This window comes from Ferrovibrio sp. (genome assembly GCF_046297595.1).
Taxonomy (GTDB): domain Bacteria; phylum Pseudomonadota; class Alphaproteobacteria; order Ferrovibrionales; family Ferrovibrionaceae; genus Ferrovibrio.
The window spans coordinates 606,572-660,360 of record NZ_JBKBHT010000001.1; the positions used below are offsets into that span (position 1 = coordinate 606,572).

Genomic DNA, 53,789 nt, shown 5'->3' on the forward strand with positions numbered 1-53,789 from the left:
TGCTGGCCTTCCTGACCGCGCCGGTGCAGCGCCTGATCCAAGAAGGCAATACTGCTGCGGTGCGCGGGCGGATCGGCGAGCTGATCCAGGATGGCCTTTCGACCGGCGATTTCGGCGAGCTAGGCCTCGACGAGACCATGGGCATGGTCCGCGAGCAGTTCCGCCGCTTCGGCGAAGACAAGGTCGCACCCTTTGCCCATGACTGGCACCGCAACGATGAATTCATTCCGATGGAGATCGTCGCCGAGATGGCCGAGCTGGGCGTCTTCGGCCTGACCATCCCGGAGGAATACGGCGGCCACGGCCTGGGCAAGATGGCCATGTGCGTGGTGTCGGAAGAACTCAGCCGCGCCTATATCGGCGTCGGTTCGCTTGGCACCCGCGCCGAGATCGCCGCAGAACTGATTCTGCGCGGCGGCACGGAAGAGCAGCGCAAGCAGTGGCTGCCCAAGCTGGCCGCCGGTGAAATCTTACCCACTGCCGTGTTCACTGAACCGAATACCGGGTCCGATCTCGGCAGCCTGCGCACCCGCGCGGTGAAGGATGGCGATGTCTACAAGGTGACCGGCAACAAGACCTGGATCACCCATGCGGCCCGCACTGATCTGATGACCCTGCTGGTGCGCACCGATCCGAGCGAGAAAGGCTACAAGGGCCTGTCGATGTTCCTGGCCGAAAAACCGCGCGGCGACGATGCCAATCCATTCCCCGCCGCAGGCATGACCGGCGGCGAGATCAAGGTGTTGGGCTATCGCGGCATGAAGGAATACGAGATCGGCTTCGATGGGTTCGAGGTGAAAGCCGAGAACCTGCTGGGCCAGCGCGAGGGTCAGGGCTTCAAGCAGCTGATGGAGACATTCGAATCCGCCCGCATCCAGACCGGCGCCCGCGCACTCGGCGTGGCGCAATGCGCGCTGGAGTTGGGCCTGAAATACGCCAACGAGCGCGTCCAGTTCGGCAAGCCGATCTACAGCTTCCCGCGCGTGCACGGCAAGATCGCCTGGATGGCGGTGGAAACCATGCTGGCGCGCCAGCTCTGCTATTTCGCCGCGCGCGAGAAGGACCAGGGCCGCCGCTGCGACCTGGAAGCCGGGATGGCCAAGCTGCTGGCCGCGCGCATCGCCTGGGCCAATGCCGACAACGCCCTGCAGGTGCATGGCGGCAACGGCTATGCCGAGGAATATCCGATCAGCCGCGTGCTGTGCGACGCGCGCATCCTCAACATCTTCGAGGGTGCGGCCGAGATCCAGGCGCAGGTGATCGCCCGCCGCCTGCTGGAAACCCGCAACGGCTGATCGCGCCTAGCGCACGAACTCCGTATCGGTGGGATTACTGCCGCAAACCAGCACGCCGACGCGTTCATCGGCCGCCGGCCTGTAAGCGCCGCTGAGCAAGGCGGCGAAGGCCGCAGCACCACCGGGTTCTGCCACCACGCGCAGCTTGTCCCACAGGGCAATCTGCGCCGCGCGGATCGTCTCGTCGCGCACCAGCACCGAGGCCGCCACATGCTTCTGCGCGATGGGAAACATCATATTGCCGACCTGGCGCGGTGCGAGCGAGTCGGCCGCAATGCCGCCGGCCGGCGCGTCCACCGGCCGGCCGGCCTGCAGCGCCATATATAACGTCGGCGCGGTTTCGGGCTCGACCGCCACCACCTTCACCTTCCCAGCATACCAGGCGGCAATCCCTCCGATCAGGCCGCCGCCGCCCACCGCTACCAGCAGGGTGTCGAGCTGCGGCGCCTGTTCCTCCAGTTCCAGCCCCACGCTGCCCTGGCCCAACAGGGTCTCGGCCTGGTCATAGGCATGCACCGGCAGGGCGCCGCTTTGTGCCTGCCAGGCCTCGGACGCCGCCAGGGCATCGGCATAGCGGTCGCCGCCCACCACCAGGTCGGCACCATAGTCGCGGATGCGGGCGATCTTCATCGGTGCGGCTATGCTCGGCACATAGATACGGGCCGGCAGGCCGAGCGTCTGGGCCGCATAGGCCACCGCTGCGCCATGGTTGCCGCCCGAGGCCGCCACCACACCGGCCGGCGGCACGGCGCGACCCAGCAGGTTGGCAAAGGCGCCGCGCACCTTGAACGAGCCGGAATGCTGCAGGAGCTCCAGCTTCAGGGTCAGCGGCAGGCCAGCCAGACCAAAATCCGCCGGCCGCACCTCTATTGTTGGTGTGCGGCGTATATGCGGCACGATGGCTGTATATGTGCGGGCAATGCCGGCACGGTCGATGATCGGGGTTTGGCTGACAGACATGAGGCAATCCTGCTGTTTCCTTGACTATAATTAGAAATATGGCTAATTAGCAATATGCCTGATCTGAAAGCGATCCGCGCATTGGCCAACGACCGCCGGCTAACCATCCTCGCCTGGCTACGCGATCCCGTGGCCAATTTCCCGCCGCAGGTCGATGGCGATCTGGTGAAGGACGGCGTCTGCGGCCTGCTGATCGCCGAAAAGCTGGGGGTGAGCCAGCCGACCGCCAGCGAGCACCTGAAAATCCTGACCCAGGCCGGCCTGCTGCGCACCCGGCGGATCAAACAATGGACCTTATATAAACGCGACGAGGCGGCCATCGCCGCTTTCAAGCAGGCGTTTCAGCGGGAGCTTTGATCCGCCGCGACGCATTGCCGCGCCGGGCAGTGGCCTGACGGTTGGACCTGCCCTGCCGGGCGCTATATCCTCTGCCCATGCAAGGTTTCATCAACGCCCTGATCCCGGTTTTTGCCGTCGCCACCTTCCTGGTGCTGTGCGTGGGCATCTATGCCCTGTTCCGTGGCGGGCAGTTCAACCGGTCGTATTCCAACCTGCTGATGCGCTGGCGCATCCTGCTGCAGTTCATCGCCATCATCCTGATCGCGGTGGCGAGCTTCGCTTTCCGGAACTGAGCCCCGGCCATGGTCAAGCTGGACAAGATTTATACCCGGGGCGGCGACAAGGGCATGACCTCGCTGGGCAACGGCGAGCGGGTGCCTAAGCACGACCTGCGGGTTGAGGCCTATGGCGCGGTCGACGAGGCCAATGCCGCCATCGGCCTGGCCCGGCTGCACACCGCCGGCACCGACCTGGATGCCATGTTGTCGCGCATCCAGAACGATCTGTTCGATCTGGGCGCCGATCTCTGCACCCCGGAAGAGGACGAGGAGGACCCGCGCCGCCGTCCGCCCCTACGGGTCGCCCAGGTGCAGGTTGACCGGCTGGAGGCTGAAATCGACGCCATGAATGCCCGGCTCGGCCCGCTCACCTCTTTTGTATTGCCCGGCGGCAGGCCCGCGGCCGCCCATCTGCATCTGGCCCGCACCATCGTGCGCCGTGCCGAACGACTGATCACCGCCCTGCAGGATGCCGAACGGCTCAATCCGGCCGCACTCAGTTATATAAACCGCCTGTCCGACCACCTGTTCGTCGCCAGCCGTCACGCCAACAACGATGGCGAGACCGATGTGCTGTGGGTTCCCGGCCTGAACCGGGGCTGATCTCCACGCCACTCCTTGCCCGGCAATTTCTGCCGGGACATCCCGCTGCCACCATCGGCCCGGCAGAAGCTGCCGCATTTACCGTTTCTCGAAATATTATGAAAAACCCTGAAATAATAATACATTAGCTACAATATTTCGAACTGGCACGCTGCTTGCTCCTATCCTGGCAAATCGGTTTCGAACCAGGAGGCAGTATTATGTCGATCAGTGGCTCTTTGCAGACCTCGATTACCGGCCTGAACGGCCAGTCGACGGCGATCAGCTTCATCTCCGACAACGTCGCGAATGCGGGCACCATCGGCTACAAGAAGGTGGAATCGCGGTTCCAGACGCTGGTCACCCAGTCCAGCGCCCAGGCCAACACCCACTCGCCCGGCGGCGCACTGAACCAGCCCTTCTTCGCCAACAATGCTCAGGGCGCAATCCAGCAGGTGAATTCGACCACCTCGGTCGCCCTGGTCGGCGGCGGCTTCATCCCGGTCTCGAAGAAGAACGGCAACGACCAGGCCACCGGCCTGCCGACGTTTGAGACGACCTCGTATTACACCCGCGTCGGCGACTTCAACCAGAACAATGACGGTTACCTGGTGAACTCGTCGGGCTACTTCCTGCGCGGCTGGCCGATCGATCCGGTCACCGGCGTGGTCGACAGTTCGGCGACCGAGGAAGTGCGCGTGTCCAATCTGCTGGATGCCCCGGTGGCGACCAGCACGGTGGACTATGCCGCCAACCTGCCCTCGAACGCGGTCGATGCCAACGGCAATACGCCAGCCACCCTGCCGCTGTCGTCGATCCAGATCTTCGACGCCTTGGGCAATGCCCGCACCCTGAACCTGGAATGGACCCGCACGGGTGCCAATACTTGGTCTCTGGAACTGACCGCGCCCGGCGCTGTCGGCACCTCGGTGTTCGGCCCCGCCAGCGTGACTTTCGGCACCTCGATCGGCACCGGCCCCCTCGCCGATCCTGGCACGATTTCCGCGTTGGTCGGTGCCGGTGGCCTCACCGGCACGGTCGGTAACGCGGTTAACGATGACGCCTCTTTCTCCTTCAGCGTCAACTTCGGCTCCGGCGCCCAGAATCTGCGGCTCGACCTGGGTTCGTTCGGCAACTCGATCGGCACGACGCAGTATGCCGGCGACACCCTGACACTGAACAATTTCAGCCAGAACGGCGTGCCGCAGGGCAATTTCAAGAACCTGAGCATCGACCAGGACGGCTTCGTCTCGGTCACCTTCGACAACGGCAACGTGAAGCAGTTCTACCAGATCCCGGTGGCACGCTTCCGCGATCCAACCGAGCTTGACCGCGTGGCCGGCAATGCCTTCGTGGAGACGCCGAATTCCGGCTCCGCGGTGCTGTCGCAATCGGGCTCCAGCGGTGCAGGCGATTATGTGTCGGCCGCGATCGAAGGTTCGAATGTCGACATCGCGGAGGAATTCTCCAAGCTGATCGTCGCCCAGCGCACCTATTCGGCCAATGCCAGGCTAATCACCGCTGCCGACGAACTGCTGCAGGAAACCATCAATATCCGCCGCTAACCGGTCTGACCGCCGGGCCACCTGGTCCGGCGGTCGCAACCGGAAAGGATGTAAGCCATGTCGCTCAGCGCCGCCCTCAATACCGCAGTCATCGGCCTGCAGACGCTGCAGCAGCAAACCCGTATCGTTTCGGGCAATGTCGCCAATGCCCAGAATCCGAATTACAGCCGCAAGGTCAGCTCGCTGACCTCCCCCGTGGCCGAAGGCCTGCCTCAGGCCGCGCTGATCTCGCAGATCACCCGCGTGGCATCGAGCGAGATACAGCAGGACCTTTACAAGATCACAGCCGATTACGGTCAGCTGGACCGCCAGCTCACCTATACCAAGGAACTGGCGGAAACGCTGGATGCCACCAACACGACCGGCGAACAGCCGACCCTGCTGGCGATGATGACCCGCTTCGAGGATGCCTGGAAAGCCCTGGAAGCCACGCCGGAAGATACCGCCACCCGCAGCCTGGTGGTGCAGCGTGGCACGGAACTGGCCGCAGAAATCCGTCGTCTCAATGGGCAGCAATCGGAACTGCAGACCCGCGCCCAGGAGCAGATCAGCACCGACATCCAGATCGTCAACGATGCTGCCCTGCAGATCGCCAAACTGAATGTTCAGATCACCTCGCAGCTGGCTGGCAACAACCCAATCGGCGATCTGGAGGATCTGCGCGATCAGGAAGTAGCCAAGCTGGCCGATAAGATCGGCATTCGCACTGTGGTCAACGACCGCGGCGAATTGTTTGTGTATTCCGATGGCGGCGTGCAGATCGTTGGCACTGTCGCGCAACAATTCGAATATCAGGCGGCCGGTACCCCACCGGGCATCTTCCTGCAGGGCGGCACCGACAACCTGAATCTGGGCTTTCTAAGCGGATCGATCCGCGCCTCGCTGGACTACCTGGACAGCACCGCCACCGGTCTGGCATCGACCGATCCGAATGTCGGCACGCTGGCAAAATATTTCAACCAGCTCGACAGCTTCGCGGCCAACCTGCACAATGTCATCAACAACGCATATGGCGCCAACTTCTTCGACTACAGCGCCGCCCTGGCCACGCCGCCCGACGAAGCCGGCAAGCTGATCGTCGCCGCCGCGCTTGTGGCCACGCCCACCAACGTCGACCCCACGGTGGCCGGCGCCGTGCAGCAGGCGATGCGCAATACCACGCTGACCGCCGCACAGATCAACCGTTCGGCGACCGACCCGAACGGCTTGACCATAACCAGCGTTAACATCTTCGGCCTAGCCAATGGTATTCTGGCCTATCATGCGCGGGCCACATCGGACAACGAAGCCAATCGCGACACTGCTGAGCGCCAGCAACACACACTGGACCAGAAGCTGCGTAACCTGACCGGTGTGAATATCGACGATGAGCTGGCGCAGCTGCAGGTTCTGCAGAATAACTATGCTGCTCTCGCCAATGTCATGAACACCGTCACGGCGATGTTCGATGAACTCGTGAATATCGGGAGGTAATCATGGTCGCCGTCTCCGGTAATACCCAGTTCGCTACCCAGCTCGATGTCACCCGCAGCATCCGCCTGCTGAATCTCCAGCTTGCCAGGCAGAACCAGCAGTTGGGCTCAGGCCGTATTGTCGATGGCCTAATCGGCGTTTCACAACGCGCGCTTGAACTCGGCCAGCTCAAATCCGAGCTGGGTACCGTCGGCAATTACATGTCCGGCGTGCAGACCGCGCAGAATCGCGTCAACCTCTACGCCGTTACCATCGAGGAAATCATCGATATCGCCACCGAGGCGCAGGACACGATGCTGAAGAACCGCGATGCGTTCTTCGCCTCCACCTCATCGCCACGCACCCAGGCCAACGTGCTGTTGGATCGCATCGGATCCCTGCTGCAAACCAAGGATGGCGATCGTTTCCTGTTTGGCGGCACCGATTACACAGTCAATCCACTCAATGGTCAGGTTTCCGCCCTGCCGACGACGTATGCGGCTGGCGCCGTGCCGGGCGGCGCCGGTTATCCGGTGCCTTTCGTTGCGGCCGCCACGGCCGGCGCCTATCCGCCCGCGCCGCACACCGCGGCTGACTTTTACCTCACCACCACCGGCACGCTGGCCAACACCTACAACTTCAACGGCGTGACCCTGTATACGGACGATAACGAGCAGGTCACCTATGGCGTATCGGCAGCGGAGACCGGCTTCCAGACGCTGATCGACTCGCTGCTTCGCTTCCGTGATGCAACTGCCGACATCACCACTGCGCCGGCTAATTACCAGGCCCGCGTCGACGATGCCCGCACGCAGCTGAATACGGCCTTGACCGAACTGAAGACCATTGCATCGCGCAATGGCTACAAGCAGCAGCAGCTGAACGAGGTGATGGATCGCCACAACCGTTCGCTTGACGTGCTGCGTACGCGCATCGGTGGGATTGAGAATGCCGATATCGCGGAGGTTTCGGTCAACATCAAGAACCTGCAGACCGCACTGGAGGCCAGCTACGTGATCACGCGCGACAGTCTGAGCCTGTCCCTGGTCAACTACCTGCGGTAACGCGGGATTATTTCCCGGATTTCCGGCCGGCTGGCAGGCAGAAACGCCGCCCGGCCAGTTGCGATTCAGGCAGCTTTGCCTATAGTCCGGCCTCTGGACAGGTCCGGCCATGCAGATACAGATTTACAATACCCTCGCCCGGCAGAAAGAGCTTTTCGTCCCGCAGGATTCGCAGCGGGTAACGATGTATGTCTGCGGCCCCACCGTTTACAATTATGCCCATATCGGCAATGCACGCCCGGTGGTGGTATTCGACACCCTTTACCGGCTGCTGCAGCAGGCTTATCCGAATGTGGTCTATGTCCGCAATGTCACTGACGTGGACGACAAGATCAATGCCGCCGCCAGGGCCGAGAATGTGCCGATCGGCACGATCACCGAGCGTTATCATCAGGTCTACAGCCAGGACATGGCAGCCCTGGGCGCGCTGCCTCCACGCATCGAGCCCAAGGTAACCCAGCATATCGGCGCCATCATCGGCATGGTCGAGCGCCTGATCGCCAATGGCCATGCCTATGAAGCCGAGGGCCACGTGCTGTTCAACGTGCCCTCCTTCGCTGAATACGGCCGCCTGTCTCGCCGCGACCGCGACGACATGATCGCTGGCGCACGCGTCGATGTAGCACCCTACAAGCGTGACCCGGCCGATTTCGTGTTATGGAAGCCCTCGCCGCCCGATTTGCCGGGCTGGGATAGCCCCTGGGGTCGCGGCAGGCCCGGCTGGCATATCGAATGCTCGGCCATGATCGAGCAGAACCTCGGCGCCGGCACCATCGATATCCATGGCGGCGGCCACGATCTGATCTTTCCGCATCACGAGAACGAGATCGCGCAAAGCACCTGCGCCCATGGCGGAAAGCTGTTCAGCCGTTACTGGATGCATAACGGCTTCGTGAACATCGAGGCCGAGAAGATGTCGAAGTCGCTCGGCAATGTGCTGCTGGTGCATGACCTGCTGAAGCAGGCGCCGGGCGAGGCGATCCGCCTGGCCTTGCTGTCGGCGCATTACCGTCAGCCACTGGACTGGACCGAGGCTGGGCTGCGGGAGGCCAAGGCACAGCTTGACCGGTTGTACCGAGCGTTGGATGCCCTCAAGGATGTGAATGCATCCGCCAACCGCGCGCCTGATGCCTTCATCACCGCGCTGGCCGATGACCTGAACACGCCCAAGGCGCTGGCCGAGTTGCACCAGATCGCCAATGCCGCCAACAAGGCGACCGAGCCGGCCGAACAGGCCCTCCTGAAGGGTGAACTGCTGGCCGCGGGCTGGCTGCTTGGCCTGCTGCAGCAGAATCCGGCCGCCTGGCTAAAGGGCGAAGTAAAAGCCGATATAGATGTGGCCGAGATCGAAGCTCTGATCGAAGCGCGCAAGGCCGCACGCGGCCGCAAGGACTGGGCAGAATCGGACCGTATCCGCGACGAACTGGCCGCACGCGGCATCCTGCTGGAAGACAAGGCCGGCCAGACGAGTTGGCGGGTGGCGTCATGAGCGAAGACATCAAGGATATCCAGGAAGAAATCGTCTCGGATTTCAGTGTCTTCGACGACTGGATGGATCGTTACCGCTTCCTGATCGATCTCGGCCGCGCCCTGCCGCCCTACCCCGAGCATCTGCGCACCGACGAATGGCGCGTGAAGGGGTGTATCAACCGCGCGTGGCTGCATGGCGAGGCACGCGATGGCCGCGTCTATTACCAGGCCAGCAGCGAGTCAGAGATCGTGGCCGGCCTGATCGCCCTGTTGCTGAAGGTCTATTCAGGCCGCACGCCGCGCGAGATCGTCGATAATCCGCCGGATTTCCTCCAGCGCATCGGCGTGTGGGAGAATATCACCTCGAACCGGATCAACGGCCTGAACGGCATGATCGCCCTGATCCGCGGCGTGGCCGAGGCGGAACTGAAAGCCGCCTAGGAGTCAGGCTTTCTGGCGCCCGGCCTCGATCTGGTCGAGCGCCTTCACCACCGCCTCGAAGGGCAGCAGTACGGCATTGTGCCGCGCCTTGTGATCTCGCACCGGCACCAGCACTTCCAGATCCTGGAACGCGCCACCGGCGAAATCCGGCCCCGGCGGCGGACCATTTTCCTTCAGCATGGCCCGCATAATGCCGTTCAACTGCCGTAAAGTGACGGCATCCTGCCCCACCACATGGCGGCCGAAAATCGAGGCCGAGGCCTGCCCCAGCGCGCAGGCCCGCAGCTGCTGGCCATAGCCGGCCACCCGGCCGTCCGGCCCCAAGGCGAGTTCCACGGTAATCCGGCTGCCGCAGAGCGGACTGTGATGCGTGACCGTGGCATCGGGCGCGGCCAGAGGTTCGGTCTGGCCGATATGTGCCGCAAAATTAAGGATTTTCTCGTTATACAGGGCGTTCAGCATGGGCTTTCCGGGCGGCTCGGCTTGATGGAACCCGCCCCCAACGATATATAACGGCCATTCTCGGAAGAGCAATCCGGCCGGCGCGGCGCCCAGCCCCGGCCGTCACAGGAGTTAAGCCCGTGTTCGCCAATCGCATCAGTGTGGAACAGGTCGAGGAAGGCAATGAGCTGGCGCCGAAATTCGACGCCGAAGGCCTGCTGCCCTGTGTCACCACCCAGGCCGATACCGGCGAGGTGCTGATGCTGGGCTACATGAATGCCGAAGCGCTGAAACGCACCATCGCGACCGGCGAGGCACATTACTACAGCCGCAGCCGCAAGGTGCTGTGGCACAAGGGCGCCACTTCCGGCCTGGTGCAGAAGGTGGTCGAGATGCGCATCGACGACGACCAGGATGCCGTGTGGCTGCGCGTGCGCGTGGAGGGCGACGCCTCCTGCCATGTCGGCTATCGCTCCTGCTTCTACCGTTCGGTGCCGACCGGCCAGTCGGAAAGCGGCAAACCCGTGGAACTGACCTACGAGGAAAAGGAAAAGACCTTCGACCCCAAGGCGGTTTACGGCGACGCCCCGAACCCCACCATCCTCTGATTTCTCATAATATATTTTGCGCTTCGAAAATCCGGTGGCCTTGCCACCGGATTTTTTTTGATGCACGTCAACAGGTTACCATTTCTCCATATTATCAACTCGTAACGACATAAATCGCTTAAAGTCGCTAGAATACATGCATTCGGACTCACGAACGCAGATGTGGCGATGGCACAGTCCAACAAGTCTCTGCTCGATTCCCTGGGAAACTTCTTCTTCGGCGAAGACGATGCGCCACGTCCTGCGCAGGGATCTTCTGCCGCTGCCGGCAAGCCTGGCTCCGGCAATATGAAATCAGCCCTGCCCGGCGGCAAGATTCCGGCCGGCACCCTGCAACTGATCGGGCTGCAGAATGTGCGCGAAATGCTGGGTACCCTATGGCCCCAGCGGATCGAGCATATCCATAGTCTGATCGAAGCTATCTTCCGTCGCCGCCTCGATCCCGCCGATGTTCACTACAAGGTGGACGATGAGAATTACCTGATCCTGTTTACCCGTCTTGGCAGACAGGAAGCCGCATTCAAGGCCAAGGTGATCGCCGACGAGATACAGAAACTTGTTGCCGGCGACATGCCCGAGCAGCAGGATTTGATCGTCACTTCGAATGTCGCCGATGTCGATCGCAGTCTGGTGATCGAGAAGGTCGATTCCCTGAAGGATCTGGTTGAATATGTCCGCAGTCAGACCGCTCCGGTCGCCAGGGAAGCCGGCATTACTTTTTTCGAGGAGGCCGGCGCCAGCCAGGCCGATGATCAGTCACCCCATGCAGCCGTGGGCGCTGGCCCAGACCTTGCAGATCTTGACCAGTCCCTGGTTGGCCTGTTTCAGAAAAAAACGACGGCAGCCTTCCTGAAGGAATGCCGGGCCGGATTCTATCCCGCCTACAGCCTGCGGCGGCGCGGTTTCACAGCCTTCGATGCGGTGGCGATCCATACGCCGAGCAACCTGCCGGCCGACATGGTCAACGATCCCTTCCTCGACAAGCCGGAAGAACTGCCCTTCTACCTCGACCGCTATATCCTCACCACGGGCCTGCTGGGACTGCATCGCATGCTGACTGGTGGCCATCGTGGCGTGGTGATGATCTCGGCATCGTTCGACACCCTGGCGATGTCAAAACTGCGCGACGTCTATTTCGCGCGACTGAAAGAAGTGCCGGGCGGGCTCACCAAGTTCATCGGCATCATCGTGCGCAACATCCCTACAGGCACGCCGGCCAGCCGGATTGCCGAGGTAATGGCCTATATTCAGCCTTTCTGCGGCACACGCATCCTGCGTATTCCGCCGGACTTCAAACTGATCGACCTGTATGCCAGCAGCGGCGGGCACGGCTTTGCCACCTGGCTGCCGTCCGATGAGCAGGACGCGGGCAAAACCTTCCAGACAATGTCGACGTTTGCCAAACGGGCCGCCCTGCACCGGCAGGAATGCATCATCACCGATCTGGCGACCAGCGACGATGTTTCGACCGCGATTGCCGTAGGCTGCACCTATGTAACCGGCCTGGCGGGCGCGCCGCTGATCGATACACCCGGCGTGGTGGAAGGACTGACGGCCGCGCATATCCTGCGGCATGCCGGTTTCAGCTAGATCGCGCCGCCGACCAGTTCCGCATAGGGATAAAACGGCACCGACATGCCAGGTTCGAGCCGGGTGAGGTCTTCCGCCAATTCGATCAAGCCATCGGTGCGTGTCAGCGATGTGATCACGCCGGCGCCGTCCACCGGATATTTTACGGTGCGCCAGCCTCCCTGCCCGTCAGGCTCAAGCGAGACGCGCACCCACTCGCGCCGGTCCGATTTCTTCTTGTAGCCGAACCCGGACGTCACCGGATAGCCACGCGGCGGCGCAGACATGGCGCCGCCGAGCCGCTGCAGCAGCGGGCGGGCAAAAAAACAGAAGGTGAGCATTGCGGCCACCGGATTGCCCGGCAGACCGAAAAACGGCACGCGGCCAATCTGCCCCAGCGCCACCGGCCGGCCCGGCTTGATCGCCAGCCGCCAGAAATGCAGGCTGCCATTGGCTTTGATGGCCGCCTTCACATGGTCCTCGTCGCCAGTCGACACGCCGCCTGAACTGATCACCGCGTCGTGGGTCGCAGCAGTCTCGCCGAAAATCCGGATCAGATGATCGCGGCGATCGGGTTGGATGCCCAGATCGCTTACTACGCAGCCGGCCGACGCCAGCAGGGCCGACAGCAGCGGCCGGTTGGCATCATAGATGCCGCCCGGCGGCAACGGCCCTCCGGCCGGATGCACTTCATCGCCGGTGGACAGCAGTGCCACACGCAATGGCCTGTGAACGCTCAGCTCTGCAGCTCCGACAGCAGCGGCCAAGGCCAGCTCGGCCGGCCCCAGAATGCGACCGGCTGGCAAAACCATCTCGCCGCTTTGTGCATCTTCGCCGGCAAGACGACGGTTGGCGCCACGCTTGATGCCCGGCCTGATGACAACGCGCTCGCCGTCCAGCCGGCAATCTTCCTGCATCATCACCGTATCCGGCGCACCATCCTGTCCATCGGGCATGACGGCCCCGGTCAGCACACGCACCGCCGTCCCGCGCGGTTGCCGGCCTGCGAAGGGGTGCCCGGCAGCGGCGCGGCCGATCACCGGCAGTACGGTTTCCGCATCGGGCGAAAGATCGTCGAAATACACCGCATAGCCATCGACGGCGGAATTGTCGCGCGGCGGTACCGAAACCCGGGCTTCAAGCGGCACGGCCAGCGCCCGGCCACGACAATCCCGCAGCGGCAGGGTTTCTATTGTAGTCACCGGGGAAAGACGCCGGTCAAGTTCGGCCAGCGCATCGTCCAGCCGCATCAGGGCTCCGCCGTGGGCAAAGCAGTCGTCACTCAGCTGCGCCACGGCGCGCTCCGCTGATAACTGGTTGCGTCATCCAGCTAATGATGAAATCGGCGATCTGGGCGTGGTTATTGGCGTCCAGTATCGGCACGGGCAGGCCGGGCACAGGCTGGTCGCTGGCCACCGCGATCACATTCGGATCATTGGGCTGCAGCATGGGCTTGCCCACTTCGCTGCGCCAGACCTCGATCTTGGCATGGCTTTCATGCTTGAAGCCTTCCACCAGCACAAGGTCAACGGCGCTCAGGCGAGCCACCAGGTCGTCCAGCGTGGGCTCGGTCGCACCGCGATGCTCGTGCATGAGCGCGAAGCGCTTGGCCGAGCTGATCAGCACCTCCGTGGCGCCGGCCTCACGATGACGGTAGGAATCCTTGCCCGGCTTGTCGACATCGAACTCGTGATGCGCATGCTTGATCGTCGAGATGCGCAATCCGCGCGCGATCAGCAACGGGATCAGGTCGGACAGTAGCGTGGTCTTGCCCGACCCGCTCCAGCCGGCAATACCCAAGACCTTCATGACGGCTTCTTCCCGGAGGCTTTCAACTCGGCCGCGGTACGTTCAGCCAGATAATCGTCAGTGGTGCGGATTTCGGGCCGCGGCGCGCCGGCATAGGGATCGATCCTGCTCTCGCTCTGCACGATGATGCGGCAATCGCCGCACATCCGCACACGCTCGATGGCGCCCGACTGGTACATCCAGTGTTTGCCCTCAAGCTGGGCCACGATGCGTTCGATGGTCGACTTCGTGCCGAACGCCTTGCCGCAGCGGACGCAGTGGAAAGGCTCCTCTTCCTTGATCAGGCGTGCGGTGACAGCGGCCTCGGTGAAATTCACCCGCGGCTCCAGTGCAATCACCTTTTCCGGGCAGGTATTCCGGCACAGGCCACATTGCACACAGGCATCTTCGGTGAAACTGAGCCGCGGTCGTTCTGGGTCATCGCTGAGCGCGCCGGTCGGACAGGCCGAGACACAGGACAGGCAGAGCGTGCAGCCCTCGGCGTCAATCTTCAGGTTTCCAAACGATGCGCCAGGTGGCAAAGCCAGGGTATCCACCGGTTGCGGCGCTACCTTGTGCAGATGACGGAAGGCCATACGCGTCAGATCCCGGCTGCGGCCCATCGGCAGATAACTTGCGCCGGCCGGCGCCTCGCGTGGCGTCAGCGCGGCCAATGCTGCACCAAGCTGCTCTGGATCGTCAGTCTCGATCAGACCGACACGACCGGCCTCGAAACCCAGCCCGACCAGGATGGTTTCGGTCAATGCGAGTTGCTGTGCCAGACCGCCCAGATCCTCGCGCTGTTTGCCGGGCGCCAGAACACGCAGGTCGGCAGCGCCATAGGCAAAAGCCGAGGCGAACACCGCCGCACCGCATTCGGTGACGGCATGCACCGCCAGCGGCAACACACGGGCTGGCAGGCCATCGCCATACCGGGACAGGGCATCGATCAATGGCGCGCCGTGTTTGGCATCATGCAGCAGCAGTACCGCCTGGCGGCCGCCGGCTTCGCGATAGGCCAGCAGCAGGGCGCGCACCTGTTCGACCAGGCTGGCGGCCGGCGGCATCCGGTAATCGGCCGCACTGGTCGGACAGACCGCGCCGCAATTGCCGCAGCCGCCGCAGATATAGGGATCGATGGCGACATGATCGCCCGCCGGCGTGATCGCACCGGTGGGACAGACATCGAGGCAACGCGTGCATCCCGTTTTCTTCGAACGCGAATGGGTGCAAAGTTCGGCATGGAAATCGACATAAAGCGGTTTCTCGAAACTGCCTTTCAGATCGCTGGCCTCGAACAGTGCGCGTTGCACCGCCGCCGGGTCGTTCGGGTCCGGCCGCAGATAGCCATCGCGCTTTTCATGCGCAGGGAACAGCGGCGTGCCGCCGGTGAGGTCGAGGATGATATCGCAGCGCGAGCTGGCACCGTTACGCGCCGGACCGAAGGCCAGTTGTCGGCGCGAGGACGGCATCGGCAGAGCATAATCATCCACCACCAGCTCGAAGGCGCCCAGATGGCCACGCGCCCCGACGATACGGCCCTGCACGATGGGCAGGTCCATCAGCGGCTGGCCCGGCACGTCCTTTGGCTTATCCAGCATGATGGTGACATCCAGCCGCTCGGCCAGTTGTCGCGCGGCCTCGATCACGCGCTCGTCGCGGCCATAGACCAGCACGATACCCTGCGAAGTCATGGTCACCGCCGGCAGGGCGGGAACCGGCACGGCTGCGGCGGCCAGCAATGCGGCGATCTTGGGTGTTGCCGCCTGGGCTTCGCTGGACCAGCCGGCGGTTTCGCGGATGTTGACGTAAGACACGGCCGTATCGCTGCCGCGCTCCTCCCGCTGTTCCTCGAACAGCGGCTGTTCCTGGGTACAGGCGACGGTGAGCGGTTCGCCTGATTTCAGCGCGTCATGGAAACGCCACAGCTCGGCACGGCAGAGCTGGGTGGCCAAACCATCCTTGTCGGGCGTCGCGCCGCAGGCGCGGGCCAGGGCGGCGCCATCGAGCGGCATCGTACCCTCGCAGTTGCACACAAGGACGCGTTTGCCGTCCAGACGCATCACGATTCCACCCGAATGCTTGGTAAACCAACTGTATCGACTATAGTGTTGAGGTATCAGGAAAACCAGCCGGAGGTCGGTTTTGCCGCTGCGTCTTTTGACCTTGCTCAGCTTCTGCCTGGCGGCAGGCGGTGCGGCTTTGGCACAGGCGCCTGCTGGCACAGTGACTACGGAAGACCTCGAGCCGCCGAGCCTGGAACGCGGTGCCGAACTGTGGGGCAAATGCCGCGCCTGCCACACCCTGGAAGCCAACGGACGCAATATCGTCGGACCACGCCTGCACGGCGTATTCGGGCGCAAGGCCGGTAGCGTGTCGGATTATAGGTATTCAGAGGCGATGAAAAAATCCGGTGTGGTCTGGACGGCGGAAACAATGGACAAATATCTCGCCGCAACACAGGATTATATTCCTGGAAACAAGATGTATGGCGGACTGGCCATTGCTCAGGATCGCGTCGACCTGATTGCTTGGCTTCAGCAGCAGACTGCCCGCTAACCCCTTTAAATCAGAAGAAAAAATACTCTATAATTTAACATAACTCGTGCCCTGGAGGACACCCCATGAAAGCCTTCATTTCCGGTGTGATCGCCGCCCTCATCATCGCGGTGGGCGCTGCCGTGATTCTGCAGACCATGAACAAGTCGGTTGAGATGGCCTTCACCACCGAAGGTGCGCGGGTCAGTCCCGAAACACATCAGAACTGATCCTGAGGATCAGCCCCTGGGTTTGACCAGGGCACCGGTCTCCAGCGACCAGAGTTTGATCACGGTGTCGTAGCCGCCCGAGACGGCGTGTTTGCCATCCGGCGTGAATGCCACCGCCCAAACTGGCTTTTCATGGCCGGCAAACTGTTTGAGCTGGCGCCCTTCGCGCAAATCCCACAGGCGCATCAGCCGGTCGCCGCCACCGGACAACGCATATCGGCCGTCTTTCGAAATTGCCAGCGAGGTGATGAAGCCGTGATGCCCCGGCAGATGCCCGGTCTCGCGCCGCGCCACCAGATCCCAGCGCTTGATCGCACCATCTGTGCTGCCGGTCAGCGCACTTTTGCCGTCCGGCGAAACCGCCACGGCATTCACGCTGGTCTGATGGCCCTGCAGTACCGCCAGTTCTCTGCCACTGGCGATGTCCCAGATCCGGACGCTGCGATCATAGCCGACCGACACAAGCTGGCTGTCGTCCATTGCGAAAGCCACCTGCATCACATTCGCCTCATGGGCCTCGAAGCTGCGCTCCAGCCGGGATCCGGCCACGTTCCACAACTTCACTGTTCGGTCCCAGCTGGCACTGGCCAGCCAGCGGCCATCCCGGCTGAGCGCAATGCCGGCCACATTGTTGAGATGGCCCCTCAGATGATGCGTTGGTTTGCCGCTGGCGAGGTTCCAGCGGATGATGCTGTGATCCCAGCTGGCAGAAAATGCGCTCTTGCCATCTGGTAGGAACACCACCGCGTTCACGCTGGCAGTGTGGCCGTCAAGAACACGGATTTCGCTCTGTCGCGCTAAGTCCCACAGACGGGCGGTGTAATCCCAGCTGGCCGAGAGCAATTGCCGACCATCCGGCGAAACGGCAACACCGTTGACCATGGCTCCATGGCCGACCATGTCTGCGCGCACCCCGAAAGAGGTAAAGATGGCGAGGATCGTTGCCACTACACCGACCACCGCGTTTGTCCGCATCGCCATATGCAACTTCCTCGCTTGGTTGCCGTTCCATCTTGGCCGGACCGCGCCACTTTGCAAGCCCGGCTAGGCATGGCCGGAAACCGCAAAAAATGCCGCTTTTACCTGCCAAGCCGGTTTCCTCACGCCCCTGGCTGTCCTATTTAGGATGTCCTCCGGACTGGCAAAACTTTTTAGACAAGGAGCAGATGATTATGGGTGCCCCGTTCACGATGAAGCCCCTTCCCTATGCCGACGATGCCCTCAGCCCGGTCATCAAGGCGGAAACCATCGGTTTCCATTACGGCAAGCATCACACGGCCTATCTCAACAACCTGAACAACCTGATCGCCAATGATCCGCTGAAGGACAAGAGCCTGGTCGAGATCATCAAGGCGACGCATGGCAAGGCCGACAAGACAGCCATCTTCAACAATGCCGCCCAGGTCTGGAACCACGATTTCTACTGGGACAGCCTGTCACCCAAGGGCGGCGGCAAACCGAGCGGCCGCGTTGCCGACATGATCAAGGACAGCTTCGGCGATTACGACAAATTCAAGAGCGAATTCGCCAATACCGGCGTCACCCAGTTCGGTTCGGGCTGGGCCTGGCTGTGCCTGGAAAACGGCAAGCTGGTCTTCAAGAAGACCGGCAATGCCGAGAACCCGCTGCACATGGATGGCGTCAAGCCGCTGCTGACGCTGGACGTGTGGGAACACGCCTATTACCTCGACTGGCAGAACCGCCGGCCGGACCATCTGAACGCCGCCATCGACAAGCTGCTGAACTGGGAATTCGCCGAAAAGAACCTCGGCTGAGCATTCCGCGCAGAGCAAACGAAAAAGGGCGGTGGAAATCCACCGCCCTTTTTTATTTCTGCGTTAGCAACGCGACTCAGTCGTCGCCGCCGACACGGGCCTGGGTCTCCTTGACCCAGAGGCTGTGATGCTCCTTGGCCCAGTTCATGTCGACCTGGCCGCTGCCCATGGCATCGAAGGCGCCTTCCATGCCGACCGAGCCGATGTAGATATGCGCCAGAATGATGGCCACCATCACGATGCCGGCGACGGCATGCACGATCTGGGCGAGCTGCATCCCTGCGATGTCGGTGACATAGAACGGGAACATCAGGATGTAGCCGCTGACCGCCAGTACGGCGGCGCCCAGAACGACCGACCAGAAGATGATCTTCTGGCCGCCATTGAACTTGCCGGCCGGCGGATGCACGCCCTTCTGCAGCAGGCCGCCACCCTGGCGGAACCACTCCATGTCGATGGCATTAAAGATGTTGTGGCGAATCCACAGCACGGCCATCAGCAGCACGCCCAGTACGAAGGGAAAGCTGAGGAAATTATGGGCCAGCTTGCCGAACGAGCTGAGGCCGGTGAAGGCTTCCGGCCCGATCGCCGGCAACAGCAGGGTCTTGCCGAACGAGAGGTTCAGGCCGCTTAGGCCCAGGATGATGAAGCAGATCGCCGTCAGCCAGTGGGCGAACCGCTCGATGCCCGAGAAGCGTTCGATGGTGCGACCCGAGGGGCCGGCATCGATCTTGATGCGACCGCGGATCGCCATGAAACCGGCCAGCGCCACCACGGTGATCACCAGAAGCCAGCCGCCGGCCGACTTCACCGGGCCTTCCAGGGTCTCGCGCCATTCGCGGCCCTGCGGCTGGATCAGCACGCCGGACTTGGCATCGGGGATCGAAACGCGACCGGCTACCGGCGCGCCCTTCAGTTGCTGCAGCAGGGCCGACTCATCGGCAGCCTGCTGTGCCGAGGCTGGCGCCATGCTGCCGAGGCCCAGCACCAGACCAAGGACAAGTACGGCCCAGAATGTGCGCTTGATATTGAAAAGGCGCATCTTGTGTCTCCTTTGCTGAACCGCGATCAGGCCGAAGTGCCAGACTTGTAGGCCGTGGCCCAACCCCAGGCGCCTGAGCCATAGCCACGGCGGGTCACCCGTTCCTTGTAGATCTGTGCAATCACGTCGCCGTCGCCGGCCAGCAACGCCTTGGTCGAGCACATCTCGGCGCAAAGCGGCAGCTTGCCCTCGGCCAGTCGGTTCGCGCCATATTTGGCGTATTCTTCCTTGGTGTTGTCGGCTTCGGGGCCGCCGGCGCAGAAGGTGCACTTGTCCATCTTGCCGCGACTGCCGAAATTGCCGACCTGCGGATACTGCGGCGCGCCGAAGGGGCAGGCATAGAAGCAGTAGCCACAGCCGATGCACAGATCCTTGGAATGCAACACCACGCCTTCGTCGGTCTTGTAGAAGCAGTCGACCGGGCAGACCGCCATGCAGGGTGCATCTTCGCAATGCATGCAGGCCATCGAGATCGACTTCTCGCCCTTGGCACCGTCATTGAGCGTGACGACACGGCGGCGATTGATGCCCCAGGGCACTTCGTGCTCGTTCTTGCAGGCGGTGACGCAGGCGTTGCATTCGATGCAGCGCTCGGAGTCGCAGAGGAATTTCATACGGGCCATGATGATATCTCCCTAACCGCCGCTCAGGCCGCCTCGATGCGGCACAGCGTGGCCTTGTTCTCATGCATGTGGGTGACCGGGTCGTAGCCGTACGTGGTCACACCGTTGACCGACTCACCCAGCACGATCGGATCCGCGCCAGGCGGATAGTTCTTGCGCTGATCGACGCCCTGCCAGAAGCCGGAGAAGTGGAAGGGCATGAACACGACACCCTTGCCGACACGCGGCGTGACCATGGCCTTGACCTTGGCCTTGGCCTTGTTCTCCGGGCCGTAGACCCAGACATTCTGGCCTTCCTTGATACCAAGCCGGGCGGCGTCGTCCGGATGGATTTCCACGAACATGTTCTGCTGCAACTCGGCAAGCCACTTGTTCGAGCGGGTTTCTTCGCCGCCGCCCTCGTATTCGACCAGTCGGCCGGAGGTCAGGATCAGCGGGAAATCCTTTGAGAAATCCTTGTCCTGAATGCTCTTGCCCAGGTGTGGCAGGCGATAGTCGCGGCGGTCGGCCATGGCCGGGTATTTGCCGACCAGGTCGCGACGCGAGGTGTAGATCGGCTCGCGGTGCACCGGGATCGGATCGGGCAGGCCGAAGGCATTGGCACGGGCCTTGGCATTGCCCATCGCCTGCACGCCATGAGCCATGCAGACGCGGATGATGCCGCAGCTGTAATCGATCGCCCAGCCCACTGCATCCGGGTTGTTGCCGCCGATCTTCTCGATCGTGGCGCGCTCGGCATCGGTGAGTTCCTTGTCCCAGCCCATCTTCTTGAGCAGGCCGTAGGTGAACTCGGGATGGCCGTCCTGGATTTCGGAACCGACCGGATAGGAACCATCGGCCAGCAGCGACACGCCATTGCGCTCCACGCCGAAGCGGGCGCGGAAGGCGCCGCCGCCGTCCTTCACCGGCAGGTGCGTGTTATAGAGCACATGGGTACCCGGATGTTTCATCTCCGGCGTGCCCCAGCATGGCCATGGCAGGCCGTAGAACTCGCCCTTCAGCGGACCGTTGGTGGCGCGCAACGAGACGATATCGAAATCGGCCTGATGTGCCATATGCTCCTTCAGGCGTTCCGGCGACTGACCGGAATAGCCGATCGACACGCTGCCCTTGTTCAACTCGCGCAGGATGTCCTCGACATTCGGCTCGTCGCCCTCGTCGATCTTGATGTTCTTGAACAGCTCCTGCTCGAAGCCAAGCTTCTTGGCGAACTTGTACAGGATCCAGTGATCGGGCTTGGATTCGAAGACAGGCTTGACGATCTGCTCGCCCCACTGCAGCGACCGGTTCGAGGCCGTACGCGAACCGCGGGTCTCGAGCTGGGTGCAGGCCGGCAGCAGATAGGTGCCGTTCTTGCGGTCGGGCAGAGCTGCGGCGGTGGTCGGATGCGGGTCGACCACGACCATCAACTCCACCTTCTCCATGCCGGTGCGCATCTCGGGCATGCGCGGCACGGTATTGCCGCCATGGCCCCAGAAGAACATGGCCTTCACATTGTCTTTCTGCTCAAGGTCTTTCTTGTCGACCAGAACGGCATCGAACCAGCGGGTCGAAGGAATACCCTTGGTTTCCATCATCTTCTTCGACTCGAACCGGCTCTGCATCCAGTTGTAGTCGACATCCCAGACGCGGCACCAATGCTTCCAGGCGCCTTCGACCAGGCCGTAATAGGCCGGCAGCGTGGTGACATCCAGGCCAAGATCGGTGCAGCCCTGCACGTTGCAGTGACCGCGGAAGATGTTGGCACCGCCGCCTTCCACGCCGATATTGCCGAGCGCGAGTTGCAGGATGGAAAGCGCGCGCACGTTGGCGGTGCCCACCGTGTGCTGGGTCACGCCCATGCACCAGATCAGGGTGCCGGGCCGGTTCTTGGCCATCAGCTCGGCGACGCGCTTCATCTGCTCGCCGGGCACGCCGGTGACCTTCTCGACTTCCTCAGGATTCCACTTGGCGACCTCGGCCCGGACGTCGTCCATGCCATAGACGCGCTGACGGATATATTCCTTGTCTTCCCAGCCATTCTCGAAGATGTGCCACAGCAGGCCCCAAATCACCGGAATGTCGGTGCCGGGGCGGATGCGCATGTATTCGGTGGCATGTGCTGCCGTGCGAGTGAAACGCGGATCGATCACGATCATCGGCGCCTTGTTCTTTTCCTTGCCGCGCAGCACATGCTGCAGCGACACCGGATGCGCCTCGGCGGGATTGCCGCCCATGATCACGATGCACTTCGAATTGTGGATGTCGTTATACGAATTGGTCATCGCGCCGTAGCCCCAGGTATTGGCTACGCCGGCAACCGTGGTCGAATGGCAGATACGCGCCTGGTGATCGATGTTGTTGGTGCCCCAGAAGGCCGCGAACTTGCGGAACAGGTAGCCACCTTCGTTTGAGAACTTGGCCGAGCCGAGCCAGTAGACCGATTCCGGGCCCGACTTCTCGCGGATTTCAAGCAGCTTGTTGCCGATTTCCTCGATCGCCTGATCCCAGCTGATGCGGGTCCATTTCCCGTCTACGATCTTCATCGGATATTTCAGGCGACGATCGCCATGGGTGAGTTCGCGGATCGAGGCCCCCTTGGCGCAATGCGTACCAAGGTTGATCGGGCTGTCCCAGGTTGGTTCCTGACCAACCCATACGCCGTTCTCGACTTCCGCTGTCACGGTGCAGCCCACCGAGCAGTGGGTGCAGATATTCTTTTTCTTGACGATGTTGGCGCCAGCCGACGGCGCGGCCTGGGCCGATCGCACCATGGCCGGGCTCAGCGCCGACACGGCTGCCAACCCGCCGGCCGCCAAACCCGAAGCCTTCAGGAAACCGCGGCGATCCATCGTCTGCAGCGTGGCGCCGGCCAGAATGCCGGACAGCGTGCCCTTGGGGGCGGCACCGGCGGTGGAGCTCTTCTTGATCAACATGGGGCGTCTCCGTGTGTCGTCTGCGGCGCGGCGATCAGAGCCGATTGGAATCGTAATAGCGCTTCACGTGTTCGGTTTCCTTGTAGCGCTGCTTCTTGCGGGTCTCGGCATTCTCGGCCGCCTCCGCCTTGGTCGGGCCGACGGCTGCGGTCGCCACAGCAGCAGCCGCGGCACCAACGCCGGCCGTGCGCAGGAAATTGCGGCGATCCATCTGGTCTTTCTTCTCGGTGGCGGTCATTGCAGGTCCTCCGTGAAAATCGGCCCGGCCGTCAGGCGGCGAGGGCAAATGCCTGGGTTTCGATAGCCATGAACAGCCGGCCGACACTGCCGAGCGGCTGGTAGAGCCGGGCGCTGGGCGCCTGCTCAAGGTCGGTGAAAAAGCGTTCGCCCCAGGGCGCGACATGCTGGCGGAACAGCCGCTCCTGGGTGGTGAGTTCGGCCGGACCGCGGCCTTCGCCGCCGCTGATCAGCAGCGACATCAGCTCGCACAGCGCGCCCATATGGTCTTCCGGTTCGTGCACGCCCTCGGCGCGGGCGAAGCCCAGTTGCGCCATATCGCCGCGCAGCTTGGCCAGCGGTCGCTCATACAGGAAGCCTGTCCGGTAGAACGAGGCATAGGGCACCAGCTCGCCGCGCGGCAGACCAACAAAGAGTGTGTCGTATTCGTCCTGCGCGCGCTCCAGCGATGTCGCATGCGCCAACTCGGCCAGACGTGCGAGCGCCTGCCCCATCGGACTAGCATCGCCCTTCAGCTGGCCCAGCGCGGTCAGCAGCGCGGTATCGGGCCGCCGTGCCAGGCTGCGGCCGAGCAGAGCGTAGATCTGGGCGCGCCACCGGTCTTCCTCGGGGATCACCGGCAGGGCATCCGCGGCCTGGATATCGGGATACAGATCGGGGCGCAGGTCGTGACGGGTCACTTGGCCGCCACAGGCCTTCTCGATGGCCAGCACATATTCGCCAGGCACCCGGCCGGCTTTTTTCAGCCAGTGCCAGACATTGGCCTGCTTCACGCCCAGCAGCCTGGCCAGTTGTGTCTGGCCGCCGACGATGGCGATGGCTTTCGTCAGTGCTTCGGTCACTTGGTCCTCTTCCCGTGCGTTAACCTACAAACTCTTTTGTTGAGCAACAATAAAAATCGCCATAAGGCACTGATAACATTCCTGTTTTGCTGCATATGCGAAATTTTGATAGCGACTCTCAGTCGCAAATATCGCGCTGCTTCAAATTGCCGGAGCATTTGTGTTAACGATGCATCCAAGCCCCTGTAAGTGCTGCCTTTACCACCCTCCACGTCCAAACGGATTCCCAGTCGATGCCGCACGACACACCGCTGATCACCATGCTGGCCCTGGCCTTCGTGATCGCGTTTGCCTTCGGCATGATCGCCCAGAAGTTTCGCCTCTCGCCGCTGGTTGGCTATCTGCTGGCTGGAGTCCTGGTTGGGCCGCATACACCCGGCTATGTCGCCGACTCGGTGCTGGCCCAGCAGCTGGCCGAAATCGGCGTGATCCTGCTGATGTTCGGCGTCGGCCTGCATTTCACGCCATCGGATCTGATGCGCGTGCGGTGGATCGCCATCCCCGGCGCGCTGGTACAGATCGCGGTGGCGAGCCTGCTCGGTTTCGGTCTCGCGCAAGTCTTCGGCTGGGGGCTCGGCGGCGGCCTTGTCTTTGGCTTGGCGCTGTCGGTCGCCAGCACCGTTGTATTGCTTCGTGCCCTGGAAAGCCGCGGCGAGGTGGAAAGCGGGCCGGGCCGCATCGCCGTCGGCTGGCTACTGGTTGAGGACATCTTCATGATCGCGGCGCTGCTTCTGCTGCCGCCGCTGGCCGATATCCTGGCCGGACGCGGCGACGGCAGCGAAAACATCTTCGCTGCCCTGCTGCTGACTGTCGTGAAGGTGGCGGCTTTCGCCGCGCTGGCTCTGATCGTCGGCAAGCGTGTCATCCCGTGGCTGCTGCAGCATGTGGCCGAAACCGGCTCACGCGAGTTGTTCACGCTTGCCGTGCTGGCCTGCGCGCTGGGCATCGCCTTCGGCGCCGCCGTGCTGTTCGATGTTTCCTTTGCGCTGGGCGCCTTCTTCGCCGGCGTGATCATGAACGAGTCGGACCTGAGCCACGATGCAGCGCAACGTTCGCTACCATTTCAGGATGCCTTTGCCGTGATGTTCTTCGTTTCGGTCGGCATGCTGTTCGACCCGCGCATAGTTTACGAGGCGCCGCTGGCCCTGCTGGGTGTGCTTCTGATCATCCTGGTCGGCAAGACGCTGGCAGCCTTCATCATCGTGCTGGCCTTCCGCCATCCGCTATCCACCGCCTTGACCGTTTCGGTCAGCCTCGCGCAGATCGGTGAATTCTCCTTCATCCTGGCCGGACTAGGCGTCTCGCTCGGCCTGCTTCCCGAGGAAGGCCGCGACCTGCTGATGGCCGGCGCGCTGCTGTCTATTGCATTGAACCCGCTGCTTTTTCGTGCGCTGGAACCGGCGGAAGCCTGGCTGCGCGCTCGCCCCGACCTGCTGCGTCGGCTGGGCTCGAAAGGCGACGGTCAGATTTAATCCGGTAATGCACCGCCATGGCGGCGGCGTGGTGGCGCGTAGACCGGGACTGACTCGGCAGCAGATTCGTCCCGCGCAACCTCTGGCGCCTCAGCCGGCAATTCCTCTGGCACTGCCTCGGCCACCAGATGCGGCGGTTCCTGTGGCAACACGGTTCCGGTTTCAGGTGCAGCCTCGTCCGATTTCGGCAGGCTGCCCTCGAAAACAGTCTTCACATACTTGGCGATGTCCTCGCCGGGCATAAAATCACCATAACCCGGTGCCGTGAAATCCCAGTTGTATTCGACCAGCGGCTGGTAATTCACCACGCTGGGCTCGACCAGCCACAGTTTGCGCAACGCCGCTGCACGCAGGGCCGGCGGTACACCTTTTTTCAGAAACACGCTGAAGTCGCTGGCCTCGGTCAGCGTCTCGATCGGCGGCAGGGTCTCCGGATCGATCTCGACCTCTTCCTCCGCTCCGGCATTTGTCTCTGCGGGCTGTTCGACCGGCTTTTCCTCGCGAGCTTCGGCTTTACGGCGCGACCAACGCGACAGGAAACCGCCCTGCCCGTCGTCTTCAGGCCTGTCGCTGTCACGTGTCATGCGATGGCTCTATTCATCTTCGGGCATCTGGCGCAGCGGATCGGACTCATACAACCGCGTCCGACGAGCCAGCGCTTCGGGATCGGCGCGGTCGCGCTTGCGCTTGTAATGCTCCTTGGTCGGCGGATGGCGGCGCACGTAGTCGGTCACCCAGGCCAGAATCGCCTCGGGCATCGGCACGAAATCCACGATGTCGTCGCCGGTGTCGTTATGGGCATGCGCCTCGCCGGGATCGACGGATGCGCCATACAGTTCGATGCCCGGCTGTTCCCCGCTGCTGCGCAGGAATATCCACACCGCTGGCTGCGCGCTTTCGATATTGTAAGCGTAAGTCTCGCTCTCGTGGCGATAGAGCACCAGCTCGGCGGCACCGGCATAGAACTGCGTCCAGCCCTCGCCCTCGGCCAGCTTGGTCCAGGCGGGCGAGTCCGGCACGCCGGGCAGCACCTGCACCGGCCGCCAGCTGTAATCCACCCAGGGATTGTCCAGCTTGCGGCGTTCCAGGATCACGCCAACCATGCGCGATTCCGTTTCCGGTGGTCTGATATCGCTGCCCATCTTCAGCTTCCCGAATTCAGCGGCAAGTTTATCACAAGATTCTGCGGTTTCATCCGCACCCGGCCCTGCCCATCCATCGCCAAGCCCAGGTAGACCGGCCGGCCGGCCACGCGCGGCAGCATCAGCGAGGGATCGCGGAATTCCAGGCGGAACAGTGCCAGGACCTGGCGCAGGCGATCATCGTCCACGCTCTGGCCTTCATACAGCGCATTCATGATACCGCTGGCCGTGGCATCCAGCCCGATATGCCAGACCCAGCGTTCGTCGCGGATGGTCTGCACCGGCTGTACCTGCACGGCGGCGCCGGTGAGCCGTTCGACCCAGAGCTCGATCACGCGGGCAAAGGCATCCTGACCGGGCCGGGTGAAGCCAAAATCCAGCACAAAATCGTGCCGGTCGCTGCGGCCCCAGTATTCCGCCGCATTCTCCTTGGTCAGGATATCCATGTCGACGCTGCGCAGGGCCGTGCCGGCCTGGGCCACCAGCGCCCCGAGCGAGCCGAAACCGCCGGCCGCCAGCATCTCCACCGTTTCCTCGTCGGCCAGCAGGATGCGGCCTTCCTGTGTGGTGGCCTTCTGCACGCGGAAAAACAGTTCGGCTGCCCGCAGGCGGAAGGCATCGCGGCTGCCATCCAGCAGATCGCGCAGGATAGCGGCGGCCAGATGATCGATGAACAGGGCCGGCACCGGCGGCGCGTCGGGCCGGAACAGGCCGACATAAGCCGCTTCCACGCTGCCCGCCTTCAGCAGATGGTCGCGGAAGCGCAGGAAGATGCCGTAATTCTCGCGTGCATCGGCATCGGCCAGTGCAGCCAGTTCCGCCGCCGGCACGATCCGCAGGGGCTGCTGCAGCAGATCGGCATGCAGGCGGCGTTCGGCGGCGCAGGCCTCGTCCGGAGGCAACATTTCGGGCCGGCTTAAGTAAGCCCGGACGAAATCCTCACCGGCCAGCAGGCGGCCATCATCCGCGCGGTCGAGCAGGTCGTAGCCGCTGGACATCCAGAAGGCGTTCGGCGTCTCAGCCATCGGGACTGATCTCCCAGATCTTGGTATGCAGTGTCTCACCCGGCGGCGGTACAACGCGGAACTGTTCGCGGATCGCCTCGCCTTCGATGAAACGGCTGAGCGACAGCAGCGTATTGATCGGATGCTCGCAGAGCGAGGCGGCGTAATCGATTTCCTCACGCGCCGCCGCCTCTGCGACACGCACATCGGGCGCGCCATAGGCTTCGACAAGATGCTGCGCCAATGCCGCAACGGCATCTTCGTATTCTTCGGGCTCGATGGCCGCCACCGTCACCAGGGTGGACCAACCGAAACTGCCCAGACCGAGGAAGCCATTGGCAAAGGCCTGCCGCTGCTGCCGGCTCAGGGTCTCCGGATCGGCATCGGCGAAGACGAAGGTGCCCGGCACCGCCCATTCGCCGGGCATGGCAGCCAGCGGGAAAACCCGCGTGTCGGATTCATCGAAGCGGATGCAGCGCAGCAGCTTCACGATACCTGCCTCACCGGCTCGGGCAGCACCCAGCTGCGATGCCGCAGGGCATCGCGCAGGCTGCGCCAGGTTTTTGTCGCGCCATCCTCGAACCAGGCGTCGCCATTGGCCTCCACCTTCAGCGCCTTGTCGGAGAGTTCGTTCAGCAGGGCACGGCGCACCGGCTCAAAGCCATCTTCCTGCCAGCGGTCGAGCCAGAGCAGCATATGACGCGCGAAGGCCTCGACTAGTTGCGGCACGGTGACCTCGCCACAGCCCTCCTCGAACAGGTTGGTGTATTCCAGTTCGACACCGGGCGTATCATCCTCGCGGTCGCCGCTCATCTGCACGGTGATGCCCAATACCAGCCAGTCGGGCACGTCGGCCATGCCGTCCTTCTCGACCAGCGGGCCATGCGCCACCTGCAGGCCGCCGACACAGGCTTCGTTCACCAGCAGGCGGTCTGGCCAGCCGATGCTGGCCGGCGTCTCGGCCGGCGCCAGGGCCGCCAGTCCGTCATGCAGGCCCAGCAGCCCGACATAGGCGAGCGTCAGCGCCGGCTGGATCGGATCGAGCGGCCGCAGCACCAAAGCCGCTTCGCAGCGATCATGTCGATCGACCATCAGCATCAGGCCATCCTCGGCGCCATCGGCCGCCGCCCAGCAGGCGGTGTCGAAGGCATCCGACACGCAGAGCTTCAGCGTGTAGCCCGGCGGCAGCATGGGCCAGTCGGCGGGGTTCATGCCGCGTCTCCCATCTGAGTCAGCAGGCGTTCAGCCTCGGCGATGTCGTCCGGCGTGTTGGCATTGAAAAAGGGATCGACCGGCTGGGCGGCAAACTCCACCTGCACCAGTTTGTGCCGCGCGGTCCAGCGATCCACCTTGCGGATATCCTCGTCCAGCATGGCTTTGCGCAGATTATCATGCAGCCGAACAGGCCACAGGCCCACCACGGGATAGGCCTGGCCGGCAGAAACCGCACAGGCCAGATCGGCGCCTGCCGCCGCGCGCGCCGCCACCATGCGCGCCACCAGATCGCGTGGCAGGAACGGTCCGTCGCCCGGCACGGTGACGATATCGCTCACATCCGAGCGATTCTGTTTCGCCCAGGCCAGCCCCGCCAGAACCCCGGCCAGCGGCCCGGCATAATCCGGGATGGCATCGCCCGCCACCGGCAGGTTCCAGCGGGCAAAGCGCGCCGCATCGCCGTTGGCGTTCAGGATCACACTATCCACCTGAGGACTGAACCGATTGAGAATGTGATCCAGGATCGGCCGGCCGGACAGCATCTGCAGGCTTTTGTCACCACCGCCCATCCGGCGGGCCAGGCCGCCCGCCAGCACCACGCCGAGAACCTTCGCCATTACGCCGCCTCGTCGTCGCGGCTGCCCTTGCGCTGCAGCTTCGCGTCCTCGTCGCCAACAGCGGCCGGATCGGCATCGAAGCGCAGCCGCTCGGCGCCCGACAGTGCCACGAAGCGTTTGCCCTTGGCGCGGCCTATCAGGGTCATGCCGATCTGGCGCGCAAGCTGCACGCCCCAGGCGGTGAAGCCCGAACGGCTGATCAGGATGGGAATGCCCATCTGCGCGGTCTTGATCACCATCTCGGAGGTGAGCCGTCCAGTGGTGTACATCGTCTTGCCTTGGGGCGAGATGCCGTTGACCCGCATGTAGCCGGCGATCTTGTCGATGGCATTGTGGCGGCCGACATCCTCCATATAGATCAGCGGACGGTCGGCCTCGCACAGCACGCAGCCATGAATGGCGCCGGCTTCCAGATAGAGCGACGGCGCCAGGTTGATCTTTTTGGAAAGCGCATAAATCCACGAGGTCTGCAGCACGGCGTCAGGATCCAGCCGCACGCTTTCCACCGCGTCCATCATGTTGCCGAACACCGTGCCCTGGGCGCAGCCCGAGGTCTGGGTCTTTTTCCTGAGGCGCTCCTCGTAATCGGTCTGGCGCGCGGTGCGCACCACGATGGTTTCGATCTCGGGATCGAAATCGATGCCGGTCACCTCGTCGTCGGGCAGCAGCATGCGCTGGTTGATCAGGTAGCCCAGCGCCAGGTAGTCGGGATAGTCGCCGATCGTCATCATGGTGACGATTTCCTGCCCGTTCAGGAACAGGGTGAGCGGCCGTTCGACCGGCACCTTGGTCTCGACGGGCTTGCCGTCATGATCGATGCCCTGCACCGTCTCGGTGAGGGCGGGATTGGCGGGGTCCGGACGGACGAGGAAGTCGGGCGGGCTGGTCATGGCCTCCATATATAGGGCAGGTCTCAGCCCGTGGCGATGTATTGCCGCAGGGCCTCGGCTTCCATTTCGGTGGCTGCGATATGGCGCTTGACCACGTCGCCGATGGAAATCATCCCCGCCAGCCGGCCATTATCCACCACCGGCAGGTGGCGGATGCGCCGCTTGGTCATCAGGTGCATCACGTCCTGGATGGTGTCATGGCTGGAGCAGACCATCACGCTGCGGGTCATGATGGTGTCGGCGGTCTGCAGCAGCAGGTCGGTGCCGATCATGGCCAGGCCGCGCACGATGTCGCGCTCCGACAGGATGCCGGCGATGCCGCCATCGGGCCGCTGCACCAGCACCGCGCCGATGCCCTTGTCGGCCAGCAGCTGACAGACGCTTTCGATGCTGTCCTCGGGCCGGGCGCTGATCACGCCGCCCGTCTTGTCCTTCAGTATGGACGCAACGATCATGGTGGTTTCCTCCGTTTTTTGTGTTGGACAACCCGCGCGTTACGCAACCTCCTGCCCGCCGCTTCGGTTCCCGGAGGGCGTGAATCCACGCCCCACGAACCGCACGGACGGTCGAAGCATGATGAAACCGGAAAGGCCGAATCTGGCTGGAAGGGCCTGTCCGCACGGCTGTGCGTGACTGGCGGTGCTGGCGAAATCGCTGCGGGCGGCGAGGCTGTGACGGCCGATACCCATGCGTTCTCCCGATGCCGGCGCCGGAGGGACTCTCCGGAAGGACTCCGGTTCAGTTTCCGCCGGCACCACGGCAGCAGTCTCCGCCAAGGCCGGGGCAATGACAAGACCGGCCTGCGGACCGGGATAACTGCTTGAGCGGCCTTCGGCTTTTCCGGCTTCACGGGGCCGGGCGAAGCCTTGCGGGGGCCGGCGGCTTCGGTTAAGGTCCGCGCCGCTTTCGACCCCCGGCCAGGCCGCGCGCCCGACCGGAACCTATGCGGAGAGGTGCCAGAGTGGTCGATCGGGGCGGTCTCGAAAACCGTTGTGCGTGCAAGCGTACCGTGGGTTCGAATCCCACCCTCTCCGCCATCCTCGTTTTCTGACTGACATCACCGGTTCAGCGCGCTCACCGCCGCGCGTTCCACCTGCGCCCGCAGCCAGACATGGGCCGGATCGTCCTGCACGCGGCGGTGCCAGGCCATGTACATCGGCAGGTCACCGATGCCCTGCCGCGCCATCTCGGGCAGGGGGATCGGCGCCTGCGCGAAATCGCGCATCAGGCCGTCACGCAGCAGGCTGGGCATGCTGGCCAGCATGGTCGTGCCGCGCAGGAAGGCCGGCACGCCGGAGAAATTCGGCACCGACACCGTCACCGCACGATGATGCCCGGCCGCCTCCAGCCGCTTGTCGAACTGCAGGCGCTCGTTGTCGCTGTAGACCACCGTGATGTGCCGGGCCTGCAGATAATCCTCCGCGCTGCGCGGGGCCTCGCGCATGGCGGCATCGAAATAGCAGACGTAATGATCGCTTAAGAGCCGCTTCTGCAGCACATCGGTGCCCGTGGGCGGCACCGGCGAGATCAGCAGGTCGCAGCGGCTCTCGCGCAGCATCTCGGCGCTGGGCAACTGCGAGGGAATGGCACGTAGCCGCACATTGCGCACGGCCGCCTGCAACTGCCGCAGCAGGGTGGGCAGCAACAGGTCGCGCTGGAAATCGTTGGCGGCGATGGTGAGGTCGAGATCGGCGACCGCCGGATCGAATTCGGCCCCGGCGGCGAAGGCCTGCATCTGGTCGAGCAGCCGGCGCGCCGGCTCGGCCAGGGCGCGGGCATGGCCGGTGGCGATGATGCCGCGGCCGGATTTGACAAAAAGCGGGTCGCGCGCGATCTCGCGCAGCTTCCGCAGGCTGTGGCTCACCGCTGACTGGGTCAGGCCCAGCCGGGCGGCGGCGGCCGTGACCGAGCCTTCCTCCAGCACGGCGAGGAAGAGTTTCAGGCTGTGGCCGTCCAGCGCCAAATGATCAAAATTACTCATTTATTTTATTATAATTAATCAATTTATTTTTTAAATAGCGGAGTCGACACTGCCTGGATCACCGCCGATTGCCGCCGCCCCGCGCGCACGGCGCATCCAGGGAGGAAGTCATGGATACCAAAGGGGAATTCTTCCAGCGCGACCGGCGCCTGCATCCGCCGGCCTATACCCCCACCTACAAGACCAGCGTCACCCGCTCGCCGAAACACGCCCTGCTGTCGCTGCAGAACTCCCTGTCGGAAGTGACCGGACCGGTATTCGGCCATAACGAAATCGGGCCGCTGGATAACGACCTGATCCGCAATTACGCCAAGACCGGCGATCCGGTGGGCGAGCGCATCGTGGTGCATGGCCGCGTGCTGGACGAAAACGGCCGGCCGGTGCCGAACACGCTGGTCGAGATCTGGCAGGCCAATGCCGGCGGTCGTTATCGCCACAAGAAGGACACGTATCTGGCGCCGATCGATCCGAATTTCGGCGGCTGCGGTCGCACGCTGACCGACGAGAACGGCAACTACTTCTTCCGCACCGTCAAGCCCGGCCCCTATCCGTGGCGCAACTACGTCAACTCCTGGCGCCCAGCGCATATCCACTGCTCGCTGTTTGGCTCTGGCTTCGCCCAGCGCCTGATCACCCAGATGTATTTCGAGGGCGATCCGCTGATCCCGGTCTGCCCGATCCTGCAGACCGTGCCCGACAAGGCAGCACTAGAGCGCCTGATCGCGCCGATTGATCTGAACGCGGCGATCCCGCTCGACAGCCTGGCCTACCGCTTCGACTTCGTGCTGCGCGGCCGGCGCTCCACCATGTTCGAAAACAAGCTGGATGGGAATTGAGACCATGCCGCAGCCCCTCACCTACCTGCAGGAAACCGCCTCGCAGACCGCCGGCCCCTATGTGCATATCGGCCTGGCGCCGCACCAGGCCGGCTTCGACATCTTCCAGCATAATTTCAGCAACGTTCTGGCCGGTCCGCAGACCGCAGGCGAGCATATCGTGGTCGAGGGCCGCGTGCTGGATGGCACCGGTTCGTCGCTGAACGATGCCCTGCTGGAAATCTGGCAGGCCAATGCCGCCGGCCGCTACAACCACCCGGCCGACACGCAGGACAAGCCGCTGGATGCCAACTTCCGCGGCTGGGGCCGCACCGGCGCCGATTTCGACACCGGCATATACCGCTTCGAGACGATCAAGCCCGGTCCGGTGGCCGGCCGCCATGGCAGGATGATGGCGCCGCACATCAACTTCTGGATCGTGGCACGCGGCATCAATATCGGCCTCAGCACGCGAATGTATTTCGCCGACGAGGAGGCCGCCAATGCCGCCGATCCGGTGCTGAACCTGATCGAACTGAAGGTGCGTCGGAAGACCCTGCTCGCCCAGCGCGGCGACAAGAAGGACGGCAAGACCGTCTACCATTTCGACATCGTCCTGCAGGGCGACAACGAAACGGTGTTCTTCGACATCTGAAGCTGCATGGCCGGCAGCATCCGCTGCCGGCCATCGCCTTTGTCCGACCTGCCGCCTATGCTGCGGCGATGACCGCAGCCCAGTCCCCCTGCCCGCTCTGCGCCGGCCCATCACGACCCTATCACCGCAACGCGCGGCGCGACTACCTGCAATGCGAAAACTGCGACCTGGTCTTCGTACCGCCGCACCAGCATCTTAGTGCAGCGGCAGAGCGGGCCTTCTATGACACGCATGAAAACGCGATGGACGACCCCGGCTACCGCCGTTTCCTCATGCGTTTGTTCGAACCGATGGCGCAACGCCTGCCACCGGGCTCCAGCGGCCTGGATTTCGGCTGTGGACCCGCTCCTTTGCTGGCCGCCATGTTCACGGAAGCCGGCTTCGCCATGCGCATCTATGATCCGCTTTTCGCGCCCGACGCGGCTGCGCTGGAGCAGACCTACGATTTCATCACCGGCAGCGAGGTGTTCGAGCATCTGGCCGCACCCGGCACCGAGATCGCGCGGCTGCTTGGGATGCTGCGACCCGGCGGCTGGCTCGGCGTGATGACCAAACGCCTGCGCAACCGCGAAGCCTTCGCGCAATGGCATTACATCCGCGATCCCACCCATGTCTGCTTTTTCGCGGAGGCAACCTTCCGCTTCATCGCGGCGCGGCATGGTCTGGAACTGGAATTTTCCGGCCCCGATGTCGCGCTGCTGCATAAGCCGGCAGCCTGAACGGATCAGCCCACGGCGGAGGTTTGCCCGGCCAGCGAAACACGCACGCGGTTGCGGCCGGCCGATTTGGCCTTGTACAACGCGCCATCGGCACGATCTATGGCATCCTGCACGTCGCGGTCGGCAGCATCCAGAACCGTGCAGCCGAGGCTGATGGTCAGGCGGATATCGCGGGCGCCATCGATCGGGATGCGAGCCGCCATGATCATGCTCCTCACACGCTCGGCGTAAGCGGTACCGGCGGCGATATCGCTTTCCATCAGCAGCACCACGAATTCCTCGCCGCCGAAGCGAGCGACCAGATCCGTATCGCGCGCCACTTGCAGCAGCCGGGACGCAACCTCGCGGATCGCCACGTCACCGGCGGCGTGGCCGTATCGGTCATTCACCGTCTTGAAATGGTCGATATCGGCCACCACCAGAGCCAGCTTGCGGCCATAGCGCCGAGCAACGGCAAGTTCGCGCCCGGCCGCTTCCAAAAAAGCGCGGCGGTTGAGCAGGCCGGTGAGCGGATCGGTATTGGCCAGCCGGCGCAGACGCTCGATATCCTCGGATTTTTCGCGGCTGCGGGCGGCCTGGCTTTCCATGTCGCGCTCGGCCGCCTCAAGCCGCTGCTCGGCCAGCCCGATACGACGCAGCAGGGACCGCAGTGCCTGCGACAGTTGCAGCACCTCGCGCGCGCCGCCGACGCGCGGCAGGGTCTGCACGCCGTCATCGCGACCTATGCGCTCGGCTTGCGCCGTGATGGTGCTGATCGGGCCAGTCAGGAATCCGGCCAGCCACCACGCCAACAGGGAGCCCAGGAACCCCAACAATACGCCAACGGTCAGGATCGACACCACCAGCCTTTGCACCGGTCGGAACGCGATCTCGGCCGGCTGCTGCGCAATGATGATCCAGCCCAGCCCGGGATATTCGCGGTGCCCCCTGGAGACGGCGAAGCCGGTCAGGCTGGGCCCGGCTGATGAGCCGATATCGATGCCATAGCCCCATCCCTTCTGCGTCAGGGATTGAGCCACGGCCGGCGTCAGCATCGTCTCTCCGATATTGTCGCCGAGCAGAACCCGGCCCTCCGCATCCAGGATGCTGATCTGCTTCTGAGCATCAGCTTTGAGCACCGAGCGCCGCACATCGGCCGCCCAATCCCAGCTCAGATGCGCTCCCAGCACGCCGAGCAGACGGCCCGAAGCGTCGTATACCGGATGAGCCACGTCGACGAAGCGGAACGGTTCACTGTCTTGGCGGGGTCCCAATAGCTTGGCCAGCAGGACGGCTTCATGCACATCCCCTATGAAAGGCTGTTGCAGGCCACCCGTGAACCATGGGCGTTGCGCCACCGATTGCCCTTCGAGCATGCCGCGTGTGGCGGCATATACCCGGCCGCTGGTATCGGCAAACCCGATCCAGGCATATTCGGCATAGCTGTGCTGCAGGCGTTCCAGGGTCCGGCGCAGTATTGCGGGATCGCCTTCCCAGGCGCTGCGCAACGGCTCCAGGCCAGCGAGGATGCCGATCTCGCGGTAGCGCTCGAACATGCCGCGATCCAGCGCATCGGCCAGTTCGACCGAGCGTTCGGCAAGTTCGAAACCGATCAGTTCCGACGCCTTCTCGCGGCCAACCCAGGCAGCCCCAAGCGAGGCCCCCAGAACCAGTATGGCGCAAAGCGCCCCCGTGGCGACGGCAACCTGCGTGCGCAAGGATATGGTATTGAAGAAAGCGGGCTGGCGCATAAGGCTCTTTCGCATCGCCGCGCAGCGGCAGGGTCGACCGAGCCTGTGCGCCATATCATCTTGGCGGTGAATACCTTGTTATGACAATCTCTTTTTCCGGGATCGTACCGGGGGGAGTTTTACCGGGTGTAGATGTCCTTATACTGCTCACGCAGCAGGTTTTTCTGCACCTTGCCCATGGTGTTGCGCGGCAGGTCGTCGACGAAGAACACGCGCTTGGGCAGCTTGAACTTGGCCAGCCGGCCGTCCAGCGCCTTCAGCACCGCCGCTTCGTCCAGCTTACAATCCTTGCCGCCCACAACGACAGCCGTGACGCCTTCGCCGAAATCGGGATGGTTGACGCCGATCACGGCGGATTCGATCACACCCGGCAAGCCGTCGATCTCGGTCTCGACTTCCTTGGGATAGACGTTGTAACCGCCCGAGATCACTAGGTCCTTGCCACGGCCGACGATATGCACGTAACCGCGCTCGTCGATCTTGCCAAGGTCTCCGGTAATGAAGAAACCGTCGGCGCGGAATTCCGCCGCCGTCTTCTCCGGCATGCGCCAATAGCCCTGGAACACGTTCGGCCCCTTAACCTCAATCATGCCGATTTCGCCCTGGACCAGCGGCTTGCCGGTTTCCGGATCGGTGATGCGCAACTCCACGTCGGGCAGCGGGAACCCCACCGTGCCGGCAACGCGGTCGCCGTCATAGGGATTCGAGGTGTTCATGTTGGTTTCGGTCATGCCGTAGCGTTCCAGGATGCGATGGCCGGTACGGGCCTCCCATTCCTTGTGCGTATCGGCCAGCAGCGGCGCAGAACCGGAGACGAACAGGCGCACATGTTTCACCAGGTCCTTGGTGAGCGCCGGGTGCTGCAGCAGACGTACGTAGAAGGTGGGCACACCCATCATGCTGGTGGCGCGCGGCAGGTGCCGGATCATCTCGTCGGGATCGAGTTTCGGCAGGAAGATCATCGACGCGCCGGCCAGCAGAATCACGTTGCTGGCCACGAACAGGCCATGGGTATGGAAGATCGGCAGGGCATGCAGCAGCACGTCATTCGCCGTAAAGCGCCAGTAATCCACCAGGGTGGCGGCGTTGGAATATAGGTTGCGATGGCTCAGCATCGCGCCTTTCGAACGGCCCGTGGTGCCCGAGGTGTAGAGGATGGCGGCCAGATCGTTCGGCCCGCGCGGCACTGGCGTGAAGGCCGTCGGCGCGGATTTGGCCTTGTCCATCAGGCTGCCATCGCCTTGCACACCCAGTGTCTCGCAATGGGCCACGCCCAGCCGCTTGGCCAGCGGCGCCAGTTCAGTCGCCACCGACGGGCGGCAGACCACGACGCGCGGCTCGGCATCACCGATGAAGTATTCCAGTTCGGTCAGCGTGTAGCCGATGTTGAGCGGCAGATAGACCGCGCCAGCCGCCACCACGCCCAGATACAGGATCAGCGCCTCGGCCGACTTGTCGACCTGTACGGCGACGCGGTCACCCGGCTGCACGCCCAGCGCCACCAGCGTATTGGCGAAACGGCCGGCCAGCTCGAAGGTGTCGCCATAGCTGAACCGTCGTCCATCGCCGGTCTCGATGAAGGTCTTGGCCGGATCGGTGATGCGGGCGCGGATCAGGGAATAGAGGTTGTCTGACATGATAAAAGGCTGCTTCCGGTCGGTGTTTTTTGTAGCTTCAATAATCGCCGGCCGGCCGCATGGCGCAAGCCTTCCGCCGCGGCCAATTTAGCCGAGGCAGCCCAGTTGCGCCGGGCCCAGTTGGTCCATGCGGCGCAGGATCGTGCCGGTGCGGCGCTCAACATAGGCCGTCGGCGCCGTGGCGTTCCAGCGGGTTGGTGCCGGCAGGATCGCGGCCAGCCTTGCGGCCTGCGTTTCGCTCAGCCGTCCGGCCGGTCGATTGAAATAGGCCTGTGCCGACGCCCCGGCGCCAAACAGGCCCGGCCCCATCTCGGCGATGTTCAGATACACCTCCATGATGCGGCGCTTGGGCCAAAATGCATCCAGCGCCAGCGCCAGTGGCGCCTCGATCGCCTTGCGGACGAATCCACCGCCCGGCCACAGTAACAGGTTGCGCGCCACCTGCATGGTGATCGTGCTGGCACCGCGCAGGCGGCCAGTCTCGCCGTAATCCTCCAGCGCCTCCTGCACCGCACCCAGATCGATGCCGTGATGCAGGCAGAAGCGGCCATCCTCCGAGGCGATCACGGCACGCGGCAGGGCGGCAGCGACATCAACGAGGCGAACGGGGGCGTAGCCGATCCAGGCGTTGCGCTCAACGGCACGGATCACCATCAGCGGCGTGACGGGCGGGTCGACGAACCGGAACAGCAACAGGCCACCACCCCAGAATAGCAGGAGCAGGGCAGCACAGATTTTCAGCAGTCGGAGCACAAACGTCATGGCTGCAGAAAAACCCGGCAAATCCGCCCTGTCCACCGTTTCAAGCCGGTGGACAGGGGCGAACCGGGAGGATTTACTGGCGGGAACGGGGAGAAAACGTTTCATGCTGCAGGGCAGTGCCATCCTGCTTCTGTCGATCGGCTATCTCGGACTGCTGTTCGCGATAGCCCATCTGGGCGACAAGCTCGGCCCACGCTGGTACAGCGGCCGCAGCGGGGCGACCATCTATGCCCTGTCGCTGGCGATCTATTGCACCTCCTGGACCTTCTATGGCTCGGTCGGCCGCGCTTCCGTCTCCGGCCCCGATTTCATCCTGATCTATGTCGGCCCGATCCTGGCCATCACGCTGGGCTATCCGGCGATGTCCAAAATGATCAAGATCGCCAAACGGCAGAATGTCACTTCCATCGCCGACTTCATCGGCTCGCGTTATGGCAAGAGCCGCGCGGTGGCCGTGCTGGTCACGCTGATCGCGGTGATTGGCGTGCTGCCCTATATCTCGCTGCAGATGCAGGCCGTCAGCGTCACCTTCGAGGTGATGGTCGGTTCCGACATGGCGCATCTGCTCAATGCCAGCCTGCCGCCGCCCTGGCGCGATACAGCGATGTTCGTGGCCGGCATCATGGGCCTGTTCACCATCCTGTTCGGCGTGCGCCATGTGCAGGCCACCGAACAGCATCGCGGCATGATGTTGGCCATTGCCTTCGAATCGCTGGTCAAGCTGGCGGCTTTCCTGGCCGTCGGCATTTTCGTGTTCTACGGTCTGTTCGATTCCGGCAGCGACCTGCTTGCCCGGGTGCAGTCCGACCCGCGCCTCACCGCGCAACTGAGTCAGGGGCTGGGCAGCAACTGGATCGCCATGACGATCCTCTCGGCTTTCGCCTTCCTCTGCCTGCCGCGCCAGTTCCATGTCGCCGTGGTGGAAGGCAGCGATCCCAACAGCCTGAAGGCAGCGCGCTGGCTGTTCCCGATCTACCTGGTCGCCATCAACCTGTTCGTCGTGCCGATTGCCGCCGCCGGTCTGCTGTTGGCCGACAAGGGCGCCAACCCGGACTTCTTCGTGCTGACCCTGCCGATGATGGCCGACCAGCTGGCACTGTCGGTCTTCGCCTTCATCGGCGGCCTCTCGGCCGCCACCTCCATGGTGATCGTGGCCTGTATGGCGCTCTCGATCATGGTCTCGAACGAGCTGGTCACGCCCTTCCTGCTGCGCTCGCGCGCCGGCGGCTCGGGCGAGGTCGGCCAGATTGTGCTGAATGTGCGGCGCGCGGCCGTGATCGTGATCCTGATTGCGGCCTATATCTATCACACCTGGATCGCCGGCTATCTGCCGCTGGCCTCCATCGGCATGATCTCGTTCTGCGCGGTGGCCAATTTCGCGCCGCCCCTGCTGATCGGCCTGTACTGGCAGCGCGCCCATCGCCATGGCGTGATTGCCGGCCTCGCCGCCGGTTTTGCGATGTGGGTCTATACCCTGCTGCTGCCGTCGATCAAGGGCGCCGCGACCGGGCAGCCGATGACGGCGCCGCTGACCGAATGGTTGCCAGCGCCGTTCAGCCATTTCGACACCATCCTGCAGGGCTTCGTTTCCAGCATCGTGGCCAACGTCGTGCTGCTGGTCGTGGTGTCGCTGCTGGTACGGCCGCGCAGCCGCGATCTGGAACAGGCGGCGATATTCGTCTCCGGTGGCGAGGGCCTGCCGGCGGCGACCTTTGCCGATGCCGATCACGATCCGCGCATCGATGAGCTGCGGGCGCTGGCCGCGCGGTTCATCGGCGAGGAACGCGCCGAGCGCGCCTTTGCCGGTCGCCGCATGAATGCCGCCGAGGCGATGGCCTTCACCGAGCATCTGCTGGGGGGCGCCATCGGTGCGGCCTCGGCCCGCATCGTGATGGCCTCGGCCCAGGGCAAGAACCTGCTCAGCCCGCGCGCGGCGCGTGCCATGCTGGGCGAGGCCTCCGAGGCGATCCGCCACAATCTCGATCTGCTGCGCACCACGCTCGACCATATCAGCCAGGGCATCGGCGTGTTCGATAACCGCCAGCGCCTGGCGGCGTGGAACGACCGCTTCTTCGACCTGCTCGGCCTGCCGGCCAACCTGGCGGAAAACGGCGTGCCGCTGGCCACGCTGGTGGGCGATTCCACCGAACTCGCCGGCATGCTGGCGTCCGGCGCCAGCGGCTCGCGCATCCACGAACAGCGCCAGCCCAGTGGCCGCGTCATCGAAATCCGCGTCGACCCGATGCCGGATGGCGGTTTCGTCGCCACCTGCACCGATATCAGCGAGCGCGTGCGCGCGGCCGAAGCCCTGCGCGATTCCGAACGCGCCATCCGCATCTACACCGACAACGTGCCGGTGCTGATCGCCTATGTGGACCGCGACGAACGCTATCGCTTCACCAACATGCCGTTCCGCCGCGCCCTGCATCTGCCGCAGGACCAGATCGATGGCCATCGCGTCAGCGAGATGGTCCCGCCCGACCGCTATCAGCGCCTGAAACCGCATATCGATGCCGTGCTGGCCGGCCAGCGCCAGAGTTTCGAAGCCGAATTCCCCACCAACGACACGAAGATCGAGGTGGCGCACGGTACCTATATCCCGCATATCGACGAGCAGGGCACTGTGCTGGGCTTCTTCCTGCTGTACCAGGACGTGACCCAGCGCCGGCGCGCCGATGCCGCCCTACGCGCGGCCTATGAGGGGCTGGAGCGCCGCGTGGCCGAGCGCACCGCCGAATTGCAGCTGGCCGTGCAGGAACTGGAAGCCTCGCGCGCCCAGGCCGAGGCCGCCAATCTGGGCAAGACCCGCTTCCTCGCGGCCGCCAGCCACGACCTGCTGCAGCCCCTGCATGCCGCGCGTCTGTTCACCGCCGCCCTGGCCGAACGCGAGCCGGACAACCTGCTGGTCACCAAGATCGATCACGGCCTAGGTGCGGTGGAGGCCCTGCTGGATGCCCTGCTCGACATCTCGAAGCTGGATGCCGGCGCGGTGCCGGTCGAAGTGCGGCCGGTGGCACTCGGCCCGCTGCTCGATTCCATCGTGTCGGCCTTCGCGCCGCTGGCGGCACAGCGCCACGTAACCCTGAAAATGGTGCCGACTTCGGCCACGATCAGCAGCGATCCCGCCCTGCTGCGCCGCGTGCTGCAGAACTTCGTCGCCAACGCGATCCGCTATGCCAGCAACGAGCGGCAGGATCGCCGCGTACTGATCGGTGCCCGCCGCCGTGGCAACGACGTGCGGATCGAGGTCTGCGACAATGGCCCCGGCATCCCGGACGACAAGCGGCAGGTGATCTTCCAGGAATTCGCCCGCCTGGACCGCACCGGCGACGCAGCCGAGCGCGGCCTGGGCCTGGGCCTGGCCATCGTGGAACGCATCGCCAAGATGCTGAACAGCCCGATCGACCTGCGCTCCAGCGTCGGCCGCGGTTCGGTGTTCAGCATCACGCTGCCGCGCGCCGCCGTCGAACCCGCGCTGCCGGCCCAGCCTCTGGCCGCGCCGCCGCTGGCTGCCGGTTCCCTGTCGGGCAGCTTCGTGCTGTGCATCGACAACGAGATCGCCGTGCGCGAGGCCATGACGACGCTGCTGGAGGGCTGGTCCTGCACGGTGGCGGCCGTGGACACTATCGAGGAAGCACGCCGCGCCGTGGCGGCCGCCGGTCGCAGCCCCGATGTGATCCTGGCCGACCTGCATCTGGATGAAGGCTCGCCCGACGGATTGGAGGCAATCGCACTGCTGCGCCGCGACTGGGGCCAGCAGTTGCCGGCCATCCTGATCACCGCCGACCGCAGCCAGGACATGCGCGAACGCGCCGCCGCCCTGCATGTCGACGTGCTGCACAAGCCGGTGAAACCCGCCGCCCTGCGCGCGCTGATCAGCCAGCGCCGTCGCCCAGCGGGTACATTGGCAGCCGCCGGCGACGACTGAAACCGGGACGATTCAGATCGAGAAATGCCGCGCGGCGATCACGGCCTGGGTGCGGCTGCGCACGCCAAGCTTCTTGAGGATCGCGGTGACATGGGCCTTCACCGTGGCTTCGCCGACCGAAAGCTCGTGGGCGATCTGCTTGTTCAGCTTGCCCTTGCTGAGCAGGGTCAGCACACGCAGCTGCTGCGGTGTCAGCTCGGCGACGCGGCGGGCGAAATCGTCGGGCATGCCGGGTGCGCCGCCCTCTTCCATCTCGGGCGGCAGCCAGACCTCGCCGTCCAGCACCGACTGCAGCGCGCTGGCGATGGTCTCCAGGGCGGCGGATTTCGGCACGAAGGCGGCGGCGCCGAACTCGATGGCGCGGCGCATGACGGCCGGTTCGCGGGTGGACGACACGATGGCGACCGGCACGGCCGAATGGCTGGCGCGCACGGTGGCAAGGCCGGAAAAACCGTCCATGCCGGGCATGTCGAGATCGAGGATCAAAAGATCGACCGCCTCGCGCGCCTCCAGCGCGGCAACGGCTTCCTTCAGGTCGGAACAGCCGATCACCTCGACCCCCGCCATCGCCTGGCGCAGCGCCTGGCCCAAGGCCTCGCGCACCAGCGGATGGTCGTCGGCGATGATGATTGTGAGTGCCGGTTCTGTGCCGGCCTTCCCTGTCCCCGTCATGATAGCGAGGGTAAACCACCGCCCCGCCCGCAGCAAGGCGAAGGCGGTACTGGACATGGGCGGAAGGCCGGGCTAGTGCAGGCGACCGCATCGGTTTCAGGGAGCCCGTCATGACCGCCGTTGGCCTTGTGGATATCTCGTCCCTCACCGCACGTTGCGCTTCTGCCGAGCCGCGCCACGACTGGTCGCGCGCCGAGATCGACGCGCTGTTTGCCCTGCCGTTCAACGACCTGATCTTCCTGGCCCAGCAGGTGCACCGCCGCCACTTCGCTGCCAACGAGGTGCAGATGAGCACCCTGCTGAGCATCAAGACCGGCGGCTGCCCCGAGGACTGCGCCTATTGCCCGCAGAGCGCGAGCTTCGAGACCGGCGTGAAGGCCGAGAAGCTGATGGGCCTGGATGAGACCCTGACCGCCGCGCGCGAGGCCAAGGCGGCCGGCGCCAGCCGCTTCTGCATGGGCGCCGCCTGGCGCAGCCCGAAGGACCGCGACCTCGACAAGGTCTGCGCCATGATCGCGGAAGTGAAGGCGCTGGGCCTGGAGACCTGCGCCACGCTGGGCATGCTGTCGCCCGAACAGGCGCGGCGGCTGGGCGAGGCCGGACTGGATTACTACAACCACAACCTCGACACCTCGCCCGAGCATTACGGCGCGATCATCACCACGCGGACCTACCAGGACCGGCTCGACACGCTGGGCAACGTGCGCGCGGCCGGGCTGAAAGTGTGCTGCGGCGGCATCGTGGGCTTAGGGGAAAAGGCCGAGGACCGCGTAGGCCTGCTGCACAGCCTGGCCACCCTGCCCGCCCATCCCGACAGCGTGCCGATCAACATGCTGGTGCAGGTGGAGGGCACGCCGCTGGACGGCCAGGCGCCACTGGACGGCATCGACTTCGTGCGCACCATCGCCGTGGCGCGCATCGTGATGCCGGCCTCGATGGTCCGCCTCTCGGCCGGGCGCGAGCAGATGAGCGAGGAACTGCAGGCGCTGTGTTTCCTGGCCGGCGCCAACTCGATCTTCCTGGGCGAAAAGCTGCTGACCACCAAGAATCCGGGCCAGGACCGCGACGCGACCCTGATGGCCAAGCTGGGCATCACCGCGATGCCGCACACCACTGTCGAGGTGGGCGGCTCAGCCGAAGCGGCGGAGTGAGGGCAGCAGGGGCGGCATGCCGGTGCAGCCGGCCAGCGTGAACAGCGTGAAGGGCTGGGCGCGATAGACGCCGATGGCGCCGGTTTCGCGCAGGCGGCCGGCGAAACCCGGATCCTCGGAGGCCAGCTCGACCGCGTTGGGCAGCCAGGTCTGCCGCACCAGCCGCGCTTCCGTCTGCGTCGCCGCCACTGTCACCGCCGACGCATCCCAGCCGAAGGGATAGACCGCGATCACCCGGCCGCTGGCATCCGGCGGCAGAGCGGCGCGCTGTACCGTGACGGCGAAGAGCAGGCCCCAGACCAGCAGCACCGCAGCCGCAAAGGCAAGCGCAATGCGGTGAGTCGCAGCCATGGATCACTCCGCAGCCGCGGCCGGAGACAGGCGCGCCAGCGGGCGTTCGTCGATGGGCCAATGCACGATGGCGGCAAACACGCCGAGACCCATCGAGATCCACCAGACCAGGTCATACGAGCCCGTCATGTCGAACAGGCGGCCGCCGAGCCAGACGCCGAGAAAACCGCCGACCTGGTGGCTGAAGAATACGATGCCGAACAGGGTGGCCATGTAGCGCGGGCCGAAGATCTGCGCCACCAGCCCTGAGGTGAGCGGCACGGTGGAAAGCCAGAGCAGGCCCATGGCGAAGGCGAAGATGAGCACGCTGACCTGCGTCATGGGCAGCATGACGAAGACCGCGATCACCACGGCGCGGGCGCCGTAGATGAAGCTGAGCAGATATTTCTTGGAGCGTTTGCCGCCCAGCACGCCGGCGGTATACGAGCCGACCACATTGGCCAGGCCGACCAGGGCCAGCGCCCAGGCGCCGGTGGCGGGATCAAGGCCGCGATCAACGATATAGGCCGGCAGGTGAGTCTGGATGAAGGAGACGTGGAAGCCGCAGACGAAGAAGCCGAAGATCAGCAGCCAGTAGCTTTTCTGCACGCCGGCCTCGCGCAGGGCCTCGCCCATCGACTGCTGCGGGCCGGTGCCTTCCGGCGCCTTGCCAGCCAGCACCAGCGCCAGCGGCGCGATGGCCAGCGCGAACAGGCTGAGCAGGATCAGCGCGAAAGCCGTGCCGAAGGCGGCGATGAAGGCCTGGCCCAGCGGCACCATCAAAAACTGCCCCATCGAGCCCGCCGCCGTGCCGATGCCCAGCGCCCAGGAGCGTTTTTCGGCCGGCACCATGCGGGCAATGGCCGAGAGCGCCACGGTGAAGGACGAACCGGCAAGACCGATGCCGATCAGCATGCCGAGCGTGACATTGAGCATCAGCGGCGTGGTGGCATAGGCGGTGAGCGCCACGCCGGCGGCATAGAACAGCGCGCCGCCGACCAGCACGCGGGCGGAGCCGTAGCGGTCGGCCAGGGCGCCGGCGAAGGGCTGGCCGAAGCCCCACAGCACGGTCTGGATGGCGATGCCGAAGGCGAAGACCTCGCGGCCCCAGCCGTTGGCGGCGCTGATCGGCTCGAGGAACAGGCCGAAGCCCGAGCGCACGCCGAAATTCAGCAGCGCGATGGTGCAGCCGGCGAGGATGACCAGCAGGGGGGTGCGCCAGGAGATCGGGGCCCCGGACTGGGGGGCCTGGGTCTGGGTCGTCATGGGGATCGTCTCCTGAACGGTCGTTCGTTTATACGCCCTGCAATTAGGGAAGCGGGCCTTTAGGGGCAAGTCTTAAATTGGCACCGTGCAATTCGGGGCTGTTACGGACGGTGTGGCGCGGGCCGGCGCGGGTTGGACTGCTGTGCCGGGATTTGCCGGCGTGCGCGATGCGTTTTGAGTCGTTTTGCGATGGTTTTGCATAGGTAAGCTATTGAATTTTCATATAGGCGCCATTTCGTTCCAGAGCTTTCAACAAAAGCGGGAGTGTTGTCAGCTAAACTAAATAGAATACTACTTTATGTATATAATTTCTCTTGATATTGGAACATAAAGTGTATATTATTTAGGAATATTATCAAGAAATATTCCGCCCTCCAGGAGCCGCCATGACTTTACTGCCTCGGGAAGACACACCCTCCCCTTTCCCGCCATTCGCCGGCGATACCAATGACCCCTTCACCTTTTCCGGTTCTGTCGGCCGCTTCGGTGCGAATGACCGCGCCGATGTGATCCGCGCCCAGATCCTGCTGGGCAATGCCGGCTATTACGACCTGCCGATGCCCGGCGTGCCGACCGGTTGGCCCGGTGCCGGCCTGGAGCGCGCCATCTCCGCCTATCAAAAGGACCGCGGACTGACGCCGGACGGCCTGCTGCTGCCTGTGCCACCGGGCGGCGTGGACGCGGAGGGCCATGGCGAGACGGTCGCCGCGCTGCAAGACGATTTCAGCGACCGGCTAGACGGCTATGGCATGCCGCGACCCGAGGATGTCGACCGTTTCTACGCCCTGCGCCACAGCGCAGAAGATACGCCGCCGGCCTCGAACATTGTGCTGGCCAGTGATGCGCAGCAAGGCCGCGAACCGGTCGGCATGATCCGGACAGGAAAGCCAACAGGACCGCAATACGCCCAGGCTGCCCTGCCGCTGCCGACCCCACCTGTCGTCACCGATGCTTCTTTGCCGCATGAACGGCCAGACGTGAAGGCGGCTGGCGCATGGCTGAGTAAGACGCTCGAAGACGCCACGGACAGGGTTGGCAGCGCAATCTCCACTACCGATCAGGTGCTGAAGGCGGTTGGGCCTCTCAACCTGCTGACCCTGCCAATGCAGGTCATCCGTCGCGCTGCGAATCCAGAAGCTTCCGCCACGCCGCCATCCGAGCCGCCCAGCGGCATTGACCGTGAGGCCGGCCGCACGCCGCCGCTGGAGCCGCCGAAGGTCGATGCCGATCTGAAAGGCCGGCCGGCTGAGCCGCAGGCGCAAGCCGGCGAAGGCCTGACCCCGCCGGAGGTTGAGGATTCGATCCGCCTTCTGCCATCGCAGCAGCGACCGCTGGCAGAGATCGTGGCCGGCATCATTCTCGACCTGAACATCCATGGCGGGCGGGGGAAACCGGAAACCGTGGAAAGCAACCGGATTGCCGCCAAGGTCTGCGTGGAAACGCTGGGCGAATTTCCCAGGCTGGGAAAGATTCCCCATACCCATGGCGGCACGCATACAGAAAAAGGCGAGCTGCAGGAGCAGGTCATCAAACGCGATAAGAACAGCTCCGATCTGCGCGGCAGCAGCCGGCCGGATATCAGCTTCGGCGATCAGACAGCACGCACCGTCGCCTATCTGAACACCGACACGATCCGCAAAACCGGCAGCGACAGCATCGAGACGGAAAGCCAGACGCCCGACCAGGCGCGCCGTTTCGCGAACCTGCAGAACAACATCGAAAAAGGCGTCGCCGTCTGGGCACGCAAGATGAAACCCGGAGAGACCGAGGAATCCTATTCCAGCTATGTGCGCCTGCGTTGCCGCCAGATGTGGTCGGCCCTGCAGGACAGGCTGGCAAAAGAAGGCGAACTGTAACGGATGGGAGAAAAGGATGAAAAAGGCGGAACCGTTCTTCGATACGCGCGACCTGGTCCACATTCAGATACGGTTTACTTACCATTACCCGGAGACAGTCCGTCGCCGCGAGGTGGGGTTATCCTATGCCGACTGGCAGGCCTTCGGGGATGCATGGCAGGAACTGTATCCGGCCGGGCGCTGGCTGATCGATCTGCGTTCCAAGCCCTGGGCATTCCTCGAAAGGAGCCATGTGCTGGTCGACCATCTCTGCGCGGTCATGGTGACAAACAAACCGCCCCTACCGCGCGGCTCTTTCCCGTATTATATACGTTCCATTCTCGATCCTGCCTGGCAGCCCGAATATTTCATAGAAAAAGGGGTTGGCGGATGCGGCGATTCCGCCCTGCTGACATCCAGGCACCTCCCCAGCGTCGCCATCATGCCCGGCTGTGGAGTGCTGGAGGAAGACAAGGATTGGCCGCAACGGCTGCATGGCGGGCAGATCTCCGTCAACTGCAAGAAGGGTAACAAGGCGCATCTTGCCTTCGCTCGCCGCGTCTTTCGCCTATTGTCGCGCTTTGCCACCAACCGGAACCAACTCGCGATCAGTTATCCCGACTATCAGGCAAGTGTATGGGAAAAAGGCAGCTTTGCCTGGCTCGGCCATGATGCGATCCGCTGGGCACGCGAACATCCCCGCCGCATGCTGCTGTTCCAGCAGACCTTTGGCTTTCGCCCCTATGATCCGGACTGGTCGACGGAGCTTGCGCTGAGCTCCCCCGCTCCCGAGCCCGTCAGATGATCGGTTGTGTGCGAGGCTACAGCGTGCGCCGGCCGGTCGCCTGCTCGATCTGCTTGGCGGTGTTGTACTGGCTGAGCGCATACACCGCCCACAAAGCCGCCGGAATCCAGCCCAGGATGGTGATCTGCAGGATCAGGCAGATGATGCCGGCTATCGGCCGCCCGATGGTGAAGAACACCAGAAAGGGCAGGAAGATGGCGATCAGCAGGCGCATGGCGGGTTTCTCCTTCCCTGCCAATGTAGGAAGTCAGGCGCGGTCTTTCCAGCCCAGCACGATCATCGCCTGTGCGGCGACATAGGTGATCCAGATTGCCGGGCCGACGAAGGGGATCGGCGCCACGAACTTGTCGAGCGCGATGAGCGAGTCCGAGATCATGAAACTGAGCGCGCCCAGCATCACCAGCGGCCGGCCCGGCAGGGCCGTGGCGGCCAGCGCCATGGCGGCGATGGCGGCGATATAGGCATAGACCGGCACCAGCAGTTTGCCCAGGCCGGGCGTGAGCAGCACCAGCATCGTGCCGATGCCCAGCAGGATGCCCAGCGCCACCAGCCGGCGGACGGGCGGCAAATGGAACGGCCGCGGGCGGCGCGCCACGAACTGCCAGAGATAGACCAGATGGGCGAGCAGGAAGCTGGCCAACCCGGGCACGAACAGGCCGACGCGGTCGACCGCCAGGAACACATCGCCCGCCGCCGAGAACAGCAGGGCGAGGCTCAAGCGTCTGGCATCGGCGTCGCCGCCGCGCACCGTCCACAGGGCCAGCGCCAGCAGCGGGCAGACGGCGCCCTTCACGGCAGCCTTCAGCCAGAGAACGTCAGGCAGCAGCGGGCCGGCGAAGAGGTAGAGCGTGGCAAGAACCAGCGCGGCGATGAAGGCCACGCGAAACAGAAACGGCGCGCCAGAGGCTGTCTGGCGCGCCGTCTGTCCAATCATGCCTTAGCGCCCGTCAGCTTGTAGGTTTGCCCGAGGAAGTCATCTTCTTGAGCTGACGTTCCCGCAGACTGTCGCGCACATAAAGGAGCGAGTTCTTGACGATGTCCTGAATCGCATCCTGGGCAGCTTTTGCAACCGCATCGCCGATGGTGTTGCAAACCAGTACATCCTGCTTGCCTGTCCCTTTCCCCGTAATCGTGTGTTGGGCCGAGACACCAGCGTCGTCAAGGACAGCAAGCGTGACCGTTAGAGCGATTTCGCTGTTTGCGCTGCCCGTGAAGAAGCCGGGATTAACCCCGAAGGATGAATTGGCATTGCCCTGATACAGGATAATCTGGGCATCGTAGCCCAATTCCTTCAGGCGGGCTGGCGAATAGGTTTCACCGGTGAAATCCACCTTCTCAAGCGAGCGTGTTAGCACATCCCGCATTGCCGTCTCATAAGGCCCATTCACATCGACGTTGAAGTGCCAAGCTCCGCACGTCCAACCGGATGGGTCGGTTTTCAGCTGCCATCCACCGGATTGAACCACCGCCGCATATTTACCGCTCGTCGGCGTTATGCCAGCAGGGGTTTCGACCTTGATATTTGGAACGGCAACCTGCCCTGAGCAAGCTGCCAGACCAAGCAACAGAAAAACCCCCAATGCCCGAAGTTTCATCTTTCCCCCTTAGTCTACAATTTTCAGGCCCTGCGGCCGCTTTACTTCGGTTGGCAGATTGCTAGCCGGCAGGACGCGCTGATAACCGCCAGAGTTCTGCACGACAACGCGCTCTCCGACGGCAAAAACGCGGTCTTCTTTGTGAATTTCCTGGACATATGTCATGGGCACACCCGACTCAAGCACGACCACGTACTCAAGAGCCTTTCGGTCGGCCATGGCCTGCTCGGCCATAGCACCGGCAATCGCGCCTGCGACAAGACCTACGCCAGCGCCCCAGGCACTGCCTGATCCTCGCCCAACATAACTGCCGGCACCGGCACCGGCCGCCGCGCCAACAAGCGCGCCAGCGCCGGTATTCTCGCCAATAACACTGACCTCACGGACACTGAGGATCGTTCCAAAGCTGAGAGCCGACGATTTCCCCACCTCGTCATGCCGGTAGACGTTCTGTCCGGGTCGTTGACACGCGGACAACGACAAGGCACCCACCATAAGGAGTGCCAAGATTGCGAATCTTCTCATATGCCCCCCAAGCCTGCGTTTGTTGGAAGCGTATACTCGCAAAAATATAGAATCAACATTCCTTCCACTTAACAGAAATAGCGTAAAAGCAAAAAAACGGCGCGCCGGATTCCCGGCGCGCCGCATGATGTCAGCCGAAGCTGGAAGGTTTACTTGCCGAGCGACGGGTCGATCTGCTTGCAGGCATCGACCAGGCCCTTCACGGCATTGGCCGAATGCTCGAACATCTTCTTCTCTTCGGCGTTCAGCTCGATCTCGACGATCTTCTCCACGCCATTGGCGCCGATCACCACCGGCACGCCGACATACATGCCGGTCTGGCCATACTTGCCGCCATCCAGCCAGGCGGCGCAGGGCAGCACGCGGCGCTTGTCCTTCAGGTAGCTCTCGGCCATCTCGATGGCGGACGAAGCCGGGGCGTAGAAAGCCGAACCGGTCTTGAGCAGGCCGACGATCTCGGCGCCGCCATCGCGGGTGCGCTGCACGATCTTGTCGATCTTCTCCTGGGTCGACCAGCCCATCTTGATCAGGTCGGGCACCGGGATGCCGGCCACGGTGGAATAGCGGATCAGCGGCACCATGGTGTCGCCGTGGCCGCCCAGCACGAAGGCATTCACGTCGTTGACCGAGACGTTGAATTCCTCGGCCAGGAAGTGGCGGAAGCGGGCGCTGTCGAGCACGCCGGCCATGCCGATCACCTTGTTATGCGGCAGGCCGCAGACCTCGCGCAGCACCCACACCATGGCATCCAGCGGGTTGGTGATGCAGATGACGAAGGCGTTGGGGGCATGGGCCTTGATGCCGGCGCCGACCGCCTGCATGACCTTGATGTTGATGCCCAGGAGGTCGTCGCGGCTCATGCCCGGCTTACGCGCCACGCCGGCGGTGACGATGATGACGTCGGAACCGGCGATGTCCTTGTAGTCCTGGGTGCCGCGCAGCTTGGCATCGAAGCCTTCCACCGCGCCGGCCTGGGCCATGTCGAGCGCCTTGCCCTGCGGCAGGCCTTCGACCACGTCGAAGATGGTGATATCGCCGAGTTCCTTCATGCCGGCCAGCAGGGCCAGGGTACCGCCGATATTGCCGCCGCCGATGAGGGCGATTTTCTTGCGCGCCATGGGAAAAACCTCCGGAAAATTGCGTCTGTTCTGGGGTGGAAATGGTCGGCCCAAGGGGTAGCGGGAATCGCCCGGGCGGGCAAGGCTCCTGGCCCCCTCCGAAGGGTAAAGAAAAGGCCGCCGGTTGACCGGCGGCCCTGTTTTACGACCCGATTACGGGGCGGTTATCAGCGGGGCGCCATGCCCCAGCGAGTCAGCGCGTGATCCCCGCGCTTAGCGCGGCGCCATCCGGAGGGCGCCGTCGAGGCGGATGGTCTCGCCGTTCAGCATCACGTTCTCGCAGATATGGCGGGCAAGCGCGGCATATTCCTCCGGGCGGCCCAGGCGGGACGGATATGGCACCGACTTGCCCAGGCTCTCCTGCGCCTCGGGCGGCAGGGCGAACATCATCGGCGTGCCGAACAGGCCGGGCGCGATGGTGCAGACGCGGATGCCATGCTGGGCGAACTCACGCGCCAGCGGCAACGTCATGCCATGCACACCGGCCTTGGAGGCGCCATAGGCGGGCTGGCCGATCTGGCCATCGAAGGCCGCCACCGAGGCGGTGTTGATGATGCAGCCGCGTTCCTTGTCGGCCATTTCCGGCTGCTGCTGCATGTGATGTGCGACCAGGCGGATCATGTTGAAGGTGCCGACCAGGTTGATCTGCACGACCTTGACGAACTTCTCCAGCGCGACCGGGCCGTCCTTGCCCACCGCCTTCATCGGCGTGCCGACGCCGGCGCAGTTGACCAGCACGCGCACCGGGCCGACCTTGGCGATGGCATCCTTCACGGCGGCCTCGCCGCCCGGACCGTCGGCCACGTCGCATTTCACGAACACGCCGCCGATATCCTTGGCGGTCTGCTCGCCGATTTCGGCATTCATGTCGAAGATGGCGACCTTGGCGCCGGCCTTGGCCAGCTCGCGCGCGGTGGCAGCCCCCAGACCGGATGCGCCGCCGGTGACAATCGCGCCTACGCCCTTGAGATCCATGGATCACTCCCTCAATCGTTATGTATCGTAACTATTCCGGGCGGAGGTTATAGACCAAGCGGGCCGGGCTTGGCTACCGACCGGGGCCCGGCCAGAGAGCCTGCGGGCTACTGGGTCAGCAGCCGCTCGTAACCGCCGCTGGCGCGCAGGCGGGCCAGGGCGGCATCGAAGCGGGCCATCAGCGAAATGGCATCGGGACGGGTGCGCGGCACGATCAGGTGCAGCTCGGTCTCGCCGACCGGCGGACCCGGCACAACCATCACGCGGCCTGTCAGTCCGGCCCTGGCGACCAGGGCCATGCCGATGCGCTGGTCCTGCACAAAGAAATCGGCCCGACCGCTGTCCACCAGGGCGGGACAGGTTTCCGCGCTGGCCGGCGTAAAGCGTTCGATCTGGTTTGCCCCGATCATCGCCTGCAGGGCCTGCGGCGGCGCGTAGCCCAGCGCCAGGCAGAGACGCAGGCCGCGCAGGTCGCCGGGCTGGCGGTATTGCACAGGCCGGGCAGCGGCGGCGAAGACCACCTGACGCACATTGATCAGCGGCGTGGAATAGAGGAAGTCCGCTTCGCGTTCCGGCGTGCGCACATAGGGAAAGGTGGCGTCAAAACGGCCGCGCAGGGTTTCCTCGTAGCCGCGCCGCCAGGGCAGGAAGTCGATCTGCACGCTGGCGCCCAGCCCCTCCAACACCTGGCGCACCAGCAGGGTGGCGACACCGCCATCCGGCAGCCCAGGATCGGCGAAGGGTGGATATCCCTCGCCGGTGACCAGGGTCAGTCGCTCCTGCGCGGGCGCGGCGCAGGAAACGGATACCAGCGCCATCGTCGCAAAGATGCCGGCGATGACGCGCCGCAAAGCCATCATATTCCTCATCATTCTCACCGGGCAGTATGGCACAGG

The 53,789-nt window shown here is 63.9% G+C and carries 55 protein-coding genes and 1 tRNA gene (1 of these 56 cut by a window edge); 23 read left to right on the plus strand and 33 right to left on the minus strand.

The genetic code is table 11. The annotated features are described in order from the left end of the window. Window positions 1-1,295, plus strand: partial view of an acyl-CoA dehydrogenase family protein gene (locus tag ACK4FJ_RS03045; protein ID WP_409763838.1) — the 3' portion only. It extends 406 nt beyond the left edge of the window; 1,295 of the gene's 1,701 nt are visible here — the last part of the coding sequence; its start codon lies beyond the left edge, outside the window; its stop codon occupies window positions 1,293-1,295. Window positions 1,296-1,301: 6 nt separating this feature from the next. On the opposite strand, the gene ACK4FJ_RS03050 is transcribed toward ACK4FJ_RS03045, so the two are convergent. After that, window positions 1,302-2,255, minus strand: a complete 954-nt coding sequence (locus ACK4FJ_RS03050; RefSeq protein WP_409763841.1) for a threonine/serine dehydratase — start codon at window positions 2,253-2,255, stop codon at window positions 1,302-1,304. Window positions 2,256-2,309: 54 nt separating this feature from the next. On the opposite strand from ACK4FJ_RS03050, the gene ACK4FJ_RS03055 reads away from it, so the two are divergent. The 8 genes from ACK4FJ_RS03055 (at window position 2,310) to ACK4FJ_RS03090 (ending at window position 9,446) form a co-directional block, all read left to right on the plus strand. Continuing rightward, complete coding sequence (locus ACK4FJ_RS03055) at window positions 2,310-2,612, plus strand: ArsR/SmtB family transcription factor (protein WP_409763844.1); 303 nt, start codon at window positions 2,310-2,312, stop codon at window positions 2,610-2,612. A 77-nt stretch (window positions 2,613-2,689) separates the two neighbouring features. Further along, window positions 2,690-2,887 (plus strand): twin transmembrane helix small protein, encoded by a 198-nt coding sequence (locus ACK4FJ_RS03060; protein ID WP_374303920.1) that lies wholly within the window; start codon window positions 2,690-2,692, stop codon window positions 2,885-2,887. Between the two features lie 9 nt (window positions 2,888-2,896). Beyond that, on the plus strand, window positions 2,897-3,475 hold the full coding sequence (locus ACK4FJ_RS03065) for a cob(I)yrinic acid a,c-diamide adenosyltransferase (protein WP_409763848.1): 579 nt from the start codon (window positions 2,897-2,899) through the stop codon (window positions 3,473-3,475). Window positions 3,476-3,675: 200 nt separating this feature from the next. Further along, a complete protein-coding gene (locus tag ACK4FJ_RS03070) occupies window positions 3,676-5,019 on the plus strand; it encodes a flagellar hook protein FlgE (protein ID WP_409763851.1) in 1,344 nt (447 codons plus the stop codon). Window positions 5,020-5,076: 57 nt separating this feature from the next. Then, window positions 5,077-6,492 carry a flagellar hook-associated protein FlgK gene (gene flgK, locus ACK4FJ_RS03075; protein ID WP_409763854.1) on the plus strand — a complete coding sequence of 472 codons (1,416 nt, stop codon included), beginning with the start codon at window positions 5,077-5,079 and terminating at the stop codon, window positions 6,490-6,492. A 2-nt stretch (window positions 6,493-6,494) separates the two neighbouring features. Continuing rightward, window positions 6,495-7,535 carry a flagellin gene (locus ACK4FJ_RS03080; RefSeq protein ID WP_409763857.1) on the plus strand — a complete coding sequence of 347 codons (1,041 nt, stop codon included), beginning with the start codon at window positions 6,495-6,497 and terminating at the stop codon, window positions 7,533-7,535. Window positions 7,536-7,644: 109 nt separating this feature from the next. Next, window positions 7,645-9,024 (plus strand): cysteine--tRNA ligase, encoded by a 1,380-nt coding sequence (gene cysS / locus ACK4FJ_RS03085; protein WP_409763860.1) that lies wholly within the window; start codon window positions 7,645-7,647, stop codon window positions 9,022-9,024. Next, the gene (locus ACK4FJ_RS03090; RefSeq protein WP_409763863.1) at window positions 9,021-9,446 is read left to right on the plus strand and encodes a SufE family protein; all 426 of its coding nucleotides are present in this window, start codon (window positions 9,021-9,023) and stop codon (window positions 9,444-9,446) included. The genes cysS and ACK4FJ_RS03090 overlap by 4 nt, the downstream gene beginning before the upstream one ends. Before the next feature lie 3 nt (window positions 9,447-9,449). Here ACK4FJ_RS03090 and ACK4FJ_RS03095 read toward each other — a convergent pair whose 3' ends face one another. After that, window positions 9,450-9,908, minus strand: a complete 459-nt coding sequence (locus ACK4FJ_RS03095; protein ID WP_409763866.1) for an iron-sulfur cluster assembly scaffold protein — start codon at window positions 9,906-9,908, stop codon at window positions 9,450-9,452. 119 nt (window positions 9,909-10,027) lie between these two features. Between ACK4FJ_RS03095 and hisI the strand changes: the two genes are divergently transcribed. Beyond that, window positions 10,028-10,495 carry a phosphoribosyl-AMP cyclohydrolase gene (hisI, locus tag ACK4FJ_RS03100; RefSeq protein ID WP_409763869.1) on the plus strand — a complete coding sequence of 156 codons (468 nt, stop codon included), beginning with the start codon at window positions 10,028-10,030 and terminating at the stop codon, window positions 10,493-10,495. A 168-nt stretch (window positions 10,496-10,663) separates the two neighbouring features. Then, the gene (locus ACK4FJ_RS03105) at window positions 10,664-12,085 is read left to right on the plus strand and encodes a hypothetical protein (protein WP_409763872.1); all 1,422 of its coding nucleotides are present in this window, start codon (window positions 10,664-10,666) and stop codon (window positions 12,083-12,085) included. On the opposite strand, the gene glp is transcribed toward ACK4FJ_RS03105, so the two are convergent. The 3 genes from glp to ACK4FJ_RS03120 are packed head-to-tail and all read right to left on the minus strand — an operon-like array spanning window position 12,082 to window position 15,915. Then, on the minus strand, window positions 12,082-13,359 hold the full coding sequence (gene glp, locus ACK4FJ_RS03110) for a gephyrin-like molybdotransferase Glp (RefSeq protein ID WP_409763875.1): 1,278 nt from the start codon (window positions 13,357-13,359) through the stop codon (window positions 12,082-12,084). The two genes, ACK4FJ_RS03105 and glp, sit on opposite strands and share 4 nt — an antisense overlap. Then, complete coding sequence (mobB, locus tag ACK4FJ_RS03115) at window positions 13,343-13,873, minus strand: molybdopterin-guanine dinucleotide biosynthesis protein B (protein ID WP_409763877.1); 531 nt, start codon at window positions 13,871-13,873, stop codon at window positions 13,343-13,345. The genes glp and mobB overlap by 17 nt, the downstream gene beginning before the upstream one ends. Then, entirely contained in the window at window positions 13,870-15,915 is a 2,046-nt protein-coding gene (locus ACK4FJ_RS03120; protein WP_409764866.1) for a 4Fe-4S dicluster domain-containing protein, read from the minus strand. The genes mobB and ACK4FJ_RS03120 overlap by 4 nt, the downstream gene beginning before the upstream one ends. An 82-nt stretch (window positions 15,916-15,997) precedes the next feature. Here ACK4FJ_RS03120 and ACK4FJ_RS03125 point away from each other — a divergent pair, with 82 nt between their 5' ends. Both ACK4FJ_RS03125 and ACK4FJ_RS03130 read left to right on the plus strand, forming a co-directional pair. Next, window positions 15,998-16,411, plus strand: coding sequence for a c-type cytochrome (locus tag ACK4FJ_RS03125; RefSeq protein ID WP_409763880.1), 414 nt, complete (start codon window positions 15,998-16,000; stop codon window positions 16,409-16,411). A gap of 65 nt (window positions 16,412-16,476) precedes the next feature. Then, window positions 16,477-16,620 (plus strand): hypothetical protein, encoded by a 144-nt coding sequence (locus tag ACK4FJ_RS03130; protein ID WP_409763883.1) that lies wholly within the window; start codon window positions 16,477-16,479, stop codon window positions 16,618-16,620. A 9-nt stretch (window positions 16,621-16,629) separates the two neighbouring features. Here the strand turns inward: ACK4FJ_RS03130 and ACK4FJ_RS03135 are convergent, their stop codons facing one another. Beyond that, entirely contained in the window at window positions 16,630-17,601 is a 972-nt protein-coding gene (locus ACK4FJ_RS03135) for a WD40 repeat domain-containing protein (protein WP_409763885.1), read from the minus strand. Window positions 17,602-17,792: 191 nt separating this feature from the next. Between ACK4FJ_RS03135 and ACK4FJ_RS03140 the strand changes: the two genes are divergently transcribed. Next, window positions 17,793-18,395 carry a superoxide dismutase gene (locus ACK4FJ_RS03140; protein WP_409763888.1) on the plus strand — a complete coding sequence of 201 codons (603 nt, stop codon included), beginning with the start codon at window positions 17,793-17,795 and terminating at the stop codon, window positions 18,393-18,395. A gap of 76 nt (window positions 18,396-18,471) precedes the next feature. Here ACK4FJ_RS03140 and ACK4FJ_RS03145 read toward each other — a convergent pair whose 3' ends face one another. The 5 genes from ACK4FJ_RS03145 to ACK4FJ_RS03165 are packed head-to-tail and all read right to left on the minus strand — an operon-like array spanning window position 18,472 to window position 24,054. Next, window positions 18,472-19,437: a formate dehydrogenase subunit gamma gene (locus tag ACK4FJ_RS03145; protein WP_409763891.1), complete on the minus strand. Its 966-nt coding sequence runs from the start codon at window positions 19,435-19,437 to the stop codon at window positions 18,472-18,474. Between the two features lie 26 nt (window positions 19,438-19,463). After that, the gene (gene fdh3B / locus ACK4FJ_RS03150) at window positions 19,464-20,060 is read right to left on the minus strand and encodes a formate dehydrogenase FDH3 subunit beta (protein ID WP_409763894.1); all 597 of its coding nucleotides are present in this window, start codon (window positions 20,058-20,060) and stop codon (window positions 19,464-19,466) included. A 23-nt stretch (window positions 20,061-20,083) separates the two neighbouring features. Next, a complete protein-coding gene (locus tag ACK4FJ_RS03155) occupies window positions 20,084-22,975 on the minus strand; it encodes a molybdopterin-dependent oxidoreductase (RefSeq protein ID WP_409763897.1) in 2,892 nt (963 codons plus the stop codon). Between the two features lie 34 nt (window positions 22,976-23,009). Then, entirely contained in the window at window positions 23,010-23,213 is a 204-nt protein-coding gene (locus ACK4FJ_RS03160; RefSeq protein WP_409763900.1) for a twin-arginine translocation signal domain-containing protein, read from the minus strand. 31 nt (window positions 23,214-23,244) lie between these two features. Next, window positions 23,245-24,054, minus strand: coding sequence for a molecular chaperone TorD family protein (locus ACK4FJ_RS03165; RefSeq protein WP_409763903.1), 810 nt, complete (start codon window positions 24,052-24,054; stop codon window positions 23,245-23,247). Between the two features lie 233 nt (window positions 24,055-24,287). Here ACK4FJ_RS03165 and ACK4FJ_RS03170 point away from each other — a divergent pair, with 233 nt between their 5' ends. Then, window positions 24,288-25,526, plus strand: a complete 1,239-nt coding sequence (locus tag ACK4FJ_RS03170; RefSeq protein WP_409763906.1) for a cation:proton antiporter — start codon at window positions 24,288-24,290, stop codon at window positions 25,524-25,526. Here ACK4FJ_RS03170 and ACK4FJ_RS03175 read toward each other — a convergent pair. Genes ACK4FJ_RS03175 through ACK4FJ_RS03210 form a run of 8 tightly spaced genes read right to left on the minus strand, consistent with a single transcriptional unit; the run spans window position 25,523 to window position 30,849 of the window. Continuing rightward, a complete protein-coding gene (locus ACK4FJ_RS03175) occupies window positions 25,523-26,110 on the minus strand; it encodes a DUF3306 domain-containing protein (protein WP_409763909.1) in 588 nt (195 codons plus the stop codon). The genes ACK4FJ_RS03170 and ACK4FJ_RS03175 overlap by 4 nt on opposite strands. Window positions 26,111-26,119: 9 nt before the next feature. Beyond that, a complete protein-coding gene (locus ACK4FJ_RS03180; RefSeq protein WP_409763912.1) occupies window positions 26,120-26,668 on the minus strand; it encodes a DUF3305 domain-containing protein in 549 nt (182 codons plus the stop codon). A gap of 2 nt (window positions 26,669-26,670) precedes the next feature. Then, on the minus strand, window positions 26,671-27,693 hold the full coding sequence (locus ACK4FJ_RS03185; protein ID WP_409763915.1) for a DUF6352 family protein: 1,023 nt from the start codon (window positions 27,691-27,693) through the stop codon (window positions 26,671-26,673). Then, a complete protein-coding gene (locus ACK4FJ_RS03190; protein ID WP_409763918.1) occupies window positions 27,686-28,162 on the minus strand; it encodes a DUF6505 family protein in 477 nt (158 codons plus the stop codon). The genes ACK4FJ_RS03185 and ACK4FJ_RS03190 overlap by 8 nt, the downstream gene beginning before the upstream one ends. After that, a complete protein-coding gene (locus ACK4FJ_RS03195; RefSeq protein ID WP_409763921.1) occupies window positions 28,159-28,884 on the minus strand; it encodes a biotin/lipoate--protein ligase family protein in 726 nt (241 codons plus the stop codon). The genes ACK4FJ_RS03190 and ACK4FJ_RS03195 overlap by 4 nt, the downstream gene beginning before the upstream one ends. Next, window positions 28,881-29,504 (minus strand): molybdenum cofactor guanylyltransferase MobA, encoded by a 624-nt coding sequence (gene mobA, locus ACK4FJ_RS03200; RefSeq protein ID WP_409763924.1) that lies wholly within the window; start codon window positions 29,502-29,504, stop codon window positions 28,881-28,883. The genes ACK4FJ_RS03195 and mobA overlap by 4 nt, the downstream gene beginning before the upstream one ends. Further along, window positions 29,504-30,403: a formate dehydrogenase accessory sulfurtransferase FdhD gene (locus ACK4FJ_RS03205; protein WP_409763927.1), complete on the minus strand. Its 900-nt coding sequence runs from the start codon at window positions 30,401-30,403 to the stop codon at window positions 29,504-29,506. The genes mobA and ACK4FJ_RS03205 overlap by 1 nt, the downstream gene beginning before the upstream one ends. Before the next feature lie 14 nt (window positions 30,404-30,417). After that, on the minus strand, window positions 30,418-30,849 hold the full coding sequence (locus ACK4FJ_RS03210; protein WP_409763930.1) for a CBS domain-containing protein: 432 nt from the start codon (window positions 30,847-30,849) through the stop codon (window positions 30,418-30,420). A 492-nt stretch (window positions 30,850-31,341) separates the two neighbouring features. Here ACK4FJ_RS03210 and ACK4FJ_RS03215 point away from each other — a divergent pair. Further along, window positions 31,342-31,431, plus strand: a tRNA-Ser gene (locus ACK4FJ_RS03215). A 20-nt stretch (window positions 31,432-31,451) separates the two neighbouring features. Here the strand turns inward: ACK4FJ_RS03215 and ACK4FJ_RS03220 are convergent. After that, window positions 31,452-32,375 (minus strand): LysR family transcriptional regulator, encoded by a 924-nt coding sequence (locus ACK4FJ_RS03220; RefSeq protein ID WP_409763933.1) that lies wholly within the window; start codon window positions 32,373-32,375, stop codon window positions 31,452-31,454. 110 nt (window positions 32,376-32,485) lie between these two features. On the opposite strand from ACK4FJ_RS03220, the gene pcaH reads away from it, so the two are divergent. The 3 genes from pcaH to ACK4FJ_RS03235 all read left to right on the plus strand — a co-directional run bounded on the left by pcaH (window position 32,486) and on the right by ACK4FJ_RS03235 (window position 34,564). Then, window positions 32,486-33,211 carry a protocatechuate 3,4-dioxygenase subunit beta gene (gene pcaH / locus ACK4FJ_RS03225; protein WP_409763936.1) on the plus strand — a complete coding sequence of 242 codons (726 nt, stop codon included), beginning with the start codon at window positions 32,486-32,488 and terminating at the stop codon, window positions 33,209-33,211. Window positions 33,212-33,215: 4 nt separating this feature from the next. Continuing rightward, a complete protein-coding gene (gene pcaG / locus ACK4FJ_RS03230; protein ID WP_409763939.1) occupies window positions 33,216-33,845 on the plus strand; it encodes a protocatechuate 3,4-dioxygenase subunit alpha in 630 nt (209 codons plus the stop codon). A 68-nt stretch (window positions 33,846-33,913) separates the two neighbouring features. After that, window positions 33,914-34,564 carry a class I SAM-dependent methyltransferase gene (locus ACK4FJ_RS03235; RefSeq protein WP_409763942.1) on the plus strand — a complete coding sequence of 217 codons (651 nt, stop codon included), beginning with the start codon at window positions 33,914-33,916 and terminating at the stop codon, window positions 34,562-34,564. Between the two features lie 5 nt (window positions 34,565-34,569). On the opposite strand, the gene ACK4FJ_RS03240 is transcribed toward ACK4FJ_RS03235, so the two are convergent. The 3 genes from ACK4FJ_RS03240 to mtgA all read right to left on the minus strand — a co-directional run bounded on the left by ACK4FJ_RS03240 (window position 34,570) and on the right by mtgA (window position 38,693). Then, entirely contained in the window at window positions 34,570-36,294 is a 1,725-nt protein-coding gene (locus ACK4FJ_RS03240) for a diguanylate cyclase (protein WP_409763945.1), read from the minus strand. 119 nt (window positions 36,295-36,413) lie between these two features. Continuing rightward, complete coding sequence (locus tag ACK4FJ_RS03245) at window positions 36,414-37,931, minus strand: malonate--CoA ligase (protein ID WP_409763948.1); 1,518 nt, start codon at window positions 37,929-37,931, stop codon at window positions 36,414-36,416. An 87-nt stretch (window positions 37,932-38,018) separates the two neighbouring features. Then, window positions 38,019-38,693, minus strand: a complete 675-nt coding sequence (gene mtgA / locus ACK4FJ_RS03250) for a monofunctional biosynthetic peptidoglycan transglycosylase (RefSeq protein WP_409763951.1) — start codon at window positions 38,691-38,693, stop codon at window positions 38,019-38,021. A 103-nt stretch (window positions 38,694-38,796) separates the two neighbouring features. Between mtgA and ACK4FJ_RS03255 the strand changes: the two genes are divergently transcribed. Further along, entirely contained in the window at window positions 38,797-42,621 is a 3,825-nt protein-coding gene (locus tag ACK4FJ_RS03255) for a NahK/ErcS family hybrid sensor histidine kinase/response regulator (protein ID WP_409763954.1), read from the plus strand. A gap of 12 nt (window positions 42,622-42,633) precedes the next feature. On the opposite strand, the gene ACK4FJ_RS03260 is transcribed toward ACK4FJ_RS03255, so the two are convergent. Next, entirely contained in the window at window positions 42,634-43,293 is a 660-nt protein-coding gene (locus tag ACK4FJ_RS03260) for a response regulator (protein ID WP_409763957.1), read from the minus strand. Between the two features lie 110 nt (window positions 43,294-43,403). On the opposite strand from ACK4FJ_RS03260, the gene bioB reads away from it, so the two are divergent. Beyond that, window positions 43,404-44,444, plus strand: a complete 1,041-nt coding sequence (bioB, locus tag ACK4FJ_RS03265) for a biotin synthase BioB (RefSeq protein ID WP_409763960.1) — start codon at window positions 43,404-43,406, stop codon at window positions 44,442-44,444. Here the strand turns inward: bioB and ACK4FJ_RS03270 are convergent. Further along, window positions 44,424-44,795, minus strand: a complete 372-nt coding sequence (locus ACK4FJ_RS03270) for a hypothetical protein (protein WP_409763963.1) — start codon at window positions 44,793-44,795, stop codon at window positions 44,424-44,426. The two genes, bioB and ACK4FJ_RS03270, sit on opposite strands and share 21 nt — an antisense overlap. Before the next feature lie 3 nt (window positions 44,796-44,798). Then, entirely contained in the window at window positions 44,799-46,040 is a 1,242-nt protein-coding gene (locus tag ACK4FJ_RS03275; protein ID WP_409763966.1) for an MFS transporter, read from the minus strand. A 386-nt stretch (window positions 46,041-46,426) separates the two neighbouring features. Between ACK4FJ_RS03275 and ACK4FJ_RS03280 the strand changes: the two genes are divergently transcribed. After that, on the plus strand, window positions 46,427-47,896 hold the full coding sequence (locus ACK4FJ_RS03280) for a peptidoglycan-binding domain-containing protein (protein WP_409763969.1): 1,470 nt from the start codon (window positions 46,427-46,429) through the stop codon (window positions 47,894-47,896). 16 nt (window positions 47,897-47,912) lie between these two features. Further along, window positions 47,913-48,680: a hypothetical protein gene (locus ACK4FJ_RS03285; protein WP_409763972.1), complete on the plus strand. Its 768-nt coding sequence runs from the start codon at window positions 47,913-47,915 to the stop codon at window positions 48,678-48,680. Window positions 48,681-48,696: 16 nt separating this feature from the next. Here ACK4FJ_RS03285 and ACK4FJ_RS03290 read toward each other — a convergent pair whose 3' ends face one another. From ACK4FJ_RS03290 to ACK4FJ_RS03320, 7 genes are all read right to left on the minus strand, one after another. Further along, window positions 48,697-48,894 (minus strand): YqaE/Pmp3 family membrane protein, encoded by a 198-nt coding sequence (locus ACK4FJ_RS03290; protein ID WP_409763975.1) that lies wholly within the window; start codon window positions 48,892-48,894, stop codon window positions 48,697-48,699. A gap of 33 nt (window positions 48,895-48,927) precedes the next feature. Then, a complete protein-coding gene (locus tag ACK4FJ_RS03295) occupies window positions 48,928-49,614 on the minus strand; it encodes a lysoplasmalogenase (protein WP_409763978.1) in 687 nt (228 codons plus the stop codon). 13 nt (window positions 49,615-49,627) lie between these two features. Further along, the gene (locus tag ACK4FJ_RS03300; RefSeq protein WP_409763981.1) at window positions 49,628-50,275 is read right to left on the minus strand and encodes a hypothetical protein; all 648 of its coding nucleotides are present in this window, start codon (window positions 50,273-50,275) and stop codon (window positions 49,628-49,630) included. Between the two features lie 9 nt (window positions 50,276-50,284). Continuing rightward, window positions 50,285-50,926: a hypothetical protein gene (locus ACK4FJ_RS03305; protein WP_409763984.1), complete on the minus strand. Its 642-nt coding sequence runs from the start codon at window positions 50,924-50,926 to the stop codon at window positions 50,285-50,287. Window positions 50,927-50,949: 23 nt separating this feature from the next. Beyond that, complete coding sequence (mdh, locus tag ACK4FJ_RS03310; RefSeq protein WP_409763987.1) at window positions 50,950-51,918, minus strand: malate dehydrogenase; 969 nt, start codon at window positions 51,916-51,918, stop codon at window positions 50,950-50,952. A gap of 213 nt (window positions 51,919-52,131) precedes the next feature. Further along, window positions 52,132-52,893 (minus strand): 3-hydroxyacyl-CoA dehydrogenase, encoded by a 762-nt coding sequence (locus ACK4FJ_RS03315; RefSeq protein WP_409763990.1) that lies wholly within the window; start codon window positions 52,891-52,893, stop codon window positions 52,132-52,134. Window positions 52,894-53,000: 107 nt separating this feature from the next. After that, complete coding sequence (locus ACK4FJ_RS03320) at window positions 53,001-53,753, minus strand: substrate-binding periplasmic protein (protein ID WP_409763993.1); 753 nt, start codon at window positions 53,751-53,753, stop codon at window positions 53,001-53,003. Window positions 53,754-53,789 lie beyond the last annotated feature (36 nt).

Excerpts from the sequence above, each read along its gene's own strand:
- ACK4FJ_RS03300 (WP_409763981.1), bottom strand. The coding sequence starts at position 50,275 with ATGAAACTTCGGGCATTGGGGGTTTTTCTGTTGCTTGGTCTGGCAGCT.
- cysS (WP_409763860.1), top strand. The coding sequence starts at position 7,645 with ATGCAGATACAGATTTACAATACCCTCGCCCGGCAGAAAGAGCTTTTC.
- ACK4FJ_RS03210 (WP_409763930.1), bottom strand. The coding sequence starts at position 30,849 with ATGATCGTTGCGTCCATACTGAAGGACAAGACGGGCGGCGTGATCAGC.
- ACK4FJ_RS03280 (WP_409763969.1), top strand. The coding sequence starts at position 46,427 with ATGACTTTACTGCCTCGGGAAGACACACCCTCCCCTTTCCCGCCATTC.
- ACK4FJ_RS03235 (WP_409763942.1), top strand. The coding sequence starts at position 33,914 with ATGACCGCAGCCCAGTCCCCCTGCCCGCTCTGCGCCGGCCCATCACGA.
- ACK4FJ_RS03270 (WP_409763963.1), bottom strand. The coding sequence starts at position 44,795 with ATGGCTGCGACTCACCGCATTGCGCTTGCCTTTGCGGCTGCGGTGCTG.
- ACK4FJ_RS03240 (WP_409763945.1), bottom strand. The coding sequence starts at position 36,294 with ATGCGCCAGCCCGCTTTCTTCAATACCATATCCTTGCGCACGCAGGTT.
- ACK4FJ_RS03105 (WP_409763872.1), top strand. The coding sequence starts at position 10,664 with ATGGCACAGTCCAACAAGTCTCTGCTCGATTCCCTGGGAAACTTCTTC.
- ACK4FJ_RS03070 (WP_409763851.1), top strand. The coding sequence starts at position 3,676 with ATGTCGATCAGTGGCTCTTTGCAGACCTCGATTACCGGCCTGAACGGC.
- ACK4FJ_RS03245 (WP_409763948.1), bottom strand. The coding sequence starts at position 37,931 with ATGTCAGACAACCTCTATTCCCTGATCCGCGCCCGCATCACCGATCCG.
- ACK4FJ_RS03305 (WP_409763984.1), bottom strand. The coding sequence starts at position 50,926 with ATGCGGCGCGCCGGGAATCCGGCGCGCCGTTTTTTTGCTTTTACGCTA.
- bioB (WP_409763960.1), top strand. The coding sequence starts at position 43,404 with ATGACCGCCGTTGGCCTTGTGGATATCTCGTCCCTCACCGCACGTTGC.
- ACK4FJ_RS03275 (WP_409763966.1), bottom strand. The coding sequence starts at position 46,040 with ATGACGACCCAGACCCAGGCCCCCCAGTCCGGGGCCCCGATCTCCTGG.
- ACK4FJ_RS03055 (WP_409763844.1), top strand. The coding sequence starts at position 2,310 with ATGCCTGATCTGAAAGCGATCCGCGCATTGGCCAACGACCGCCGGCTA.
- ACK4FJ_RS03260 (WP_409763957.1), bottom strand. The coding sequence starts at position 43,293 with ATGACGGGGACAGGGAAGGCCGGCACAGAACCGGCACTCACAATCATC.
- ACK4FJ_RS03315 (WP_409763990.1), bottom strand. The coding sequence starts at position 52,893 with ATGGATCTCAAGGGCGTAGGCGCGATTGTCACCGGCGGCGCATCCGGT.
- ACK4FJ_RS03170 (WP_409763906.1), top strand. The coding sequence starts at position 24,288 with ATGCCGCACGACACACCGCTGATCACCATGCTGGCCCTGGCCTTCGTG.
- pcaG (WP_409763939.1), top strand. The coding sequence starts at position 33,216 with ATGCCGCAGCCCCTCACCTACCTGCAGGAAACCGCCTCGCAGACCGCC.
- ACK4FJ_RS03160 (WP_409763900.1), bottom strand. The coding sequence starts at position 23,213 with ATGACCGCCACCGAGAAGAAAGACCAGATGGATCGCCGCAATTTCCTG.
- ACK4FJ_RS03175 (WP_409763909.1), bottom strand. The coding sequence starts at position 26,110 with ATGACACGTGACAGCGACAGGCCTGAAGACGACGGGCAGGGCGGTTTC.
- ACK4FJ_RS03205 (WP_409763927.1), bottom strand. The coding sequence starts at position 30,403 with ATGGAGGCCATGACCAGCCCGCCCGACTTCCTCGTCCGTCCGGACCCC.
- ACK4FJ_RS03135 (WP_409763885.1), bottom strand. The coding sequence starts at position 17,601 with ATGGCGATGCGGACAAACGCGGTGGTCGGTGTAGTGGCAACGATCCTC.
- ACK4FJ_RS03155 (WP_409763897.1), bottom strand. The coding sequence starts at position 22,975 with ATGTTGATCAAGAAGAGCTCCACCGCCGGTGCCGCCCCCAAGGGCACG.
- mtgA (WP_409763951.1), bottom strand. The coding sequence starts at position 38,693 with ATGACGTTTGTGCTCCGACTGCTGAAAATCTGTGCTGCCCTGCTCCTG.
- ACK4FJ_RS03145 (WP_409763891.1), bottom strand. The coding sequence starts at position 19,437 with ATGCGCCTTTTCAATATCAAGCGCACATTCTGGGCCGTACTTGTCCTT.
- pcaH (WP_409763936.1), top strand. The coding sequence starts at position 32,486 with ATGGATACCAAAGGGGAATTCTTCCAGCGCGACCGGCGCCTGCATCCG.
- flgK (WP_409763854.1), top strand. The coding sequence starts at position 5,077 with ATGTCGCTCAGCGCCGCCCTCAATACCGCAGTCATCGGCCTGCAGACG.
- mobA (WP_409763924.1), bottom strand. The coding sequence starts at position 29,504 with ATGGCGAAGGTTCTCGGCGTGGTGCTGGCGGGCGGCCTGGCCCGCCGG.
- fdh3B (WP_409763894.1), bottom strand. The coding sequence starts at position 20,060 with ATGGCCCGTATGAAATTCCTCTGCGACTCCGAGCGCTGCATCGAATGC.
- ACK4FJ_RS03095 (WP_409763866.1), bottom strand. The coding sequence starts at position 9,908 with ATGCTGAACGCCCTGTATAACGAGAAAATCCTTAATTTTGCGGCACAT.
- ACK4FJ_RS03290 (WP_409763975.1), bottom strand. The coding sequence starts at position 48,894 with ATGCGCCTGCTGATCGCCATCTTCCTGCCCTTTCTGGTGTTCTTCACC.
- ACK4FJ_RS03090 (WP_409763863.1), top strand. The coding sequence starts at position 9,021 with ATGAGCGAAGACATCAAGGATATCCAGGAAGAAATCGTCTCGGATTTC.
- ACK4FJ_RS03195 (WP_409763921.1), bottom strand. The coding sequence starts at position 28,884 with ATGAACCCCGCCGACTGGCCCATGCTGCCGCCGGGCTACACGCTGAAG.
- mobB (WP_409763877.1), bottom strand. The coding sequence starts at position 13,873 with ATGAAGGTCTTGGGTATTGCCGGCTGGAGCGGGTCGGGCAAGACCACG.
- ACK4FJ_RS03185 (WP_409763915.1), bottom strand. The coding sequence starts at position 27,693 with ATGGCTGAGACGCCGAACGCCTTCTGGATGTCCAGCGGCTACGACCTG.
- ACK4FJ_RS03140 (WP_409763888.1), top strand. The coding sequence starts at position 17,793 with ATGGGTGCCCCGTTCACGATGAAGCCCCTTCCCTATGCCGACGATGCC.
- mdh (WP_409763987.1), bottom strand. The coding sequence starts at position 51,918 with ATGGCGCGCAAGAAAATCGCCCTCATCGGCGGCGGCAATATCGGCGGT.
- ACK4FJ_RS03060 (WP_374303920.1), top strand. The coding sequence starts at position 2,690 with ATGCAAGGTTTCATCAACGCCCTGATCCCGGTTTTTGCCGTCGCCACC.
- ACK4FJ_RS03130 (WP_409763883.1), top strand. The coding sequence starts at position 16,477 with ATGAAAGCCTTCATTTCCGGTGTGATCGCCGCCCTCATCATCGCGGTG.
- ACK4FJ_RS03120 (WP_409764866.1), bottom strand. The coding sequence starts at position 15,915 with ATGCGTCTGGACGGCAAACGCGTCCTTGTGTGCAACTGCGAGGGTACG.
- ACK4FJ_RS03050 (WP_409763841.1), bottom strand. The coding sequence starts at position 2,255 with ATGTCTGTCAGCCAAACCCCGATCATCGACCGTGCCGGCATTGCCCGC.
- ACK4FJ_RS03295 (WP_409763978.1), bottom strand. The coding sequence starts at position 49,614 with ATGATTGGACAGACGGCGCGCCAGACAGCCTCTGGCGCGCCGTTTCTG.
- ACK4FJ_RS03080 (WP_409763857.1), top strand. The coding sequence starts at position 6,495 with ATGGTCGCCGTCTCCGGTAATACCCAGTTCGCTACCCAGCTCGATGTC.
- ACK4FJ_RS03065 (WP_409763848.1), top strand. The coding sequence starts at position 2,897 with ATGGTCAAGCTGGACAAGATTTATACCCGGGGCGGCGACAAGGGCATG.
- ACK4FJ_RS03285 (WP_409763972.1), top strand. The coding sequence starts at position 47,913 with ATGAAAAAGGCGGAACCGTTCTTCGATACGCGCGACCTGGTCCACATT.
- ACK4FJ_RS03320 (WP_409763993.1), bottom strand. The coding sequence starts at position 53,753 with ATGATGGCTTTGCGGCGCGTCATCGCCGGCATCTTTGCGACGATGGCG.
- ACK4FJ_RS03255 (WP_409763954.1), top strand. The coding sequence starts at position 38,797 with ATGCTGCAGGGCAGTGCCATCCTGCTTCTGTCGATCGGCTATCTCGGA.
- ACK4FJ_RS03220 (WP_409763933.1), bottom strand. The coding sequence starts at position 32,375 with ATGAGTAATTTTGATCATTTGGCGCTGGACGGCCACAGCCTGAAACTC.
- ACK4FJ_RS03180 (WP_409763912.1), bottom strand. The coding sequence starts at position 26,668 with ATGGGCAGCGATATCAGACCACCGGAAACGGAATCGCGCATGGTTGGC.